This window comes from Luteolibacter yonseiensis (genome assembly GCF_016595465.1).
Lineage (GTDB): Bacteria > Verrucomicrobiota > Verrucomicrobiia > Verrucomicrobiales > Akkermansiaceae > Luteolibacter > Luteolibacter yonseiensis.
On sequence record NZ_JAENIK010000009.1, the window covers coordinates 346,028 to 402,043 of the forward strand.

The following is a 56,016-nucleotide window of genomic DNA, read 5'->3' on the forward strand; positions in this document are numbered from 1 at the left end:
GACTCCGGCACGGGAGAATGCAATCCGGGCGTCCTTGGCGATCATCCGGGCGTAAACGTCGTAGGGGGTAACGGTGTCGGATGGGGTGCCGATGCAAATCAGTGCCTGGTCGTCGCGGATGACTGGATTGACGCTGACTAGGTTGTTTTCGGTCGTTGTGTGGTATTCCATCCCTGTTGCCTTCGGACTGGGGTGGCAACGCCGCCGGAAACGGCAGCGTTGGTCCAACGCCAAGCAGGGCGTCCCCCACGCCCAACCTGCCGGGATGGTTCGGACGTTTCCGTGATGACGCCCCCGCGCCACTCTGTGGGGACGGTTCGGAGTGTCCGGGATGACCTCTCCACGCTACCTGTCGGGACGGTTCGGACGTGTCAGGGTGTTCGTCCCCGCGCCACCTGCCAGGACGGTTCGGCAGCACCGGCGTCCGCACGGGGATGATGGCTCAGCTCGCCGTGGCGCGGATGCGTTCAGGGGTGATCTTCTCCCCGCAGGGGGGTGGCCTTGGCGGCTCTGTGCCCTTGTTGTTGTCTTGCTCTTGGTCCCGGAGGGCGGTAGCCTGACCGGGCAGAGGCGCTAGCCTCGGTCCCGTTTTTGGGGCGGGCGATGGACCTGCCGCCTCAAGCGGCTGGGCCTGTCGGCCCGCCTTGGCAATATTGGAATTGTTGACAATATTGGAGCGAAGAGGAAAAGGGGCCCCATTTGTTACACAAGTATATAACTGTGTGTTGGTTGTGAATCATGAAAAATTCGTTAAATTTGTGCCGATACGCCGAACCTTTCGGGGCGATAGGCCGAATCTTTCGGGCCGATAGACCGAACTATTCGGGGCGATAAGCCGAACTATCTAACGGACGGTGGAAGGAGTGATTTGGGGGATTTGGGACGAAAAACGGTTGCCTTGGCGGAGTCGCCCCTGCCAACCAGTGAGACCTTCCATCCGGCAGGAGCAAAGGATTTCAGGGAGGCGGTAAGCGCTCTCCATTGATCGGGGGTGGCTGTCTGATCGTCGGAAAGGGCGAAGACACTCTGGGCAAGAACTGTAACCCGGATGGTCCGCTCCTGGCCCTCGCGGAGAAGTAGTACGAATCTTGAGTAGAGGATTTGCGAGATTTGACTATTCAGCGATCGCCTCTCCGCTATCCACTGGACGGCCATACCGGCGTTGGTGTTGCCGGCGATCACGGCGGCGGACAGGCGGTTGAGGAGGATCGTGATGTTGCTGTCCCGCTCGCCGGGACCGAGGAGTTTTCGGTGGATGGCAATGAGCCTTGAGAACTGACTCCCCTCCGGATTGAGATAATGAATGTTGGTGTTTTCAAGACGCCTGAAGCATTCGTTGAGGCGATCATAGCTTCGCCCGTTGGTGCCCCATCCGAGAAGGGTCAAGATCTCGTGACGTGTCGCCACGGCGGCGAGGATGTCATCATCCATTCGGACGCCCTCTTCTTTGAGGATGCTGCGGATCTTGGATCCTCCTCGTACGGTTTTGCGGCGATCAGCGGGAGCCATGATGGCAAGGAGCGCCATGAGGACGGATTCGTCATCGGCGTCGAGCTCCCAGGGACAGATGATCTCGAGCCGGTAGGGGTTTGTCGAACCAGGTGGGCTGTTGTGGATGATTTCACGACGTGCCCGCCTGTTGGCGGGCATTTTAGGTAGCGGCCTGAACAACGAGACGGCCGCGAGGTGACCGTGGTGTATCGCGAACCGATATAGTTCTTTGGTATCCGCGGTCATGACCGGGCCGTGTCGGTGGAGGGATCATCCAAGACACCTCCGATCCGGGGCCGGTTGGCAGCGGGTCTTGTTGCCGATTGGGCAGGTGTAGTGATTGGGACCGGTACACCCGTGCTGTTCTTCCGAAACCACTGCGGGTCGTGCATCATTCCATGATTGATTTTGGTCTGCTCGAGGATGACGTAATGGCTGCGCTGCTCCTCAGAGATTCCATGTTTGGCCGCTTTTTGTTGCGACGGCTTTCTGACCGACCACGCAGTGCGGGCGGCGAAGGAAATAGCCACCGATCCGCGTTCCGTCCCGGCGGCGTCAAGGTCATCCCGGGCGGCTTGCATGCCCGCTTTGTTTGTATGGTGGATGAGTAGCCCGCCAGCTCCCCAATCACTCAGCTTGTCTTCGATGCCCACGAAAAATTCCGTCATCTGAATCGCGTCATTTTCATTGGTACCCGGAGGCAGAAATCTGGATAGCGTGTCAAAAACCACGAGGACGGGAGGAATTGCCTTACCATTGGCGTCTTCGGGGAGGATAATCCCGTAATCCATCGTGGGCTCCAGAAACCGGGCATTACAGACCACCAGGTTGTGACAGTAGGCTTCGAAGGCGGCTCCAGCGGTGAGCTGCAAATGTTGGCAGATAGAATACAACCGAGCTTCAAGGTCGATGATGTCATCCTCCCGTGAGATGAATACCACCGGTCGCCCTCCTGGCACCGCTGGCCCCCAGAGGCCCCCGAGCACCGGCAGGCCTGCGGCGATCTGCACACAAGCAACGAGTGTCATGAACGATTTGGATGCTCCTCCAACCGCGGTGATCACCCCGAGTCTGCCCGGATATATGCCGGGCAAAATATAAGGACGTTCCGGTTGGGCAACGAGAGCGGCGAGACGGTTCACGGCTCTTTCGGTTAGTTTTCCTGGAGGGATTGATGGCATGGTGTGTTGTGTAGTTTCGGGAACACGATCAGAGGCGAAAGAAGGGCGCGGGCCGGGAAACCGGGCCGGGGCAGCGCGTGCCAACCGCAGGAAAAAACAAAAAACCGCCGTCCGATAAGGACGGCGGGCATTCGGGCGATGACTGATCTATTGAATTGTTGACCTTCAGGCCCCGGCTTTGATTGTTTTCTCCGGTTGATCGATAGCCAGGTCGACACTGTTCATCCCGAACCACAGTGGTTCCTCGACTGCCGGGTCGTTTGACTTGATACTGCTGACAATTCCCACCAGTTCGAGTTCACTCGGCGGGAGATACGGGGCTTCTGCCTGCTCAGGATGAGTGACCGTCCAGATACGACGCGCAGTATCCTCAATAAGCGAACCCCCGCGCTCCGGTGGATTCGAGCGGACAAGAAGTAGGGCAGCTCCATGCCGACTGGCCTCGGCACACACGGTGCGCAGGAAGTCACCTACTGCAGAAGGGTCGTTGAAATCGAGGTTCGGGACGAAGTGAGCCACATCGTCGATGATGATCAGGCGAGGTGGGTTCTCGGGGTCGACGGGCAACGCTTCAAGTCCGCCCGCCATGAAGGCGTTGGCGTCACAGATGATGAGATTATCCTTGAGCAGCTGCGCTTCATTTGACCCCTCCTGAATATCTAATTGGCCAAGGAGACCAACTAATCGGCGTGTGCGCGAGGATGGAGTATCCTTCAGAGTCAAATAAACTACCGATTGTCCGCCCACACAATCGAGCCCAAACATGCCTTTCAGCGGTGTCCACCCTATCGCAATTTCCACCGCAGCTCGAAGCATGAGGTGCGAGGTGATGTAGGCCGGACCGTCGAGTATTCCAAACTCGCCGGCTTGAATTCCGGAAATCACGTCCTCATCCACGAAGAGGGAGTCGTTGAGGGTGGCTGGAGTGTTGGGGATATTTGTGGTTGGTGGTGTCATGACGAAATCAGGGGCGGCAGAAGACTTGGAACGGGAAACCGGGCCGGGGCAGCGCGGGTCAAACCGGAGGAGAAAAGAAAAACCCCACCTCCGTGAGGAGATGGGGTTGGTTGGTCACCGAAGATTGGCCGCCGCCGCGGCCTGGTCGATGAGAGGATTGTCGGGATAAATATCCCGGGCCTTTGCAAGCCACCGGCGGGCCGTCTCGTCGTCATCGGCTTCTTGGGCGACGACGATTCCGAATGCCACCATTTGTAGGTGGTGGCGGTAGGTGGTGTTGTGGATTACCCGCTGGATTACCTGCACCGCTTCCTGTCTCCTGCCGAGTTTCCGCAGGGCAACGGCTTTGCCGTAATTGGCAGTCAGCAGGCGTTCGGTTTCCTTTTCTTTCTCCAGAGCGATGTCGTATTGGGTGACGGCCTCTTCATAGCGTTCCATGCGCGACAGCGCTTGCGCGTAACCCACGCGGGAGATCCATGGCGCGGTTTGAAGGGCATCTTCAAAAATGGGCAGGGCTTGCCCCGGTTTGTCCTGAGCGACCAGCCCATCCGCAAGGTTGATCTGGTTCATGACCATGAGGGGGCGCACTGCGATGGATGCCAGTGCCATATCCACCGGTTGCTGTGAGCGGGCGGACACGAGGCTCATCGTAAAGACGCCTGCGATCCGGTTTACGGCGATTATTAGCAACCCGGCGGCTGCAAGGATTGGGAAAACCTTTCTCGAATCGGGTTCCAGGAGTTCCAGGGTCTTCCTTCCCAGGAGGAATGATCCGGCCGCCAGTGCCAGACTCCATCCTATGGAAGGGACCAGGGTGTAGTAATCGCCAAGGGGGCCAGCGTAGAGCGGGACGAAGTTGCCCGAGGGAAATGCTCCGATGATACCCATCGCAAGCCCGAGTGCGATCAAACCGGAAAGCTTACACGATTTCCGGATGCCGATCCAGGCAAGTGCCGGGATGGAAACCAGATAAGCTGCGAGGAAAACCCATCCCCAGATGAGGGATGCGGTTGAAACGGATTTTCCCGGGATGTAGCTGCCGCCGATTTCCAAAGTTCCGAATGGCCAAAACCACATGAGGCTGTGCCTCCAGAAAAACCATGCTGAGGCGGAAAAAACCTGCATCCGGCTGGTGTCGGGGCTGAACAGGACGGAATGCCCTGCACCGTCGCTAATAGCTCCGGTATGGTGCCGGAGGAAAAGCCACCCGACGACGACGGAAACCCACAACCCCAGCATCGCGGCCCCCTTGTTTGCAGCCTCGGAGGAAAGATCCTTCTGTAGCCACCGCAGTGCCAAATAGGCAGCAAACATCCCGGGAAGAGCCACGATTGAATCATAGCAAAGCAGTCCGGCAGCAAATAACAGGACTCCACCGACACCGTAGCGGATCTTCCGTCCGGTGGTCTCGGCCATGAGGAATTTGTCAGCGTAGACAAAGGCAAAGCATCCAAACGCCACCGCCATGGCGATATTCTGAGCGGACACCCATACCGCACTCGATGTTCCGGCCGCAGATAGAAGCCAAAAGCCGGCGCAGGTAAGCGCGAGCCATTCATCCCGGGAGACGCGTTGGACCAACGCAAAAATTCCGAAGGCAGCAACGATGCTGTAGAGGAATCCGAAGGTGCGGGCGGCAGTTAGAGCAGCCTGAACCGTTTCCGGTTTCGCGGGATCAGACGCGCTGGCAATCAAGCCGAACGTCAGATTTTTCAAGGGCCGGTAATATGCGATGCTGTCTTTGTAAGCCATCGAAGCAACGGGGGAAATCCCCTTCGCCAGCATGTCTTGGGAATAAATGATTGCCGCGGAGTCATCCGAGAAAGGCGGTGAACCCCGGCCCGGCCATACCGAAAGGAGGAAAATGAGGGACAGAATTCCGAGAACGGTGAGTGGTTTCGGGCAGGGTGTGGTTTGTGTGGGGCTGGTCATGACGTGAGTAGGTCACGATCCATGGAGGCTTGAAGGCGCGGTCCGGGAAACCGGACCGTGCCAGCGCTTCCCCACAATAAAAAGAAAACCCCGCTTCCAGCGAGGAAGCGGGGTAAACGATTTTGTGGTCAGATCATAATGCTACGTGTCCTTACGTGTAGGCACGATGATGTATTCTTTCGGCATTTGCTGATACTTTCTCCAAATGGGAACGTCACGGGTTGTTCCCTGCTTCATCAGTTCGGCGAGGTTTCGAACGTTTTTCCGGGCATAGATCATAGCCTCATAGGTGAACGAACAAAATCTCATCCATAGGGTCACCACCACCCCCGCTAGCAGACCAACGATTGACACGCCGATCAGGATGGGAATGTGCAGGTGATCGACTTGCGCAGCGTAAATGACGACGGCAACCAACGTGCCGCAAATCGCCCCCGTAATGTGGAGGATCATGTAGGCGAGTTCCTCGATTCTATCCAGATTTCGGGGGACCTTACCGGCAGCTACATCCCTGTGCGCCAAATCTGAAGCGCGATTTACCCTCCCAATATTGATTGCGACGATACCTCTGCGAATGAGACTGAGAGCAGTGAACCCAACAATGACTTTGAACAAGACTGCGACGAATCCCGTTAGATAAGCGGACACCCTTCCTTCGGCCCCTAATAGTTCAAATAGATTTCCGCACCAGCGTAGGGCCACAAGCAGAAAAACAATTTGCACACATCGATATGTCCAAGTTTTTTGCCGGATCGAATTCAGGCGGTTCCGCAATGGCTCCGGCATCGGCAGCAGTTTCTGAGGGTCAATCGTCGGGGAATTTCCATTCTCCGCAGCCCTCCGACGTAGTTTACTTAAAAAATCGCCGTCCTGTTCTTCGGCTTTTGCTTGATCGTCAACTTTTTCGCTCATGGATTTATGATTTTTGAAGAAATTCGGCGCCGTTCCCGATTTTTGGATTTTCCAGGGATTCAGCTCCTAGTGACGGGTTATCTGCGACGGCGGAGGGCAAACGGGATTCCGGCAAGGGTGAGCAGCGCAACCGAGGGCTCGGGGATCTGGGTGGTAATCCAGCCGGAGTTTTGGAGTGCCTGAATGTCAGCCTCGGTAAGTCCCGCCTGCTGGCCGATACCAACTTGGCTTGCCGGGTCGGTTCCGATGGCGCGGATCAGTTCGCGCAGCGCGACAGATTCCAGGCTGTATTCGTCCCCGGCTGTCACCCCGTCAAAACCCATGCCCCACAGTCCCCGGGATGTATCCCATTTGACCGTTCCATCGAACCACACCGCCCCGGCGGTGGGACCGATGCCGATGCTGAACGGACCGGTCGCGTTGAAGCCGCCGGTCGGTCCACTGTAGGTGAGACTGCCATTGATGGTGGAATTACGGATGTCACCGCGCTGAAAAAGCGCGGTTGCGTTTCCGGCGGCGGCGTTGACCGCATCGTTCCAAGAGGGCACGTATCCGACGCCAAGGGTGGTGATGGCCACATCCGCCGGACGACCTTTTGCGATGGAACTTCCACTGCCGAATTGCCGAAGACCCACGTAGATTCTGATTTCATCGGCAATCCACGTCTCCTTTGCGAGGCGAGTGAAATCACCGGTGGAGGGGTTGTTAATGGTATAGGACGCGGAGAGGCTTGCGATGGTCGTCAACCCGAGCCCATCGCTGTTGGTCCAGGTCGCGCTTCCTGTGGCGGTGCGGGTGCCGAGGGTCGCAAGCTGGCCGTCAGCGAGTCGCGCACTCAGGGTGTGGGCGGCGGATTCGATTGCGGTCCGGGCGGCGGTTCCAAAACCGAAATAGCCGTTATCGTAGGAGTAATCGACAACGATCGTAACCGCCGGAGCGGAGGTGGCGGTAAGAAGAAAGGTGAGAAGGAATCGGTGCATTGTGGGATGTTGTTGAGAACGACCTGTCAGGCCGGGCAACCGGCGTGATGGGGTTCTTAGTTAAGGTGATTTCCCCACGCGGTGTCAACTGACCACATTGGGTTTTCTGCTGAGCCTCTAACCTCGCGGGTGATACAATCCACCGATGCCCAAACCGGAACCTGACCAAAAACCGCCGTGGCCGGCCGATGCCGATCACGCGTTTGTTGCGTCATTCTTGGTGCTTCTCAAACAGGCCAGGGAAGACCAAGGGCTAAGCTTGCGGGAACTGGCCGCCAAGACGGGCATTGACCACGGGATCATCGGTCGTGGCGAGAGGATGGAACGAATTCCTTCGATTGTCACCATGCGCCGCTGGGTACGCGGGCTTGGCTTGGACTGGCAGGAAGTCTACCGGGACGCAGAAAATGCCGGTTTGTAGCAGGAAGGCCGGACATAGTCGAAACTGTTATCCAAGACCCCCGGATCTGGACTCTCGGTCTCTGAACTGCCAGAGTATCGTTGGTTCTCTCTCAGTGGGCGCTCTGTGGGCCGCTTATACTCAGCTCCTTCAAACGAGCGCGAACCTTCTCCCAAGCTTCACTCCCGAAAATACGAGCGAAGTAGTCTTCGGTGTCTGTGATTCGATCATGGGAGACAAGACGACGACCTACCTCGCGGTCGATCTCGAAGGTTAGCCTGTCGTTTTCGAACTGATCGGCAATATCAGTGAGGTGATAGGCTCTCAATATGTGGACGAATAGTGTGTCACGAATTTTGTCTAACAGCTCATCAAGTTCTTTTGAAATATCCTGATAGTCTTCAGGTCCGTCCCCTTTTGCCCAGTATTCGTCAGTCTTCAATCCATCTCGCCTTTCGAACTCACGCAGCTTTCCGGCGAGATCCGCGAGTTGGCCGCGGCTAAAAGCAACCGAGGTGGCATCTTGGCATATGCCCTCTACCGCGTAGGCCGCGTGGAAAATAACATGCTCAGGAAGGAAATTCGGGTGCCTCGCCACCTCGCAGGCCTGGAGCATGGTGAGGTGAGCGAGCCTGGCTGAATCATCGGGTGTACGGTCAGCCTGCGGAATACGCCTGAGCTTCTGGGCAGCCCCAACTAACTCTGTGAGACTGCCTTCAACATTATCTAGATCCCGCTTGATGACAGAAGGATCAATGTTGAGAAAAATATCCAGCATTCGCTCGGTGTGAAGCATGGGGGTAGTTTGCTTCCTCGCCGAAATTTCCACAAGATCCGAGTGCCGGAGTTCGGTATGCGGAGTAAACGCTGCTCTCTCTGAATCCTTCCGCACCGTACCGGATCGCCCCAGTCTGACCGGATGTCCTCCAAGACCATCCCCAAACCGTGGCGCGTCGCCGACTTGACCTTCATCGAAATCGAGATCACCCACCCCACCGACAGGCAACTGCGGGTCGAGTTCGACTGCGGGCTGCGCCTCGTCATCGCCGACGAACGACAGATCCCTCTCGCCGCCCGCCTTATCGAAACGTTGCGTGCCGGGAAGGGAGGTCTCAAGTGATAGGCTTTCCCTCCGGCGTGCGGGTGCATCTAGCGATCGAACCCCACGACATGCGCAAGTCCTTCAACGGTCTCGCCGCCGTCGCCGGACATCTCGCGGTCCGGGGACTGGAAAGCGGAGCCCTCTTCGCCTTCACCAACAAACGGCGAAACCGTCTCAAAGTCCTCTACTACGACCGCACGGGCGTCTGCGTGCTCTCGAAAAGGCTTGAGACCGGCACATCCACCCGGCCCGCTCCTTCGTCCGCCGGGGCCTCCACCTGACAGTGGTCTCCTATGGCATGCTGTGGAACGCGCATTTGACCAAATCCACGCGCAAAACAAAGTCATTAAATTCCACAGCCATTCTCCAAGGGCTGGCGCAGCACTTCGAGCGTCTGCCTGCGGAACTCGGGCAGCTCGTCGAGGAAAAGCACGCCGTGGTGCGCCAGCGAGACCTCGCCGGGGCCGGGGTTCTGTCCGCCACCCAGCAGGCCCGCGTCCGAGATGGTGTGGTGCGGCGCGCGGAAGGGGCGGGTTGTTATAAATGATTTCTTGGAATCGAGCATGCCCGTCACCGAGTGGATCTTGGTGGTCTCGATGGCGTCGTCCTCCGTCATGTCCGGCATGATGGTGGGGATGCGCTTGGCGAGCATGGATTTCCCGGTGCCCGGCGGCCCGACCATGATGATGTTGTGTCCTCCGGCGGCGGCGACCTCCAGCGCCCGCTTGACGTGGTGCTGGCCCTTCACCTCGTCGAAATCCACCTCATAGCTGCGGTGGGAGTTGAAGAACGCCCGGCGGTCCAGTTGGTAGGGCGGGATGATGACGTCGCCATTGAGGAAATCCCACGCCTGCTTGAGGTTGCGGATCGGGAAGACCTGGATGCCGTCGATGACGGCGGCCTCCGGGGCGTTCGCCTCCGGCACCAGCAGCCTCGCCCGCCCGCGCTTCTTCGCCTCCAGCGCGATGGCGAGCACCCCCTTCACCGGACGCACCGCGCCGTCGAGGCCCAGCTCGCCGACGACACAGCAGTCCTCGGCGTCGAAGGGCTTGGTGCCGCTCGCCGCGACCATGGCGAGGGCGATGGGCAGATCGAACGACGGCCCCTCCTTTTTCAAGTCCGCCGGAGCGAGGTTCACCGTTTTCACCCCGTCATCCAGAGCCAGCGCGGATGCGCCGATGGCGGAGATCACCCGCTGCGACGACTCACGCACCGCGGCATCCGGCAGTCCGACGATGATGACTACCGGCTTCTCCGCCCCACGGGCGTTGACCTCGACTTCGACTTCCAGGGCATCGACACCGCGCAACGCGGCTGAAAATAAGCGGGTAATCATGCGAACACCTGGACATTGAAAGTCCTTTTCACCAGTGGCAAGCGGAAAGAAGAGGCAGCGTGATTGCACGAATTCACTTTGCCTTACCGAGAAGCTCCCTGACCTTCTTCTTGGCCTGGTTCCATTCTCCACGATTTTGGAAGACCACCTGGCCTTCCTGATTAATCACTACCGTGAGCCAGTATTGCGCACCAAACGCCTTGCTCATGGCTTCTTTTTCCGACTCGATGGCCACTGGAAGTTTGAAATCCGGGAAATCACTCGCCAGGAATTCCGCGACTTCCTCCCGGGGCCATGCTCCGTGGACAACGATGATCTCCAGCTCTTGATCCTGAATCTCTTCCCGAAATCTTTGCAACTGTGGGAGGATGTTGGAGGAGAATTTCAGAGGACGATCCAGTCCGACAATTGAAATGAGCCTTACCTTCCCCGGCCGACTTTCCGGGAGAGCCGCGGAGTGGAACCAACTCTGCGCTTTGAGAGGTGGCGCGGGTTTTCCCACGAAGTCGATGAGGGTTTCCCGTTCCCAGGGCGCAGGCCTGTCCGACGGTTTGACCACGACGTCCCCGCCACCCGTTCTCACCCGCACTTCGGCATGGAACATGAATTCTCCTTGCGACCGCTTGGTGGCCTGCACGAACAGCCATCCTTTCACCAAGCCCCTCAAGACGAACTTCCCATCAGAATCCGAGATTGCAGTTGCATCTCTTGTTTGAAATTCACCCGACGCCTGCACCTTCGCTCCCGACACCGGATTTCCTGAAGCGTCCACGACTTTGCCCGTCATTGTCGCATCAGCAGGATACAGCAGGATCGGCTCAAGCTCCACCGCCTGCCCTGCTTTGAATCCCGCAAACGACGAATTACTCCCGTAGCCATTTTTCGATCCATAGAAAATGATCTGCTTGCCGGGTATGACCTTCTTCGTTTGAAAACGACCGTCTTTATCCGTGATAGCCTTGACTGGTACTCCTGCGGCCTCCGTTCCGTTCCAATGCACCATAGCCCCGGCAATGGGTTTACCCTCCACATCCACCACACGGCCGGATGCACTGGCGAATCCGCCAGCCATCAGCACCAGTTTCACATCGCTCCCGACCGGATAGGTCGCCCCGCCAGGTGAACTAAGACCATCTGATTCCGCCAAAAGTCCTGCTGTTTCAATTCCAGCAGGCAAGTCTATTGAGAACTTGCCCGCCGCATCAGTGACCACTTTGGGAGGGCCGAATGCGCTGACGGTCGGCGAAACGCAAGTCACATTCGCCCCTGCGACCGGCTGCCCCGATTCATTTACCACCAGCCCACTGATCCTGCTTTCACGTGGGAGCGCGAAGTCAGCGGTGTAAGTTCCGCCGTTTTCCACTTCCACGCTCTGTGAAAGTTGATTGGTATCTTTGTTGGCGCTGGAATATCCATCCGGCACAAGACCAGCAAGATAGACTTTCCGCATCCCTGCTGGCACCCGAATTTGAAATCCTCCGCTTCGGTCTGTTCTCCCGGTCCAGCTCGCAAGAGGGAGTGAATCTTTAGGAGAAACCACGCAAACCAGCATATCACCCACCGCCGCACCTGTGTCCGAAAGTGTTATTTTCCCAGTGATCAAACCACCTTCCAAAATATTGGGATTCACTTCCTTTCGGAACTCTCCGGTTTTCAGATTCAATTCTGTTGGATCGGCCGTCCAATCGGCTTTCAACTTATCATTCAGACGAACTTGAAGCGCATAGTCAGCAGGGATCAATCGTTGCAATTCATATCGCCCCTTTGCGTCAGTCAATGTTTCGGCTGTGACACCACCGTGAACATAACCGGAATTTTCAAGGATGTTAACCTTCGCTCCGCTCACTGGAGTGCCATCCGGAAGCAGGACGGTTCCCCAAACCGTCACAGCGGGATTCAGCTGTAATTCAATCTCACCTTTCTTCTCCTCAGGCCGATATTGGAACGCTTGATGGTTGTGGCCGGGGATCTGCTCATACTTCGGGTTATCGTGATCCACGAAATATAGCCCCGCAGGCAGGCCTTCAATGGAACATCGCCCATTCCCGTCGGTAACCGCATTCCAAAAGCCAGCGGGAAGGAGAGGAAGCCGCCCCCAGAATTTCGGTCCTTCCAAATCATCCCCGCTGTAAACCGGGATCTGAGCCCTGACCACACGAAGCCGCAGATTGGAAATAGGCGTCCGCTTCTCGTCCAAGAGGCGAAAGCGCAATGGCAATCCCTGGGTCAATCTGATCTCCAGCGATGAATTGGCAGGAGGAATCTGTCTTGAAACCGCTCCATATCCCGACAGGGCGTGTTTGACGACCAGATGAATCGTTAGATATTCCGTCACACGCCACTCCGGCCGGATTGGGATTTTCAGCTCTCCGGCTCCGTCGGTTTTCCCCGCCAGGGCCATCCGCTCTATCAGCTCTCCTTCTACAGTTTCCATCACCGCTGAATATACCTCCGCATCAGCCGCAGGTGCTCCTTCGGAAGAGATGACGTGACAGGTAAAGGTATCGGCTGCCGGATTTATCGTAATTTCCCGCTCTTTCCCGGGCTTGGGCGGTTGGGTTAGCCCGACCGCTGCCAACCCCAACAAGATCATCGCGGAGCCATATCCTGCCCACCGGTTGCGTTTTCCCGTGAATCTTCCAATTCCCATCATCCTCCGCCGCAGGTCTTGAGGGCTTTCCACCACACTCACAATCCCTGCATACCCCGAGCGCGGCTTCGTGTTCTGATCCAGCAACCGCAACAACATCTCCCCGTAGTCCCCCACGTGCTTCGCTCCTGCCCTGCGCAATACCCAGGCATCCGTCGCCCTCTCGCTCTCTATCCGTGTCCGATGAAATGCCCACCACACCAACGGGTTGAACCAATGAACCGCTTGTAACAGTGCCAGCGCCAGATTCACCCAGAGATCCCGACGCCGCCAATGCCCCAACTCGTGAAGAAGCACCAGCCGGAGCTCTGTCTCGGACAGCCGTTCCAGCGTCGCTGGAGGCACGAGTATCTGCGGACGAAAAAGCCCGAACAACGCCGGAGCCCCGACCGCCTCCGTCACCACCAACCGTGGCAGCTTCCGCCAGCCACATTCCCTTCCCAGCGCTTCCAGCAGAGCTTCCAACCCGTTTTTTCCCAAGTGGAATGGAACCGCCAATCTTTTCACCCGTCTGCCGAAACGCATGGTGAGAAGCGAGCCGATGGCAAGAACGGCGACGACTCCGCATATCCAAATGCCGAAGGCCATTTCCCAGATCGTCAATGGTCGCCATGCTTGCGCAACAGGGCTTGACCGGATCTCGTTTCGCAGCGGCGGGTCATTCGATGCCGAAGCCGCAAGGACGAGGGGAAGCGAGTCAATGACAGGGGAGGCATCCACAGGAAATGTCGGAACAACGGGCGATCCCGCTTGCTGCGTCTTCGCCACCGTCAACACGCGTTGCCACGAAACCGGACTCGTCGGCAAAGCCGGCATCAGCAATCGCACTGCCACCAACAGCCACAGGCCATGCCTCCATCCTGCCGGAATGCGCCGCCCCGCCAGCCATAACAGCCCGCCCGTCAACACCGCCACGATTGCGGCATCCCGCGACACCAACAAAAGAGTTTCCATCCAGTTGTTCACAGCTTCTGTCCTTTCCCGTTTTGGTTTTCAGGAAGCAGTTTGCGCAGCGCATCGATTTCCTCCACGCTCAAGGGGCGCTGCCCCTTCACCAACTGAGCCAACATCGGCACCAGAGAACCGCGGCTTATTCGGTCGAGAAATGAACTCGTTTCGGCCCGTACAGCGTCCTGCCGCATAATCTCCGGGAAATAGAGAAAGCGGTTTCCTTCCGATTCCGAACGCAGCACTCCTTTTTTGACTAAGCGAGCCAACAGTGTTTTTACCGTTTGAGATTTCCAAGACTCCACCTCGCCAAGGGCATGCGTCACTTGTTGCGCCGTCACCGGAGGAGCCGCCCAAACGACTTCCATGACCTTCCACTCCGATTCAGAAATCCGCGATATGTTTGACATGACTACATGCGTAGACGTTTTCGACTACGGATGTAAACAATTTTTCTCCCACAGGTCAAAAAACCGTCCTTAATAGGATCGTTTTCTTGTTCCGAGGGAGATTGATCACTCACAGGAATCCGTGCTTCGATCCACCTCAACAGGAGGGATGAACAACACGGCAGCTGTAAGCCGCCATCTCCTCTGCATCGGGCATTTTTGGGCGTTCGAAACAATTTCACAGATGATCCCCCGGCGTCGTTCAGAAACAGAATTTTCCAATTGTCCAAGGTCTGAAATTGTTTCACATCTGTCTAACTGTTGGCAACTTACGGTGTGGCAAAAGTCTTTCCCACGATGATGACCACCGGCTTCTCCGCCCCACGGGCGTTGACCTCCACTTCGACTTCCACGGCGCGGTGGCAAGCGGGAAAGGCGATGGGGGATTGAAAATCCGGCGGTGAAAATTACCTGCGAGATCTTCCACTGCCTGCCAAATCCTTGAGCACATCCCGTCTGTCTGGCGTCATCACTACAACCACGAGCGTCCCCACGGCAACTTGTCTAACAAACAACCGGGGGCTAAGGAGGCGAGCCCGACATGGTTGCATCTCCAGCACCATCGGAGAATCATGAGAAGCTGAATCGGATCTTGATCCCGCGGGTGCTTCCACTCATTGTTTCATGAGAAGAATGCACCTCTACCTCTCATCCTATCTTATCGGCGATCAAGGCCACAAACTGGCGCAGCTGGCGCAAGGCAAGACTGCTCTTGTCGTTTCCAACGCACTTGATTTCTCGAATGACCCGGGGCGTCTCAGGTCTGGAATGGAGCGGGAAATCGGCCGGCTGGCCAGCCTCGGAATTCCTGCGGAAGCTCTTGATCTCCGGGACTATTTCGTTTCGCAGGACATCCTTGCCGGGAAGATCGCCTCAGCCGGCATGTTGTGGGTGCTCGGAGGCAACACCTTCTTGCTGCGCAAGGCCATGCATCTCAGCGGACTCGACCAATTGATACATGGCATGATTGGCGACGGGCATTTCCTCTACGGAGGCTATAGCGCCGGCATTTGCGTTCTTTCCCCTTCATTGAGAGGCATCCACCTTGCTGATGAACCGGAAGCCTGTTCCCACGGATATGAGCACCCCACAATATGGGAGGGACTGGGAGTTATCGACTACTACATTGTGCCTCACTACCGATGCGACCACTTCGAATCGGAAAGCATGGAGGCTGTCGTGGACTACTACCGTGAGCACGATCTTCCCTATCGGGCAATTGCGGATGGCGAAGTCATCCTCGACACAACTCACAACAGGGAACCGGGTCTCCGGGAGTAATGGTTTCCCGGTGACCACACAACCTTGCATACGGCTTTGACTCCGTCCATGCGGTCTTCGTGACCGAGTGGTTGGTAAAAGAGCGGGCCCTTACTTCTTCACAACCCAGATGTTCCGGTATCTCACCGGATTTCCATGGTCCTGCAAAAGGATGGGCCCCGGTTGGTCGTTGTCGGGGAGGACGGCTCCGCCGGTGGGGCCGGGGAGTTCGAGGTCCTTGTGGACGACGACGCCGTTGTGGCGGACGGTGACGGTGGCTTTCTTCTTCTTCTCGTCCTTGTTGAACCTGGCGGCGGTGAAGTCGATGTCGTAGGTCTGCCAGGCGAGGGGCGGATAGCACATGTTCTCGGACGGCTGGGCGGTCTGGTAGATGCCGGCGCATTCGTTGTCCTTCCCTTCGAGGCCGAAGCTGTCGAGCATCTGGATTTCGTAGCGCCCTTGCAGGTAGAGACCGCTGTTGCCGCGTTCCTGGCCGCGGGCGGAGGGCATGTAGGGGAGGCGGAATTCGATGTGGATGCTGAAGTCGCCGAAGGTCTCGGTGGTGCGGGCGCCCTGGGTGAGGAGTCCGTCCGCGCCGGCCTTGGATTTGTCGAAGAGGTTGGCTCCCTCGCCGAAGAGGACGACGGCGCCCTTGGGGGGCTTCATGCCGAGGGTGGGGGACTGGCGGTCGACGCGGGCGAGTTCGACGGGTTTGCCGGCGGGGCCCTTGAGGGTGAATTTTTTCCCATCCACCTCGCCCTTCACGTCCGCGCCATCGAATTTCACCGGGCCGGATGCGGATTCGCGGCTGCCCTCGCCGTGGGTGACCGACGCCCATTTCCCTTCCCAGCCCGCGCCGGGAAGCCCGCGCTTGTAGCACACGGCTTCGAACTTGCCGTCGCCGAGGGCGATGACGCGGATGCCGAGTCCTTTCTGACTGCCTTTCGCCTCGAGCGCGTATTCGCCCTGGATCGGGAAATCGGCGTCGGTGGATGCCGGGTCCGTGTAGGAGGCGTGTTGGGCCGCGAGGGTGGTGGCGAGCAACGGGAGCAGGAAGAAGGCGGGTTTCATGGTGGGAGGAGGATCAAGTGATTGGAGAGACTTTCAAGCGGAAATCCCGTGGTTGGAATTCCATGTCCCGGTTCCTGAGGATCAGTCCGCCCGGCGGCGATTGCGGTTGGGGAGTCCGTCGTGAACCTCCCTAGCGTGGATTGCTTGGGGGGGATGGTTCCAAGGCCTGTGATGAAAACCAGGTGGCTGCCATGAATCGAAGGAATGGACACGGCGGTTGGAAGCCGCCGACCACGATCCATCTGTCCGGTGGTTATGGTATTCCACTCATGATTTAATGAACGCGATCCATCAATGAAGGTAAATAGGATGGATGACCTGATGATATGGAAGCGATGGTGATTTTCGCGAGTGTCCGTTCCGGGAGGCGGGCGGCGGTCCATTCCAGCCGATCATGGTTCATGAATTCGCTTGGCATGCGGGAGATGATTGTCTAGGTGTGCATCTAACGGATAGATGGCGCGCAGGATATATTTATTGTCGGCGATCACGACCCTTTCATTCACCGCTGCGGTTGCCGCGGGGGCTCCGTTCATCGTCCCCCGGGTGACTGCCGGCCCCGCTCCCTCCTTTCCTGCCGCGTGAACGCGCGGCGGCCCATTTTCAATCCTTCCCCAACTCCCCACCCTACCAAGCGATGCTCTTTATCAGATTCTCCGTCCTCATGCTCTGCGCGGTTCTGACGTCCTGCACCACCATGGACCGGCTTACTTTTTCGAATTATTCGATGATGCATAGCACGGATGATCCCGGATCTCCTCCCAACAATTTCCACGCGCCTCCCAAGTTGAGTGACGGACTGGCCTTGAACTATGCGAACCATGTCGAGCTGATCATGCGCTGCAATTCCACCAACAGCAGGATCTCCCGCGAGGCTTCGGCGACGGCGCAGATCGCGCTGGCCGCGTTCGCGGGAGCCGGCGCCGCCTTCAGCTATAGTGAGAAGACCATCGCGGTCCTGGGGCTGGGCAGTGCGGCGGTTCCCCAGTTCCAGGACATCTTCAACGCGAAGGGCAGGGCGGAGGTCTACAACCAGGCGGCGGACATGATCCAGACCGGAGTGATGGAGTATTACTCGCATAATGGAAATCCCTCCGAGCATGAGTTCACGCCGAATGGCTTGACCCTGGTCAAGCGGGTCTCGGCGGCGATCAGCCTCGTAAACGCCGTGCTGAACAAGCAACTGCCGAACCGCAAGCAGATGCTGGAGGCCACCGAGGAAATGACACCTGAGGGAGCCGCGCCGCAGAAGGCAGGCGAAACTCCCGTGAACCAGGCCGTCCCCGCGTCCGTCGGGAAAACCACTGTGGTGGAGAGACAGGTTCCGGTGGTCATCAATACCGTAGAAGGGGAGAGACTTCGTGAAGAGGCCAAAAGGCGGGCGGAGCTGGACGCGCTGCAAGCTTCGACCATCCAGGCTTTCATAAAATGGAAGGATACAAAATCCGATGCGGATGGGGCCGCCATCCTGGGGAAACTGGAAGCGGATTCCAAGAAATTCGAACCCACGAAAAGGGGGCTTCTGAAATTCATCCGGGCAACCAGCGACAAGGCCACCCTGCAGACCATCAGTGATGAATTCAATTTTCCTGCCGAACCCTGACCCCCCATTTTGAAACCATATGAAAAATCTGGAAACCGCGTTGATTGATCCCGAACCGGCCGATTCGGAGGCTTTGGAAAATTTTCTCCTGGCCCAGCAGAATCAGGAGCTGAGGGAGTTCGTGGGGTTCGTGTTGGGGGTGAGCGAGAAAAACCCTGCCGAGCGTTTCAACACTTGGAGTTATATGGACAATGATGATGCCAACAAATTGCCGGCTTTGTCTGTCCAGGAGATCGAGGATGTTCCCGGCGCGGATGACTCCGTGCGGAGGCTGCTGGGCGGCCGCCATCTGTTGTATTACGGACCGGCGAGTCTCGGCGGGCGGCAGAAGCTGATCCTCATTTCCCGCCCGGGCGAGCGGTTGGTCCTGAGGGGGAAGATGTCACACTTCGGAGGCGCGGCGGATACCGGCATGGCGGCGACGGAAGGCCTGGCGCTGGTGAGCGAGAGAAACTTCGCGGCGGTCATCCAGCTTCACCGGGCGAAGGTGTCCGAGAAAGGTGGCGCGCAGGCCCTTTTCGTGAACCCGAATGCGGTTGGAAAGCCGTTGGGTCACAACCTGAATCCCAAGGCCTACTATCTCGCCATGCGCTGGAAGGACCACGGGCTTGCCAGGGCCATCCTTCATCACGCGGATACCGTGGTCGAGGTGGGGAATCTCCTGACGGGGAATTTCCTCCGCGCCACTCCGGTCGATTTCGGGCCCGCCACCTGGACCGGAAGAATCGCGGATCTTTCCCCGGGGCTCGCGGACGCGCTGGAGCTGGTGACGGACCAGGAATGCTGCGTGAGGATCAGCCTGCCACAGGGAGCGGCCGTCGCGAAGGCCGGTCCGGCGGACGGTTACAAGCTGAACCTCGTCACCATCGCATCACGGCAGCAGATGGATTTCGGAGGACACGGTGAAGCTGAGGAGCCATTGAAGAGCCAGATCGCCCTTTATTGGAAGGCCGTGGACAACCAGCAGCATTCGACAGAGGAATGGTGGTCGGCCGCTTTCATCTCCTGGTGCGTGAAGGAGGCCGGAGCGACTGATGCGGAATTCGAGTTCAGCGGCCTCCACGCCCGGTATGTGCACCGGGCGATCACCTCTCCGAATGCCGCGTTCCGGGGGATGGATATTTCGGATGCCGCCGCCAGGCCCGAGCCGGGAGATATCATCAACCACAATTTCAAGAGCGGCACCGTGACCTTCGAGGATGCGGGGAACCGGAACGATTTCCACTCCCATAGCGCGATCGTCGTGGAAAAGGGGGAGGATGCGCACGGGCGGTTCGTGCGGACCATCGGAGGAAACGAGGCGACCCGGGAGCATCAGTCCGGCACCGTCGGCGACAGCATCATCCGCCTGGAGGCGGACGGGCGGATCAAGGACCGCGACACCCACCGGTTCATCGCCTTGATCAAGACGCTCAAATGATCGTGCGGCGTCGGCCCGGAGGTGGCTTTCGGAAAACGCCTCCGGGACGTCATTGGAATTTCAGCCCTTGAGTCTGGGCCGGGATGTTCCAGAGTCCGGGCGTGAAGATTGAAGTCATCAACACCGGCACCGAACTCTTGTTGGGAAACACGCTGAACACGCACGGCGCGTGGTTCGGCCGCGAATTGTTCCAGCTCGGCCTGCGCATTTCCCGCCAGACGACCGTGCCGGATGGCGATGCGATCCGCGAGGCTCTGGCGGAGTCGCTCGTCCGGGCTGACGCGGTGATTGTCACCGGCGGGCTGGGACCCACCAGCGACGACCTCACCCGCGAGATCACCGCGGAGGTGCTGGGGCTGGAGCTGATCACGGACGAGGCGGCGCTGCGCTCGCTGGAGGGTTTTTTCACCTCACGCGGCCGGACGATGGTGGCGGCGAATCTCAAGCAGGCGCTCTGCCCGGTGGGTGCGGACATCCTGCCGAACGCCAACGGCACCGCCCCCGGCATCTATGTGCCGCCACGGCTGAACGGGCGGTCGAACGCCGCGGTGTTCCTGCTGCCGGGGCCGCCGCGCGAGCTTTACCCGATGTTCCATGCGGAGGTCCCACCGAGGTTGCGCGCGCTCTCGGGCGTGGAGAAAATCAACGAGGCGCTGGTGTTGAAATTCACCGGCGTCGGCGAGAGCGATTTCCACCATGGCATCGACGCCCGGTTGTCGGAGATCCCCGGCCTGGAATACGGCTACTGCGCGCACATCGGCGAGGTGGACCTGCGTCTGATCGGCGACGCCGAGGCGATCCGCGAGGCGCGGGAGATCACACTGGCGCATTTCGAACCCCATCTCATCAGCGAGAACGGGGCATCCTTGGAAAAAACCGTGGTCCGCCTGCTCAAGCAGCGCGGTATGACCCTGGCCACCGCCGAGAGCTGCACGGGCGGACTGATCTCCAACCGGATCACCAACGTGCCGGGATCGAGCGAAGTCTTCACCCACGGCTACGTCACCTACGCGAACGAGGCGAAGAGGGCGATGCTGGGAGTGCCCGCGGCGGATTTGGAAACCCATGGCGCGGTGAGCGAGCAGGTGGCTCGTGCGATGGCGGAGGGCGCGCTGCGGGAAAGCGGCGCGGGCATCGCCGTCGCGGTGACGGGCATCGCGGGTCCCGGCGGCGGCACCGAGGAAAAACCCGTGGGTACGGCGTGGTGCGGGCTGGCGGTGAAAGGCGGCGAAACCCGGACATTCAAATTCTACCATCCGCGCGGCCGCAAGGACTTCAAACAGTCCGTCAGCCAGTCCGCGCTGGAGGCGGTGAGGCGACGGTTGAAGGAACTTTGAGGACGGATGTTTTTCACACGATTTGCCGTGCAGGGAAGCGGGGCGGCTGATAGATGAATCCCACTCCGTGATGCCCCGGCCGGGGCCGGCCGGAATCCCTCCCCATCATCCGCCATGATCTCCCGACAACTCCTGTCCACATTCCCCCGTCTTTTCCTCGCGATGTCCGTGATGAGCGGTGTCGCGTCCGCCGACGCGCTGGATGATCTGCTGGCTCCTTCCACCGATGCCGCGAGCCTGGTGGACCCCAAGGCGACCGCCTCCTGGAACACCATCGTGGACGCGCTCCTCAAGAACGAGCTCGCCAGGGTGGGCGAGCTGGGCAATGTGTTCCTGGACAGCGACATCACCCCGAGCCCCTATCAGCTGCTGGGCGTGAAGGTGATGATCGGCCTGGCGGATGCGGAGAACCCGACGGTTTCCGACGACGCCGCGCTCACCATCGAGTCGGAAGGACTCGCCTCGGAACGGGCCAAGATCATCGCCAAATACGCGCGTCTCCAGGAAACCGTGAAAGTCGCCAACGACCGGATCAACAAGCTGACGAACCACCGCACGAACGCGGTCCAGGAAGGAACCGCCGCCTACATGGAGTGCGTGCGCTGCGACGAGATCATCAACCAGGCGAATGCCGAGATCGATGCGATGAAGCCCTCCATCGAGGGACACAAGCGCAAGGAGGACGACGCGAAACTGCGCCAGCGGACCCGGCTGAAGTCGGATGCCATCCAGTTGCTCGACATGCTGACTGAGGCGGACGAGATCGAAGCCGCGTTCGGCATCACGAACGTCTATCTGCGGGTCGTCGGCAGCGATCTCGATGTGGCGAAGAAACAACAGGACGTGATCCGCATGCAGGGGGTGCAGCAGAAGGCCATCAAGATCGCCTCGGTGATCGAGGCCCAGCAGAAGGGCCTGGTGGGGGAGAGGAAATTCTGGGCGGCGTGCGAGGCCGCGAAGCAGGGTTTTTCAAAAGTACAGTTGCAGTCGGATGACGAGGTGCTCACACGGATGGTGGGCAGACGTCTGGCCAGCGACACCCTCGCGATCGATGCCGCCATTTCCAAGGCGGAATCCGAAGCGGCGGCCATCCGCAAGCTGGCGAAGACCGACGCGCTCAAGGCTTCCGTGACCTTGGATAAATTCAGGGTTTCCTATCCGGACTGTCCCCACACGGACACCCTCGCGATCGAGATCGCCGGGGAGCGCAGCGCGCAGTTGAAGAAGAGAAACGGTTGAGGGGGGAAATCGAAACGCGGAGGATGCGGAGTGCGCGGAGGAAGAAGCGGAGGCAGAGATGGTGTGGTCGGAGCATGGTTGATGACCCCCGGTCCACCGGTTTTTCAGTCCTTTACGATGTCCGGAGTTCGCGCTTTAGCGGACCGCTCCAGCGTGCTCTTCCGGTTTCAGCGTGTTTTTCCGAATCGTAATCCGGATTTCGTGAAAGGGCGGAGTTCTGTGAACATGCTGTGGCCCGGAAAGGGCTGGAGTCTGGTGAAAGAGCAAGCTGGCGCTGTCAGCTGAAGCTTGAACTCCGGACAGCGTGTCATTCCAACCGCGCGCTTACTTCTTCTCCGGAATCTCCTTGGTGAACAGCTCCTTGAGGTAGCCCGAGGTCAGCAGTTCCGGCGTGACGACGGCATCTTTTTTCGGGACCTGGAGGACGTTCACCGGGATGGCGGTGCGGCCGAGTTCCTGGAGCTTGGCCTCGATCTTCGGATCCGGGTTGGTCTTGTCCGCCTTGAGGGCGACGACGCCTTTCTGCTTCATCAGGGCGATGACTTCCTTGGTGTAGGCGGTCTTCTTGTTCACCTGGCAGGTGGCGCACCATTGCGCGGTGAAGTCGATGTAGACGGGCTTCCCTTCGGCGAGCAGCGCGTCCACCCGTTCCTGCGACCAGGGTTCCCACACGAGCGCGGATTTCTCCGGGGGCTTGGCGAGGAGAAATCCGCCGCCGGCGAAAATCACGGTGAACGCCATGGCGATCCAGCGGGTGTTGCGCGGGCGGTGGGGGAGATTCCAGCGGCCGTAGATCCACGCGGCCACCGCGATGGCGGTGAGACCGAGGATCGGGCCGAGCATGTTGTCGAGGCCGATCTGTCCGGCGTAAACCCACAGCAGGTAGCCCGCGGTGGCGAAGAGCAGGAACGACATCGCCTGCTTGAAGCTCTCCATCCATACTCCCGGACGGGGGAGGTATTTCAGCAGATCCGGGAAGATGGAGAGGATCAGATAAGGAAGCGACAGGCCGATGGCCATGGCGGTGAAGGATGAGAAAAACTGTACGGCGGGCAGTGTGATCGTGGCGCCGATGGCGGGGCCGAGGAAGGGGCCCGAGCAGGGGGTGGCGACGACGGTGGCGAGCACGCCGGAGAAGAACGAACCGCCGAGCCCTTGCTTGGATTGCAGCGAACCGCCGACGGAGGTCGCGGAGGTTCCCAGTTCGAACAGGCCGAACATGTTCAGGGCGAGCACGAACATGAGCAGAATGAGCGTGAACATCACCCACGGGTTCTGGAGCTGGTAGCCCCAGCCGGTGGCCGCGGCACCCGCTCCGGTCGCGGCGCGGGCGGCGAAGAGGATGCCGCTGAGGACTCCGAAGGATACGAGCACGCCGACGGCGAAGGCCACGCCGTGGAACGCGATTTTTCTGCGATCCGAGCCGGCCTGTTGGACGAAGCCCATGATCTTGAGCCCGATGACGGGGAAGACACAGGGCATCAGATTCAGGATCAACCCGCCGAGGAACATGCCGCCGAGAATGGGCAGGTAGGCGGAAAACGGCAGCGGCTTGGCGGGCGGGCTGCCGATGGCTGTCGCCGGGATGGCGAACGAGGCCGCGCCGGTGAGGATTCCCGAGATGGATGTGCCCTGTGGCACGGCGTTTTCAAAGGCATCGATCTTGATCCGCTTGAGCGTGACGAGCCACGCGTCTCCGTCGTGCGTGATGGACCCGCCCGCGCTGGCGGGTTGGGCGAAGCGTTCGTTCGGGATGAAATCGGCGGGCGCGCCGGTGATGCCGGGATCGGTGATGCGGAGCTGGATGTCGCCGCCTTCCGAGTGCGCGGAGCTTTTGATCTTCGGTGAGACGACCGGCTGGCTTTTCCGGGCACCGGCGAAAAGCGCCTGCTGGGCCGGATCCACCTCGGTGCGGGGGCCGGTGGTGAGGGTGACCGACAGCGATTTGTCCTCGTTGATGCAGCTGTCCTTGCAGATCTGCCACGAGGCGTTCGCGGTGAAGGTCAGTGTCTTACCGGACTCCAGGGTGGAAGGCGCGGTGATGTCCACCAGGAAAACGGGACTGCCGGAGTAGACGAAGCTTTTCCCGAAGTAGCCGTCCTTCACCTCCGGCACCGGCCACTGGATGGGACCCGCGGTGAATCCGTCCGGCAGCTTCCACTCGATGGCAGGCGGTAGCTCCACGCCGCCGGAGTTCTTGTAATAGCTGTGCCACTCCTCCGGATGGGAGAGCTGGAGGGCGATGGTGAAGGTTTCTCCCTGCGAAACGGTGGTGGCCTCGGAGACCAGGCTGGCTTCCGAGGAGGCGCCGCCGCCACCGAGGCTGAACTGCGCACCCGCGCGGGTGGTGAAAACGAGGAGGGCGAGGAAAAGCAGGAGATGCCGTGACATGGGAGAATAAGGTGGGCGACTCTGGGACGCCCGAGGGCGTGGAATAGTCCGAAAAAAAACGGGACGCCCAGAAACTGGACGTCCCGTGGGGAAAATGAAGCCGAAACTATCAATAGCCGCGGCGTTCCTGGTCGCGGGCGTTTCCGTAGAGACCACCGGCGGTGCCACCCACGGCGGCACCCAGCAGCGCGCCTTCCGCGGTGCGGCCGGACTGGTGGCCGATGATCGCGCCCGCGCCCGCGCCGAGGAGACCTCCGGTGGCGATGCCGCGCTGGGTGTCCGGACCGGCAGGCGAGGTGCAGTTGGAGAGGGTCATGGCGGCGACGGCGCTGGTGATGGCGATGATGGTGGTTTTCATAGGTCTGGGATGTTGATTGATGGTTAGGACGGGCTGGGGAATTTTCAAGGTGTTTTCCGCGCGCGTCGTTGTTTCAAGATTCGTCGTGAAAATGAAATATTCATCCATTTTTTTACGAGTTTGGCGCTTCATGCGTTTTCGTGATTCTGACTACTGTGCCGCATGACGCTCGAAGTCTCCACGCCGGCCCTGCTTTTCCCCGCGATCAGCCTGCTGTTCCTGTCATTCACGAACCGGTTCCTGCACCTCTCGGCGCTGATCCGCACGCTGCACACCGACTGGCTGGAAAGGGGGGACGCCACGCTGCGCGCGCAGATCGACAACCTGCGGCGGCGGCTGACATTGATCCGCACGATGCAATTGTTCGGCGCGGTCAGCCTGTTCCTGTGTGTGGTCTCGATGCTCGCGGTGATCGGCGGGCACAAGCTGTCCGCATCCTGGGCGTTCCTCGCGGCGCTGGTCCTGATGGCCTTCTCGCTGGCCTGCCTGATCTACGAGGTGTGGATTTCCGGCGGAGCCCTGCGGATCCTCTTGAACGCGGTGGAGGGCAAGGACGGGGGCGAATGAGGCGGATGATCCGCGGGGCGCGTGTGTCGGCAAGGGAATCAAAATGGGATTCCCTTCGGCTCCGGGATGGTGTTGGTTTCGTCTCATGCGCACCGTGGACGACTGGTTGGCTTCCGAGGAAACCGGAGAGGCGTTCTCGCATTGTGTGAGGTGCAGGCTTCCCCTGGTGGAAATCGCCGAGCCGTGGCTGGTGAACAAGGAGATCATGGGCGGCGAGTGCGTGCTGGAATACGCGGTCTGCCAGCCGTGCAGAGATGCGGTGACGGCGGAATTTTCGGAAGAATCGAAGAAGTCCGTGCGGGATTTCCTGGAGAAGGAGATCGACTGGGACGAGCGGCTGATGGAGTTCATGGCATCCCACGATGCGACGGACCGGTTCGAGTCATGCATCGCCTGCCTCACCCCGCGGCGGGTGTTGGAGGGCTATGGCTTGTCCGCGTTGTTTGATTCCGGCGGGAAACTCGTTCTGGGACCGCTGCCCTTGTTGATCTGCCTGCCGTGTGTCGGGAAGATGACGGCATCCTTGTCGGACGCGAGCCGGTCGGTATGGCGGAGATTCCTGGAGAAAAATTTCGACGGGCCACCCGGCGACGCGGGTTTTCCGGGGATGCTGTGAGTTTTGACTTTGATACACATCCCGGACGGCGGAGATCCGCGTGCGACAGGAGGACATGGCGAGGTAATGTGGAGAACGTGGAGCGGCGGGATTCTTCAGCACCAACGGTGCGAAATGAGATAGCCCATGGCAACGCCATGGGAAAAGGTCCCCCGAAATAGATCGGAGTCCTGAAGGGACTCGATCAACGGAGGATTGGCGCGTCATGGATGCCGTCCTTACAGGACTCCATATGCTTTGTGGTCCATTCCCAGGGCGTTGCCCTGGGCTGTCACATTCCGCACCTTTGGTGCTGAAGAATGCCGGCGAACCAGGTCCTCCCGTCAGAGGTTCCGTCAGAGGTTCCATCAGAGGTTCCATCAGAGGTTCCATCAGAGGTTCCATCAGAGGTTCCGTCAGAGGTTCCGTCAGAGGTTCCGTCAGAGGTTCCGTCAGAGGTTCCGTCAGAGGTTCCGTCAGAGGTTCCGTCAGAGGTTCCGTCAGAGGTTTCGTCAGAGGTTCCATCAGAGGTTCCATCAGAGGTTCCGTCAGCATCTCATGCCGCGCGTCGATCTCCATCGGCTGAATGGATGCGAAAGCCTGGCTCGCGGCCCGCAGGCTTCCGCTTTCAACCGTAGGCGAGCGCTTCCTCGAAGACCGCGAGGAGGTGGCCGATCGGTTCGAGGCCGGTGGAGACGCGGAGGAGGTTCGCGGAGACGCCGCAGCCTTCCGCCCATTCCAGTTCGGTGTAGTGGGCGAGCAGGGTGTACGGGCAGACGAGGGTGAAGTAGGTGCCGAAGCTGGGGCCCTTGCTGACACGCAGCGCGTCGTAAACCTTCGGAGTCTTCTTCTGGTTCTTGAGCACGAAGGAAAGCAGGCCGCCGTAGCCGCCGCCGGGGCGCATGACCTTGTCGTAGTTTTCCTTCTGGGTGAGCGACGGGTGCCAGACTTCCGCCACGGCGGGGTGCGCGGCGAGCCATGAGGCCAGCGCGGTGCCGTTCGCGTTCACGGTTTCCATCCGCTTCGTGTAGCCGCGCATGTTGGACAGGAGGACCTCGGCATCGCCGATGTAGAGCGGCGAGCTGTCGGTGGAGTCCGCCCGCAGGGATTCACGCAGGGCGTTCGCCACGGGCGAGCTGGCGCGCACGGAGGCGGCGCCGGCCATGATGTCGCCCTCGCCGGAGATCCATTTGGTGAGGCTGCCGGTCACGACGTCCGCGTATTTCAGAGAGTCGACGTTGTAGGGACCCGCTGCGGAATCATCCACGATGAGCGGCGTGTTGCCGTCCTCACAGGCCTTCGCCACGCGGTGGAGGTCCACCGTGCGGAGCAGGGGATTGCTCGGGATTTCCGTGAAGACACCCGCGAACTCGCCCTGGCGGATGCGCATGAGCGCCTCGTCGAACGACTCGCCGGTGGCGTCGTTCAGATAGACCACGCCGTGGCCGAAAAGTTCCTGGACCTTGAGACTGTCCACGTAAGGGAATTCCATCTGGAGCGTCTTCTTGCCCTCGTGCAGGCCCGGCAGCGCGCGCAACACGGCGGTGACGGCGGCCATTCCGCTGGTGAAGATGAAGGTGTCTTCCGGGGCGGCGCCGGTGTATTTTGAAAGCGCGCGGGAAATGAGGTGGGACTTGTTTCCCTCGCGCAGGTTCCCATCCAGGAAGTCCTGCGCCTGCCTGCTGCTGACGACTTCTCCGGCGAACCGCCAGTAGGCGTCCGCCGTCGCCTTGGCCTTGGCCGGCACGATGAGGACCTGCAGTCCGTGGAAACTGGTGATCCGGACGGCGGTCTCCGCCTGGCGCTCGACCCAGCGGTGCGCCCGTTGCACGGCGGCGCGGGTCGGCAGGACGATGACGTCCTCCTGGTCGCTCGCGACCTCGGCCTTCGCCTTGGCGAAGAGGCGCTCGACCACCGGGTGTTTGAAAAAGCGCGGATAGCCCGTGCGCATGCGTGTGACCACCTTCTGCCTTCCTTCCTCATAACCAACGATGGAATCCCAGGTTGGCAAACATACCGAACACGCATGGGGAGAATCCGGAAGCGGCAGCCCCAGATCCACTTCTTCCCATGCCGGATTGGCTGCTAGGTCACGCGTCACCCGTCCTGCATGCCTCGCCCGGGGACTTTCGGCAAGTCGGATAAGTTTCAAATTTTCCACTGGCGCTGTTCCGGGAGGCGGAGGTGAACGGGGGTGGTGATGTTCCGGATCGGTCGGAAGGGGCGGTTGCGTCGCCCGGATCCGCCCGAATGGGATTAGGGAATCTTCAGCACCAACGGTGCGGAATGTGACAGCCCGGGGTGAGCGGAGCGCGGCCCCGGGTCACGCATCGGAATGTTACCGAGTCCTGAAGGGACGGCATCCCTGGCACACCGGCCCACCCTTGATTTCGTCCTTTCAGGACTTGGGAAATGGGTCGGTCCTTGACCCCGGGGTTGCGCTTCGCTCACCCCGGGCTGTCACATTACGCACCTTTGGTGCTGGATGGCGGGCGACGGTGGGATTTGTGTGGACGGGTGACGTCCCGGGCTTGGTCCCGGTTTCAACGCTTCCGCCTTGCGAATCAATCAAGCCATCGTGCCATGCGGGCTCTCGCACCTTCGTCGGAAAGGATGCGTCCTTCAGAAATTGCTTTTTCACCCTTTGCGATGCCTTCCTGAAGCGGGTTCGCGGATGCCATGGATGGTGTCTGGCGGCGGGCTTCACCAGCCTTGATTGGCCGGGACCGGTTGTTGCGAAGATCCGCCCTCTGTTCGGGAGTGGCGGCCAATCGTTTGTCGGGCGGTTCCATGGTTTGGAACATGTGGAAGTGACACACCAAACCACTCCTATCAATCCATGATCTTGATCATCGCGCGCTTGCGCTTGCCTTCGATCCAGCGCTCGTATTGTTGCGAGGTCTTCTTGCGGCGGACGCGTTCCTCGATGCTCTCGCGGACCTTGTCATCGAGCGCGGGAGCGGGGCCGAAGTCGATCTTGATGGTCTTGATGATGGTGAAGCCCGTGCGGTCCAGCAGCGGGCCGACGATCTTGCCCACCGGGGCGTCCACGATGATGGCGGCGAACTCGGGCGAGAGGTCGGTGCGGGCGATGTCTTTCTGGAGTCCGCCGTCCTCCGCGTAGGCGTCCTTCGAATGGGCCTTGGCGAGCGTGGCGAAGTCCTTGCCTTCGGAAAGTTGTCTCGCGATGTCCTCCGCGAGGATGAGCTGGGTGTCCGGCGTGGAACCGGGGTTCGAGGGATCGGCGGCGGGGATGAAGATCTTCTGGAACGTGAGCACGTCCTTCGTCACATCGCGCAGGCTGGGCTTGATCTCGTCGTATTCCTTCTGGATCTCGTTCGGCAGCGGAGGCGGGGCGTCGGAGAACTGCTGGGCCCGCATCGCCGATACCACCATTTTTTCCCGGGTCATCTCCCGATAACCCTCCATGGTCAGGCGGCTGAGTTTCAGCAGCTCGCGTAATTTCGCCTCGTCGCCATTGTAGTCGTCCCGGATCTGGCGCTTGATCTCCTCGTCGATGAGGTGCGGCTTGATGAACGCGCCGAGCTGCTTGAACTCATCCAGAATGATCTGGCGGTCGATGAGTTCCTGAATGACCTTGTCCTTGGCCTTCTTGAACTCCTTGTCAAACTGCGGACCGCGGCGCGGGTACTGTGCCACCAGCTGGCCGTATATCGGCCCGAGCAACATCGACACCTGGTTTTTCGTGACCAGGCGCCCGTTGACTTTCGCGGCGATGCCGTTGACCTCGACCGGGCCGGAGGGCATCGGTGGCGCCGGGCGGGCCGGAGCCTCCTGCGCGGCCGCCGCTGGTCCGGAAAGAGTGGCACCGGAAATGACCATGGCCAGGGCGAGACAGGATTTCATCGAGTTCATGGAGGATGTCAGAAGTTCTGCAGCAAGGTGACTGCTTCGGCTAGCTTTCCCTGTGGAGAGGCGGATTGCAAGCGGGGAAACCTGCGACCTTCAAGGAGGATGTAGTCGCCATTGCGGTGCAGCATCAGCCGCTGGCCCTGGATTTCCACCGAGGCGATGCCCTCCGCCGCGGCGAGGGCCTTGATGCGGGTGATTTCCAGCAGCCTCGCGGCGGCCTCCGGGATGCGGCCGAAGCGGTCCCGCCAGGATTTTTCCAAGGCGTTGATGGCCCGCTCCGTTCCTGCTTCGGAAATTTCGCGGTAGGCGGTGATGCGGACCTTGGTCTCCTCCAGCCAGGCGGCGGGCAGGAAGGCGGGCAGGACCTGCCTGGGGTCCTCCTTCGCGTAGGCCGCCTCGCTGGTGCAGATGAAGTCCGCCTTGAAGCCTGTCTCGCCGCGCGGCGCGTCCTTGCGGCCCTTGAGCCGGTCCACCGACTGGCGCAGGAGCTGGCAATACAGCTCGAACCCGATCTGGGAAATGTGGCCGGACTGCTTGGTCCCCAGGAGGTTGCCGGCTCCCCGGATTTCCAGGTCCTTCATGGCGATCTTGAAGCCGGAACCGAGCGCGGTGTATTCCTTGATGGCGTTGATGCGCTTCCGCGCGTCCCCCACGGTCATCATGTCGCGTGGCAGCAGCAGGATGGCGTAGGCCTTCTCCCCGGCCCGGCCGACACGGCCCCGGAGCTGGTAGAGGTCGGCCAGGCCGAAGCGGTCCGCGCGGTCGATGAGGATGGTGTTCGCGTTCGGGATGTCGATGCCGGTCTCGATGATGGTGGTGGCGAGCAGGACGTCCGCCTCGCCCTTCACGAAAGTGTGCATGACCACTTCCAGGTCGTCCTTGTCCATCTGGCCGTGGCCGATGAGGATGCGGGCCTCGGGCACCAACTGGCGGATTTTCGATGCCATCAGGTCGATGGTCTTCACCCGGTTGTGGAGGAAAAACACCTGGCCGCCGCGTTTCATTTCGCGGCGGATGGCATCCCGGATGACGCGCTCGTCGTAGGCGCAGACGGTGGTGGAGACGGGCACCCGGTTCGGCGGCGGCGTGTCGATGGTGGACATGTCGCGCGCGCCCATGAGCGCCATGTAGAGCGTGCGCGGGATGGGGGTGGCGGAGAGCGTCAGCACGTCCACCTGGCGGAAGAGCTGCTTGAATTTTTCCTTATGCGCCACGCCGAAGCGCTGTTCCTCATCGACCACGACGAGGCCGAGATTCTTGAAACGCACATCGCCCGAAACCAGCCGGTGGGTGCCGATGACGATGTCCACCCGGCCGTTCTCCAGCCCGGCGATGGTGTCGCGGATTTCGGCGGCGGTGCGGAAGCGGTTCAGCAGGTCGATCCTGACCGGGTAGTCTGACATGCGCTCGCGGAAGGTGCGCCAGTGTTGTTCCGCCAGCACGGTGGTCGGCACGAGGATGGCGACCTGCCTGCCGCTGGTCACCGCCTTGAACGCGGCGCGGATGGCGACCTCGGTCTTGCCGAATCCCACATCGCCGCAGACGAGGCGGTCCATCGGGCGGGTGGATTCCAGGTCGAGCTTGGTTTCCTCGATGGCGCGGCGCTGGTCGTGCGTCTCGGTGTAATGGAACGACCGCTCGAACTCCCACATCCATTTCGTGTCCGGCGGGTGGGCGTATCCTTCCTCCGCCTGCCGCTCGGCCTGCACGCGGAGCAGTTGCGCGGCGTAGTCGAGGATGGATTTCTCCGCCGCCTTGCGCGCGGATTTCCATGCGGTGCCGCCGAGCTTGGTGAGTTCCGGAGTCTTGCCGCCGAGGCCGACGTATTTCCCGACGAGGTGGGCCTGTTCCAGCGGCACTCCGAGCAGCGAACCGTCCTTGTATTCCAGGACCAGTTCGTCGCCCTCGTCGCCCTGCTGGATGCCCTTGAACCGGCCGATGCCATACTCGTAGTGGACGACGAGGTCGCCCTCCTCCATCTCATCCACCGTCGCCCGGGACCGGGCGGCGCGGGCCTTGTCCAGCAGCGACCGCCGTGGCCCGCCGGGCGTGCGGTAGCGGCCGAAGAGTTCCGATGATGAAAGCACGGCCAGCTTTGAAACCGGCACGGTGAATCCCGCCAGCAGCTCGCCACGGACCGGGATCAGCCCGAGGTCGCGCTGCAGGTCCTTCCCCGCGAGTTCGGCGAAGCGCTCCTCCTCGCCCTTGTTGCCGAAGACCATGGCGATGTCCCAGCCGCCGCGCCGCCACTCGTTGAGCTGGCGGAAGAAATTCTCGCGCCGGGTTTCCTCCAGCACGAAGTCCCCCGCCTCGAAGGTGCCGAGCGGGCTGCCGAAGCAGGCCAGAGTGAAATCCTCCTCGCTGTTGTATTCCGCCGCGTTTTCCAGGATGCGGACATCCGGCCTGGCGATGTCCGCGCCGAAGGAAACGATGAGGTCGGTTTTCCGGCGGTAGTCGGCCACCGTCGCCTCCGACGATGGCTCGGCGAGCAGGAGGTCGGACTCGGTGAGTTTTTTGGTCGATGCCTGCGAGTCCAGGTCGAACTCGCGGATGGATTCCAGGTCGGTGTCGAAAAACTCCAGCCGCAGCGGCTTCGCGGCCTGCCAGGCGAAAAGGTCGAGGATGCCGCCGCGCACCGCGAACTGGCCGCGCCCGGTGACGGTGGGCACGCGCTCGTAGCCGTGATCGGCGAGCGATTTCGCCAGCTCCGCGGGATCGAGGGGAGCGCCGGGTTTCAACGGGGTGCGGCTGGCCCGCAGCGCGGCGGGCGAGGGGGCCTTGCCGGAAAAGGCGTCGCTGCCGCAGATGACCACGCAGCTTTCCGAGCGGGCGAGGATCTCCAACACCGCGAACCACTCGGCGGCGGACTCGGGATCGGCGATGGTGCCGTCCCCGGTTTCCACCGGACCTTCCGGCAGGACGAGGCCGGTCACGCCCCAGAGTTCGAGTTCGGACGCCAGCCGCTCGCGATGGCGCGGCATGTCGGAAACCAGCCAGAGCCGCGTCTTTTTCCGGTCCCTCGCCGCAAGCACGACGATGGCCGCGAGAAACGCGTGCGATGCCTCGGCGGAGTGGTCGAGCACGACTTCCCGATCGCCCTTGGCCAAGGGGGCCAGACGAGCAGCGAAATCCGGCTGCGTCACGGCCCGGCGCAGCCAGTCGTGAGCGGTATCGTCCATGCGGGACACGCGGCTCACTTACCGCCTATTCCCCGTAGCCGCAAGCGGGATCTCCCGTGGGGGGAGACAGGAAGCGAGGTCCGTTCTGCCGGGGAGCCTGCCCGATCCCGATGCCGGAGGGTCGGGCGTTCAATGCGTTTTCGCGGTTGTTCCGTCACCGGCTTTCTCCGGCACCACCACCTTGATCCGGTCGCCGTCCTGAAGCGAGTCGGATGGATTGAGAATGACGCGGTCCGACGGATCGAGTCCGGCGACCACCTCGATCTCGGAGCCAAGGTCGCGTCCGAGTCCGACCTTTTTCAGTTGGACGGTCTGCCTGCCTTCCTCACCCACCGCCAGTCCCACCACGGTTCCCTGCGGACGGAAGAGGAGGGTGTTGACGGGAAGGACATTGGGATTTTCCGAGGCCGGGAGAGGAAAACGAAGGGTGGCATAGCCGCCGGCGAGGTAGAGGTGGCGGTCATTGTCCACCTGGACCTCGGTGAGCATGGTGCGGGACTGCTGGTCGATCGTTCCCGACGTCCTCACCACCTTGCCTTCGACTTCCGTTCCCTTGGCGGAGGCGAGGCTCACCGTGGCTTTCTGGCCCTCTTTGATCCGGGAGGCATAGGTTTCCGGAACGCTGACGTAAATGCGCAGAATGTTGTCCTGGGTGATCCGGTAGAGTTCGGGGCGGCTGGAACTGGTCCCGCCCGAGGAGGTGATGCGGTCGCCGACCTCGACGTTGCGCGCCGTGACCTTGCCATCGAACGGCGCGGTGATTTGCTGGAATGACCTCAGTTGTTCCAGCCGCGCGAGATTCGCCTCTTGGGCGCGCTGGTCGGCTTGGGTGGCTGCGGCCTCTCCCGCCTTTTCATCACCCTCCTGCAAGGACACCGCGTGTCGCTCGACGAGTGTTTTCAAGCGTTTGTTGGAAGACTCCGCAAGGGCGGCCCTCGCCGAGGCCTGGGCGACGAGGCTTTCCGCCTGCCTGATCTGTTGGCCGAGCTCCGGTGCCTCCAGCTCTACGAGAAGGTCCCCCTTTTTCACCGTGGCTCCGAGTTCCACCAGCCAGCGCTTCACGTAACCATCGGTGCGGGCGAAAATCGGGGTGTCGGCATAAGGCGTGACGTTGCCGGGCAGCACGATCGCCCCGTCGGCCTTCGCTGCGGACGGACTCACCACCTGCACGGAGGAAATGGCGAGTTCGCGGGTCATTTTCACGACCTCATCTTCCGCTTTGGCCCTTTGCGCGGAAACATAGAAGAAGGCGCCTGCCACCAGGAGTGCCAACAGGATGAGCCCTAAAAAGGGGAAGGCCTTTTTCCGATCGTCCGCCGGGGGCGCGCTTGGTTGTGGATTCATGGGAGTTTCAGGCTGGGATTTCATGGGACTGTTCCGTTGTGGGAAGAAGCGGACCGCCGGTTTTCGATTTCCTGCCGCGGACGGCGAAGAAAATCACCGGCACAAAGAAGAGGGTCGCCACCGTGGCCAGACTCAGGCCGCCGATGACGGCTCTCGCAAGAGGGGCGTTTTGTTCGCCGCCTTCTCCCAGGCCGAGGGCCATCGGGATCATCCCGATGATCATCGCCATCGCGGTCATCAGCACCGGACGCATGCGGGTGGTGCCGGCTTCGAGCGCGGACCGGAAGGCGTCGCCATTTTTCTCAAAGAGTTCCTTGGCGAAGGAAACCACGAGAATGCTGTTCGCGGTGGCCACCCCGATGCACATGACCATCCCCATCAGCGCGGGAACGCTCACGGTGGTCCGGGTGAAAAACAGCATCCATGCCGTACCCGCGAGGGCGCCGGGCAGGGCGGAAATGATGATCAGGGGATCCGTCCACGACTGGAAATTCACCACGATGAGCAGGTAGACGAGCACGATGGCACCGATCATCCCCCAGCCAAGGCCGGTGAACGAATCCTGCATCGTCCGGGCCTGGCCGCGGAGAACGATGGTGCTGCCCTTGGGTAGCTCCTTTTCCACTTCGGCGATGGCCTTCCTGACATCCCTGGCGATCGCGCCGAGATCCCGGTCCTGTGGCGTGGCATAGACATCGACGACCGTCTGCACGTTGTAGTGGCTCACCGTGCCGGGGGTGTTGCTGCGGCTGATGTCCGCCATGTTGGCGAGGATCTGGGGCGGCTGCGTGGCATCGCTGGAGCTGCGGATCGGGAAGTTCTCGATGTCCTGGATGGAATCGATGCGTTGCTGCGGCACCTTGGACATGAGGTTGTAAACGACGCCGTTTTTCGGATTCAGCCAGAAGGTGGGGGTGGTCTGGCCGCTGCCGCTGAGGCTGACCAACAGGCTGTTGGCGACGTCGCGGTGGGTCAGTCCGAGCTGGGTGGATTTGCTGCGGTCCACCGCGATGTCGAGGCGCGGGCTGTCGAACGTCTGCTGGATGTGGACGTCCGCCAGGCCGGGGATGTTACGCATTTTTTCCTGAAGCCGGGTGGCGACCGCGAAATTCTTCGGCACGTCCTTGCCCATGATCTGGACATCGATGGGCGAGGGCAGGCCGAAGTTCAGGATCTGGCTGACGATGTCGGCCGGTTGGAAGAAGAAGGAGGTGCCGGGAAAACTCTTCGGAAGTTCCAGGCGCATCTGCCGCACGTAATCCTCGGTGGGCTTGTGTCCTTTTTTCAGCGAGATCAGGACCTCCGCGTCGCCGGTGCCGAATGTCCCGTTGTTCGAATACGAGGTGTTGATGCCGCTGGTGGGAATGCCGATGTTGTCGAGGATGCCGTCGAGATCCTCCTCGGGAATGATGGCGCGGACCTTCTTCTCGATCTCGTCGGTGAGGCGTGCGGTTTCCTCGATGCGGATGCCGGTTTTGGCACGGACGTGCATGCGGATCTGGCCCGCATCCACCGATGGGAAGAAGTCCTGGCCGAGAACCGGGTAGAGCAGCAGGCTGCCCAGGCACAGGAAGAGGAAGACGCAGATCGAGATGGCGCGATGCCTCAGCAGGCTCTCGAGGATGTTCTGATAGGAATTCTTCGCGCTCTCGAAGCGCCGCTCGAAGGCGCGCTGGAAATGGATCAGCGGAGCGAAGATCCCGCGCGGCTTCCGTGTGGCGGCTTCGTGGTCGTGATCCTTCAGCAGATAAGCGGCGAGGGTGGGGATGAGCGTCCGCGAAAGGATATACGAAGCGAGCATCGCGAACACCACCGACTCGGCCAACGGCACGAACAGATAGCGCGCCACTCCCGACAGAAGAAACATGGGGACGAACACGATGCAGATGCAGAGCGTGGCGACGAACGCGGGAGTGGCGATCTGGTGGGCGCCGTCCAGAATGGCCTCCCGCAACGGCTTGCCCATGGCAAGGTGTTGGTCGATGTTCTCGATCGTGACGGTGGCGTCATCGACCAGGATCCCCACCGCCAGCGCCAGGCCGCCGAGGGTCATCAGGTTGATCGTTTCCCCAAGCATGCTGAGAACGAACAGCGAGGAGAGGATGGAAAGCGGGATGGAAATGGCGATGATCACGGTCGCCCTCCAGTCGGCGAGGAAAAGCAGGATCATCAGCGCCGTCAGACACGCCGCGATGACCGCCTCGACCACCACGCCGTGAACCGCGGCCCGCACGAACACCGACTGGTCGAACAGCGAACCGATCTTGATTCCCTGGGGCAGCAGGTCCTGCACGTGGGGCAGTTTTTTCAAGACGCTGTCCACGATTTCCAGCGTGGAGGTGGTGCCCGTCTTGATCACCGAGAGAAGGACGGCGCGTTTGCCATCCTTGCGGACGATGTTGGTCTGATCGCGGAAGCCGTCCCGCACATGGGCCACATCGCCCACATAGACCACGGAACCGTTGATGGTTTTGACCGGCAGGTGGTTGAGCTCCTCCACCGTCTGCGTGCTGCCGTTCAGGCTGACGTCGTACTCGATGCCGCCGATCTTGGCAGTGCCGCCGGGAATGATGAGGTTCTGGGCGCTCACCGCGTTGACCACATCGATGGGGGCGAGTCCCTTGCTCTGCAGTTTCTCCGGATCGATGTCCACCATGACCTGGCGGGTCTTCCCGCCGTAGGGGAACGGGATGCCGACGCCGGGAAGCGTGGTCAGCTCCGGCCGGACGAATGTCATGGCCTGGTCGTTGATCTGTTGCTCGGTGGCGGTGTCGCCGCTCATCGCCAGCTGGACGACAGGGACGCTGGAAGCGCTGTAGGTGATGATCAGCGGCGGCGTCGTTCCTGTCGGCAGGTTCCGCAGCATCGTTTGTGAGACAGCGGTGATCTGCGAGATGGCGAGATCGATGTTCACTCCGGGCTGGAAGAACACCTTCACCACGGTCCGGCTGCGGAAGGACTGCGATTCGGTGTGTTCGATGTCATTGACCGTGGTGGTCAGCACCCGCTCATAGCTGCCGGCGATCCGTTGTGAGATTTCCTCGGGGGAAAGGCCGTCGTAGTCCCAGACCACGCTCACCACCGGGATGTTGATGTTCGGAAAGATATCCACCGGCGTGCGCACGATCGCCACGCCGCCCATGATCAGGATGAGCAGGGCGAGAACGATGAACGTATAGGGCCGGTTGAGGGCGAGTTTGACAATCCACATGGGGAAAAAGCGTCGGAGGTGAAATAGTTGACTGGTCGTCTAGTAAAATGCGAAGAGCCTTGCCCGCAACATAAAATTTTCGGAAATCCCGATACCGGGGTTCCGGGCCGCTCAGGCGTTGATGGCTCCGCTCCCGACTCCGAGCATGTCGAAAACCTGATCCGTAAGCCTGCGCAGCGGTTCGAGATCGTTCTGGATGCGGGCCAGCATCATCGTTCCCTGATAACAGGTGAAAATCGTCCGGGCCTTCTCTCCCGCATTTCCCGGACGGATCAAATCACCCGCTTGGGCGTCACGCACGGCGGAAGTCAGGTACTTCACGTGTTCTCCGAGGATCTCCTCGACCTTCGCCCGGATCGCCTGATCCAACGTGCTGACTTCCGCGCCAAGCGTGAAAAGCGGGCAGCCGAGGACGTTCCCGGTCTTATCCTGCAGCGCGGTTTGCTTGTTCAGCGCCCTCTTGAAATAACGTTCGAAACGTTCGATCGGTGGGACAGTGGGCGAGAAAATGGCGTCGAGATCCGGCTTTTTCATCTGCCAGTCAGCTTCCAGGGCCGCGACCGACAAGTCGGACTTCGATTCGAAGAAGTGGTAGAAGCTGCCCTTTTTCACTCCCGCGCGTTCGCAAATGGCGTCCACCGATGTGGAAGCGTAGCTGCTTTCCCACATCAGGTCATTGGCGGCGTCCATCAACCGCTGTTTCGCATCACTTACCCGTGCCATGGCTACCCGATAGTTCAATTTGACCGATCAGTCAACTTCAAGAATTCCACGGTCGGAAGGGGGCGGATTACGGCTTGCCGATCAGATGCGCGCCGAGCGACGGGCGGGAGGCGAAGATCTGTGGCTTGATGCCGGTGGCTTTTTCGTATTCCGCGCTGAGGGTGGCGGCGATTTCCGAGGCCTTGCGGGATTCGCAGAGGGTCACGGTGGATCCGCCGAAGCCTCCGCCGGTCATGCGCGCGCCGATGACTCCGCCGTTGCGGCCGATCTTGCGGGCGATCTCGACGAGGATGTCGAGCTCCTTGCAGGAGACCTCGAAGTCGTCGCGCAGGGAGTCGTGGCTGGCGGCCATGAGCGGGCCGAGGGTTTCGAAGTCGTTCCTAGCGAGCGCGGCGGCGGCGGCGATGGTGCGGGAGATTTCCCCGACGACGTGGCGGGAGCGGCGGTTCACGGGATCGCCGAGGGCTTCCCAGTTCGCCTGTACGTCGGCGGCGGTGACGTCGCGCCATGAGCCTTTGCCGAGGGTGGCGAGGCCGTCCTCGGTGTGCTTGCGGCGGGCGGCGTAGCCACCGTCGGAAAGCTCGTGGTGGACCATCGTGTTGGAGATCAGCACGGTGAGGTCGGGATTTTCAAAAGGGACGAGTTCCGGTTCGCCGCTGCGGCAGTCGATGAGGACGAGGCGGTTCGGCTTGCCGAAGGCGGAGGCGAACTGGTCCATGATGCCGCACGGGACGTGGGCGAAGTCGTGCTCGGCTTTCTGGCAGAGGAGGGCCTTCTCGCGGGTGTCGAGCACGGTGTCCAGCAGGCCTTCCAGGAAGGTGGCGGTGGCGCACTCGAGCGCGGCGGAGGAGGAGAGTCCCGCGCCGCCGGGGACGGAGGAAAGGATGTAGGCGTCGAAGCCCGGGACGTGGTGGCCGCGGTCCTGGAAGCCACGGACCACGCCGCGGATGTAGTTCGCCCATTTCGGCTCGCCGACTTCCTGTGGTGTGGAGAGATCCAGGATCGCGATGTCCGGTCCCAGCGCGGAGGTCACGCGCGCCTCGTTGGTTCCGTTCGCACAACCGGCGATGACGATGTAGCGGTCGATGGCGAAGGGCATGACGAAGCCGTCGCAGTAATCGATGTGCTCGCCGATGAGGTTCACGCGGCCCGGCGCGGCGGCGGTGATCGAGGCGGTGGCGTGGAAGCGTTCCGCCAGGCCGGCGGCGGCGTCGGACACGAGGTCGGCAAGGTCTGGATTGAGCTGGAGCATGGAAAAAGGGGCGGGATTAGTTGGATTCGGCGTGGGGCGTGTGGTCGAGGCGGCGGCGGTAGCTTTCGACCGCCTGTGTCCATACGCTGTGGATGCCTTCGGTGGAGCGGAGCCAGACGGCGCGGTGCATCATGAGCATCGCGGGGGCAAGGTAAAGCAGTTCGGAAAGTTCGTTTTTCGAGAGACCTCCCGGCCCTTCGCTGAGGCAGCGTTCCGCCAGCGCCTCGTCGGCGGCGGTGAGTTCGGAGTGTTCGAGCAGCGAGACGTGCACGCCGTTGACATAGGGATCGACCACGGCGGCGACGACGCCGATGCGGCCCTCCACCGAGGCGTCCAGCGCGGAATCCACGGCGGCGGTGGCGTTGTCCGCGAGCGTCATGACGGACGGCGGACTGATTTCCTCCGGCGTGGCGAGGAGCTTGTGCTTCAGCAGCGCCTTGCCGTAGCGGGTGCGGCTGGTCCAGACGGAGACGGGGGCGGCCAGCAGCAGGCCGAGCAGGATCGGGGTCATCCACAGGACGAACGCGTATTTCGACACGAATCCGGCGGGGTTTTTCGAGGTGTAGCCAATGGTGACGGCCACCCCGGTCCACGCGATGCCGAGGATGGTCTGGGGCGCGTGGAAGCGGAACGCGTCGCCCCATGAGGTGCCGTCCGTCTCGCGGTTCTGGTTCCCCCAGCCGACCGCGCGTCCGGCGATGATGCTGAGGACCATGAGCGTGTGGGCGACCATGATGCAGGGTGCGAGCAGCATGGAGACGATTGTTTCAAAAATGGCGCCGAAGATGATGCGGAAGCCGCCGCCGAAGGAGCGGCGGATGCTCGGGGTGAGCAGGCCGCCGATGACGGCGAGGATCTTCGGCAGGAACAGCAGGCCGAAGATGACGCCGGTGAGGATGAGGCTCTGCTGGACGCCGTTGATGTCGAACCAGCGGGCGGCGTAGTTTTCAAACGGCAGCTGGCTCAGGTCGCTGCGGGCGCGGTCCCAGGCGACCCAGGTGCCGAGGGCGAGGAAAAGGAACCAGACCGGGCTGCCGAGATAGGCCATGATGCCCATGAAGAGGTGCATCCGGACGGAAAACGGCAGCTTGCGGGCGAAGATGAGCCACATGTGCTGGAGGTTCCCCTGGCACCAGCGGCGGTCGCGGATGAGGTGGTCCACCAGCGTCGGCGGGGCTTCCTCGAAGGTGCCCTCGATATCCCACGCCAGCCAGACCTCCCAGCCCTGGCTGACCATCAGCGCGGCTTCCACGAAGTCGTGGCTGAGGATGCGGCCGCCGAACGGCTCGCGGCCGGGCAGCGCGGGGAGTTCGCAGAATTCGGAAAACGGTTGCACCCGGATGAGCGCGTTGTGGCCCCAGTAGCTGCCGCCCATGAGCTGCCAGAAATTCAGGCCGCGGATGAAAAGCGGGCCGTAGAGCCGCATCGCGAACTGCTGGAGCCGGGTGAAAACGGACGAGCCGCGGATGAGCTTCGGCGGTGTCTGGAGGATGCCGAGCCGTGGGTAGGCCTCCATGATGCGCGTCATTTTCACGATGTCCGCGCCATCCATCAGGCTGTCCGCGTCGAGCACCAGCATGGACTCGTAGTTGCCGCCCCAGGTGCGGACGAAGTCGCCGATGTTCCCCGCCTTGCGGTTCTCGTTGGTTTTCCGGCGGCGGTAGTAGATGCGGCCGAATCCGCCGAGCTGGCGGCAGAGGTTCGTCCAGGAGGTCTCCTCCATCACCCACAGGTTCAGGTCGCGGGTGTCGCTGAGGATGAAGAAATCGAACGAATCGAGATTGCCGGTGGCTTCGATCGAGCGGTAGATGGCCTCGATGCGGGCGCAGGTTTTCACGCTGTCCTCGTTGTAAACCGGCATGACCACGGCGTGGCGTTTTTCCAGCGGACCGGTTTTGCCATCCGCGAGCTTGCTGATGCGCACCGACTGCTTGCGGCCGAGCAGCATGTCGATGGCTCCGAAGATCGCGTGGAAGGACCCGAGGGTCAGCAGGCCGTTGAGGATGATGAAGATCACCAGCAGCGGGTAATGCGCCTTCTGGAAACCCATCAGCCAGAACAAGTCCGTGAGCCAGAGCGAGGCGGCGATGTTGACGATCAGGACGCCGCCGAAGAAAATCGTGCGGCGGAGAAAGGTGCGGAAACCGCCGAAAAAGGGTTTCGTCGTCTCGCGGGCGGGTGTTTGGGAGTTATCCATCAGTCCAACAGGAAATACCAGACGATCACGGCGATCAGGGAGATGATGACTCCGGTGAACATGAAACCCATGATGGGCCGCCGGTCCATCGTTTCCCACCACTGCGCGGCACCGCTGCCGATGGCGTTGAATTCAAGCGGTTTGGGCACCATCGTCAGCTCGGCGAAGCGGGGGCCGGCGGCGAGGTAAGATTTTTTCATGGCGTCCACGAACTCGGGCGGCCACGGCGCGGGGGTGAGGAAAACGCCCTGCCAGTGTCCGGGCATGCCGGCGAGCAGCAGGGCGAGGCGGCCGCGCGCGGCGAGGCGGCGGTTTTCGAGAGGGACGTCCAGCACGTCCTGCGTCCACTCCGCCACTTCGGACAAGGCTTCCTCCATCGCGAGGAAACGCGCGGGTTTGTCCGGTTCGTTGACGCGGCGGGCGGAGGCGCGCCACAGGATGCCGCGGACGAGTTCCGCGACGAGCAGGCGGTTTCTCAAGCGCAGTGCCTGGAGATAGGCTTCGACGGCGGCGTAAGCTTCTTCCCACTCATTGAGCTCCCCCTCGCTGAGAGGTCTCAGGGTGTTTAAGGAGTGATGCGGTAAGCCCATGTCTCGGTGAGGAAATTTTCTCCGCGCTTGAGGCAGCACCGCAGTTCGACCGGGCCGACATCCGCCAGCTTGCCGCCTTCGGCGGATGGTGCGACCTGGAAGGCCACGCGCCAGCGGCCTTCGGGCAGGGATTGGACGGTCACGCCCTGGATCTTGACTTTTTCAGCCCCGGGGCCGACGGCCTGCACCAGCGGGGTGAGGGCGGTTTCGCTCTGCTGGTTGAGACCGTTTCCTGCGAATTCCACAGCGATGGTGCGCTGCTCCTTCTGCCAGTCATGCACGCCGGTGCGGGTGGCGACCACGTGGCCGTCCGCCTGGGATGGATCCGCGTCGGTGGTCCAGTGCTGGCGGTAGGAGAACTCGATGCGGTCGCCGGGCTTCGGCGTGTTCGCCGGTTCCCACAGGGCCACCGTGTTGTCGGAGAGTTCGTTGGTCGTCGGGATCTCCATCAGGGTCACCCGGCCCGGACCCCAGTCGGAGGTCGGCTCGATCCAGAGCGACGGGCGCATCTGGTAGGCGGCCTCGGCATCCTCGTAGTTGGTGAAGCTGCGGTCGCGCTGGAGCAGTCCGAAGCCGTCGCACTTCTCCATGTCGAAGCTGCTGAAATCCACTTTCCCGGTGTCGTTCGAGATGGGACGCCAGAGGCGCTCGCCGGTGCCGGTGCGGATGGCGAGGCCGTCGGAGTCGTGGACCTCCGGGCGGAAGTCGTCGAACCTGCGGCGGGAGTTCTCACCGAACCAGAACATGCTGGACATCGGCGCGATGCCGAGGCGCTTCACCTCGCTGCGGGCGAAGAGCACGGCCTTCACATCCACGATGGTGGCGTTGCCCGGAGAGATCTTGAACTGATAGGCGCCCGAGTAGGACGGGCCGTCGAGCAGGGCGTAGACCACCGCCTGCGTGTGTTTTTCCTCGGGCTTGCGCAGCCAGAACTCGCGGAAGTTCGGGAACTCCTCCGGGGAGCCCTCGACGCCGGTGTTCACCGCGAGGCCGCGTGAGGAAATGCCGTAGCGCTGGTTCTTCCCGAGCGCGCGCCAGTAGCTGGCACCTTGGAAGACGGCGAGCTCGTCGAAGTAGTCGGGATTGTTGATCGGCGCGTGCAGGCGGAATCCGGCGAAGCCGCCGTCCGCCGGGAGATCGCCGTGCTTGCTGATGAGCGGGCCGTAGTTGAAGAACGCCTCGGACAGGCGGATCTGCTGCTGGTGGGTGCTGGTGAATTCATTCAGCGTCACCGGCTCGCGGAAAAGGTAGCCGGGGTGGAAGAACATCGCGCGGAACGGCAGCTTCTCCGCGGCCCACAGCGCCTGCGTCGGATTGAAGCGGATGTCGCGGTACTGGTCGTAGCTCAGGTCGTTCATCCAGGCCGGCAGACTGTCGCGGTTCGGAGCCACATATGGCTTGTTCGCAAGATCCCGCGCGCGGCTTTGGATGCTTTCAAATCCCACATCCTCCCTTTCCCAGGTCTGGCACAACGCGGAAGACGTCAAAGTTCCTAAGATTGCGAGCGATATGAAATTCCTTGGCACAGCAAGGTAATAGAGCTGATGCGGACTCGCCGTCAAGAATGGCGATTTGGAATTCTTTCAAAAAATCGGCATCAATCCGGCAACCGCGTCGCATGATAGGTCAGGATACCGTCGAAATCGATGCGGTCCGGGTCCGCCACCCTGCGGTCCGGATCGAAATCCACGAAAAACCGGTCCATGCGGAAACCACATTGCTCCAGCAGGGACAGCATTTCCGTGTGTTCGATCCAGCGGATCACCTGTTGCGAGAGGTGGGTTTGCGGGGGATCTCCGGTCAGGGTGTAGCGGTGGTCCCGTGTCACCTGCCGGCGCTCGTGATCCAGGCGGTGCCGGGTTTCCAACAATCCTTCTCGGCCATCTGTTAGGGTCACCTTGTGGTCCACATACCACTCGTTCTCCGGCAGGTCGCCCAGCAGCTCCGCATAGGGCATGAAGACCGTCAGATAGAGTCCGCCATGGTTTTCCAAAAGCGAGTGCCAATGCTTCAGCACGGCCGCCGGATCCGCCGCCAGTTGGAGGGTGAACGCCGGGGCGAGCAGCGAGGAGAATTTCCTGCCGTCATTCCAGACGGCCATGTCGCCCTGGTGGATCGCCGGGCGGATGCCTGTTTTTTCCGCCCGTTCCCTGCCAAGCTCCAGCATGTCGAGCGAGAGTTCCACACCCTCCACTTCAAGACCCATCCGGATGAGCGGATAGATCAGGCGTCCGGACCCGGCCCCCATCTCCAGCGCCGGGCCGGGGAATTTTTTCAGGAAATCCGCCATCAGCCGGACCTCGGAACCATCGTCCTCCGCGTCCCAGAAAGCATCATGAAGCTCGGCTTCCAGCGAAAGATAAGGTTGTGACATGCGGTGAGGATGGCGGATGCCGGAGGGATTGCAAAGCGTGACAAATGGGTAAGGACCGGTATATTCAGGGGCATGAACACGATCACGGCGATTTTCAAACCGGACGCTGATGGCACGGTGCATCTGCCGTTGCCCGAGGCTTGGCGGAACCGGCGGATTCGTGTGAAAGCGGAGTTGGAGCCTGTGGGAGGCGGGGATGCCGCCCCACCAGCCTTGAAAGGTTTCGGGTGTTTAGCGGGAAAAATCTCCCTTTCTCCTGATTTCGATGAGCCGTTGGATGATTTCAAGGATTACACCGCATGAGACTGCGCCTCACAAGAAATCCACCAGTGCCTTGAAATACTCGTCATAGGCCTCCACCTGCGGCATGTGGCCCACTCCCGGCAGGGCGACGAGTTTCGCTCCGTGGATGGCGGCGGCGGTCGTTTTACCGAGTTCCTGATACTGCCCCATCGTCGCCGCGACCTCCTTCGAGGCGAGGTTTTTCCCGATGGCGGTCCTGTCCCGTTCGCCGATGACGAGCAGCGTGGGTTCCTTGATGTCGGGGAATTCATACAAGACCGGCTGCGTGACCACCATGTCCGAGGTCAGCGCGGTCACGCGTGCGAGCGTCGCCTTGTCGGCCCCTTTCAACCAGCCCGCCTGGACGGTGAGCAGGCTGTCATATTCGTCCTTCCATTTGCCGTCGAAGTAGACGTTCCGCATGTAGTCCTTCACATCCTGCGGTGTCTTCTTCATCTCGGCCGCCGTCGCCTCATCGATGCTCTGGTAGGGGATCTTGCGTTTCCAATCCTCCAGACCGATGGGGTTCACCAGCACCAGCTTCTCCGTCAGATCGGGAAACATCAGGGCGAAGCGGGTGGCGACCATGCCGCCCATCGAGTGGCCGACCACTTCCACGCTTTCCAGCTCCAGGTGGTCCAGCAGCGTCTTGGTCTGTGCCGCCATCATCTGGAAGCTGTATTGGATGTCCACCGGCTTGCTGGATTTCCCGAACCCGATCTGGTCGGGAATCACCACCCGGAACCCGCGGGTGGAAAGGTCCTTGGCGGTGCGCTCCCAGTAGGCTCCGGAGAAATTCTTGCCGTGCAGCAGCAACACGGTTTTCCCATTCGGCGTTCCCTCCGGTTTCAGATCCATGTAGGCCATCGACAACGCGCGGCCCTGCTCGGTGAGCGGCAGGGTCTTCACTTCGAACGGATAGGCGTATCCGGCGAGCGTGGCGTCCAGCGCCGGGATTTTCTCCAGTCCGGCATCCTGCGCCCGGGCGGGGGATGCGATCGGAAACAGGCATGCCGTGATGAAAAGGGCGGTGGATCTCATGATGCCCGCAATGTGCCCGGGATTTAGTGGGGTGCAACTTAAGGAAACGGGAAGTGTTTGCGGACTTGTCTCCTTGTCAGATACGTGCGACTTTTTGTCATGTCCGCGACAGTCGAGATTCCGGTTCCTGATTCGCTGCTCCTGCATTCCAAGGATCTCGCGTCGCTGCAACTTCGGAGCCGGTTTTTGTTGGCGATGAAATTCTTCGAACTGGGTGAGCTCAGTTCGGGTCAGGCCGCGGAAATGTGCGGTCTCACGCGGGTTGGCTTTTTATTCGAAGCAGGTAAACTGGGGTTGCCCGTGGCGGAGCTTTCAGATGATGAACTGGTCGCGGAATTCGCATGAATTCCATTTTCGCCCATCCCGTGGTATGCAATACCGGGCCTCTCATCGGCCTCGCGCGGGTCCGGCTCGAGTGGCTGCCATTTGAATTGTTTCCCGAGGTTCTCATTCCGAAGGAGGTTCACCTTGAATTGGTGGCCAAGGATTCGCCTGACGGTGACCGGCTGGAACTGGCTCTCGGGCGGGCTCATATTGTTCCATTGCAGGTTCAGCCGGACAGGCTGCTTCTCGCGGAACTCGATTCGGGAGAAGCGGCGGTCATTGCCACCGCGCTCCGGTTTGGCCTTTCCTCTGTGTTGATCGACGAGAGGAGGGCGCGCCGGATCGCTTCACGGGTCTATGGCCTTGAGGTGAAGGGAACCGCTGGCTTGCTGCTGGAGGCGAAACGCCGGGGAATGATAGATTACGTCAGACCACATCTTGAAGGCATGGTCCGAGGTGGATATTTTTTAGGGCCGAATCTTGTCGCCGCCTGCCTTGCCGCGGCTGGGGAAGACTGATCCCGGGAAACTATCTCTTCCTCCCCACAAACGGCAGGGCCAGCAGCAGGTAGAACACCGTGGCGAGGCCGAGCATGGAGAACAGGTACCACGGCCACGGCCCGAGGTGGTCGATGAGGCTCGGGTTGCTTGGCGGGTGGGTGGCGAAGGCGAAGTTGCTGCCCAGCAGCTTGTTCACCGTCATGGCGAAGAAGAGGTAGAGCACCGACCATCCCATCACCTCCAGCGGACTGCGCCACATCGGCAGCTTCGGACGCCAGCCGGTGATGATCGGCAGGTAGAGCGCGGCGATGACGACGGCGAAGTGATGCACGAAAAACATCATGTAGGGCGGCGCGGGAAATCCCACCGTGAGGGCGGGGGTGATGAGGCCCTGGATGGTCGCGGCGAGCCCCCAGAAATACGTCAGCGCGCAGAAGAGCGGCCGGCGCGTGACCAGCGCCACCCCGGCGGCGATGGCCGCCACGTCGCAGAGGTGGAAGGGCAGCAGGTTGTCCCACGCCTTTTCCTGATCCAGCGAGAGCCATGCGGCGAGGCTGAGCGGATAGACGCTGAAATTGATGAACGCCAGCAGCAGCGTCGCCCGCCGCCGGCTGGCCTCGCCCCGTTTGCCCGCCAGCAGGAAGGCGGCGGCGACCACGGCCCCCACCGCCAGCGCGGCGTAGTGCTGTTGGGAAAACGGGTGGAATGCCTGGGGTGTTATCGCCGCGATCATGGGGTTTCAATCAGTTCGCATTTTCACCGATCTCCGCGATGGAGGGTTCTTTGCCGTGGAAAATCGCTCGCGCCGCCGCCTGCACGTCCGCATCGGTGACGGCGAGGATCTTCGCCCGCCAATCCTCGGGGGAGGGGATGTGGCCGAAGTCGAGCAGCCCCTCGCCCGCCCATGCCGCGTGCGATCCGGTGGACTCGAACGCCAGCTTGCTCTGTGCGATGGTCAGGCGTTTCGCCCGGTCCAGCTCGCCCGCGCGGGGACCGTTGGAAACAAGGTCGTCGATTTCGCGCCGGATGCAGGCCAGCGCCTCGTCGCGCGATTCCGGGTCCAGTCCCGCGCTGATTTCAAACGCGCCCGTCTCGTCGAAGAACGTCACGTCGCTGCTGATCTGGTAGCACAGGCCGCGCTCCTCGCGCAGTTCGAGGAAGAGCCGCGAGCTGGCGGATTCCCCGAGCATCATGCTCAGCATCCGCAGCGCGTGCCGCGATTCCGAATGCCGCCCCGGCGCGTGCCATGCCAGCGCGAGCTGGAGCTGGTCCGTCTCGCGCTCGTCGGTGACGGTGCGGGGTGCGGCCTTCTCCCGGTCGAACGGCACGGGCGCCGTGGCTTCATGAAAGCGTTCCGGCAGGTGGGGAGTCACCAGCGCGAGGATCTCGTCCGTCGTGAAAGGCCCGGCGGCGGCGATGACGATGTCGTTGCGGAAATGGTGGCGGTCCCTGAAGTCCGAGAGCGTCGCGCGGTGGATTTCCGCGATGGATTCCAGCGTGCCGGAGATCGGGTTGCCGAGCGGATGGCCGCTCCAGAGAGCGTCCGAAATGAGATCGCCGATGTGGTCCGCGGGAGACTCCTTGTACATCGTGATTTCCTCGCCGATGACCTCGCGCTCCAGGGCGATCTCGTTTTCGGGAAACGTCGCGTGCCACACCATGTCGCAGAGGACGTCCGCGAGCACGGGCATCAGGTCCGCCTCGCCGCGCCCTTCGTAGACCGTCTGGTCCTCCGAGGTGCTGGCGTTGAGCTGGCCGCCCGCGTTCTCGATCTCGAAGCTCAGTTCCCGCGCGCTGCGGCGGGCCGTGCCCTTGAAGACCATGTGCTCCACGAAATGCGCCACCCCGGCGGGCAGGCCGGACTCATCCCGGCTGCCTGCGGGGATGTAGATCGAGAGCGCGGCACATTCCGAATCCGGGAGGGTTGCGACGGCCAGGCGCGGGCCATTGGGGAGTTGGCGCCATTCGTAGATTGCTTTGCTCATCGTAAAATTGCTTCCGCCAGCGCGAGATCCGCGGGCGTGGTGATCTTCAGGTTCGGGTGCCGGGATTCCACCAGCTTCACCCGCACGCCCACGGCCTCCATCACCGAGACCTCGTCGGTCACGGTCAGGTTCCTGCTGGCGACATCCGCGTAGGAATCCACCAGCAGCCGGATTTCAAAAACCTGCGGCGTTTCCATGAACCAGAGCTGCTCGCGTGACACACCCTCGGTGGAGAAATCCAGCGGGTCCGAGCGCTTGAGCGTCTCCGTCACCCGGCGGGCGAGGGCGGCGGCGCGGTATTCCACCGCCTCCGCCACGCAGGCGTCGATGTCCTCCGGCGAGACCAGCGGCCTCGCGCCGTCGTGCACCGCCACGAAATTCGATTCCAGCGAGAGCGCGGAAAGTCCCGCCACCACCGAGTCCTGGCGGTTCTCCCCGCCGTCCACCCGTCTCACGGGTTTCGCGAAATCCCCGCCATCGAGCAACCGCCACCGTTCCTCGGGACATACGACGACGACCTCCGAGATGGATTCCGCCGCGAGAAACGCCTCCACCGTCCGGCGCAGGACCGGAACTCCGGCCAGTTCCACGGCCAGCTTGTCAAAACCCATCCGCCGGCTGGAGCCGGCCGCCACGAGGATCGCGGAACACGAGCGGGTGATGTCAGGCGCGGGCATGAGAGATTCTTAGCAGCGCTCGTCCCGCCGCGCAAAGTGTCAAATTCAGGGGAGTGCCTGGCTAGAACAACGGTGGTCGTTTCTCATGACGGATCTGCAAGACCGTGACGCTCATCAGGTCAGGATCGACTACGTAAAGAACACGCCACGCCGAGGGAGTTTTCCAAGGTTTGAAACGCAATTGCCGGATGGGGATTTCCGGGTTCCATCGGCCATTTTCTGGAGCGAACCCGTGGCGTTCGGGATGTTCCGCCAAAGTCGTCAAGGCTGTTTGGAGTGAATCCAACCAGCGTTTGGCGAGTTGGATTCCGCCATTTTTCTCGTCATCTTCATACCAGAGCTGCTGGTCTTCGATGGATCGTTCCGCCTCTGATGAGAGTCGCAATTCGAACTTCATCGTGGCTCCGTGCGTCGATTTTCAGCCCGTTTGCGGAGACGGTCCAGCGCCTCGTTCAAAGGCGTACCGCGATCCCCCTTGGCGTAGTTTTCCAATGCCGCCCGGAGTCGGAGATCCATCTGGTACTCTTCCGCATCATGGGACATTTTTTCAAAGGCTTCCAAAGAAAGCACGACGACAGCCGCCTTGCCATTCTGGGTCAGGATTCTCGCCCGTCCGCCATGAGCGAGTGCTTTGGCATGCTCTTTGGTGTTTCGTGCGAAATCCGTCAGGCTAATCACATCTTCCTTGAGATCGATCCTCATGCTTCGTAGTGAAACACATGATTCCGTGTTTTGCTAGGAGATATTCTCACCCTGCCAGCGGGCTGTGTCGTGATTTTTCCGGCGTTTCCCAAACCGGAACCGACGGGGAGGTGGACTGCGGAATATCTGTCACGAGTTTGCCGCGGGAGGCGTGATGTGAATCGTTGGCCGGTAAAAATCATTGTCGGGGTTGGCGGAAGATTCTCGTCAGTCATTTATAGGCGGACATTGAAACCCGCCGCGACAAACCCAACGGAGCTTTTTCCATATTCCGTTATCCCGCAATATCCATCGATCTGGCCTGTGTTTGAAAAACGTTCTCCATCGTCCCTTGTGAAACATAAGTGACGATGGGTGCGGCGTCTGGAGAACAAGCCAATGGTCCACCGTTGTGGGATGGCAGATTGGAAGATGCCTTCCTTGGCAAAACTCAAACCCTGATAAAATGAAAACCCAGCAAATGTACATCCGAACCGGACAAGGAAACGATCAACGCTTCGTCATGCGACGATTTTATTCCTTTGTCGCGATCTGTGCGATCTTATTGCTCACGCTTCCCGCCTCCATCGCGGGGATCCGGGGGCTGTATGTCGGAAACGACTTCTATCCTCTCGGCACCGATACCGAGCAACGTGTCAAGGATTCCGGCTTCAACCGGGTCTTCCTCTTCACCGCGAAAATCCAGAGCAACGGAGATGTCTATTACAATGACAGTCTGATCGCGACCAATGGCAGTTACGTGGGCGCTTCGAATTGGGAGCTACGGCTGGCAGCGGTGAAACAAGGCGGTCGGATCGGCCGGATCGAACTTTGCATCGGCTCTTGGGGATCCGGCGCCTTCGATAGCATCCGCGATCTCGTCGCCTCGCAGGGGACAGGCAGCGGCAGCATCCTCTATCGGAATTTCCGTGCGATCCGCAACGCGCTTCCGAGCATCGACGCGATTCAATACGACGACGAAAAAACCTATCATGCCTCGTCGGCGGCGGCCTTCGGCGGGATGTTGGCCGACATGGGCTACAAGGTCACGCTGTGTCCCTACAACTGGGGGACAAGGACCTTCTGGCAGAGCGTGAAATCGCAACTGGGCGCTGCTTGCGACGCGATCTACCTGCAGTGTTACGATGGTGGAAAGTATAACAATCCCGCGGACTGGAACAATCTTTTCGGTGGCTTCAGGGTGACGCCGGGTCTTTGGGGGAATGAGGTGACCACGGATGTCTGCATCGAAAAATTCAGGACCTGGAACAAGAACAGCCTTTGCAACGGCGGATTCATGTGGCTGAACTCCAGCGTGCAGTGGGATGTGGACCTCTGGGGGGACTGCATGAACGTCGCCCTGGAGCCGCTGCCCTATTTCATGATCGTGAACAAGACGAGCGGCAAGTCCATCGGACTGAATCCAGGCAACGCGTCGATCATTTTCAATGGTGCGGCGTCCAACCAGTGGACTTATGACTATGACGAAGAGACCCAGCGCTGGGCTCTGATGCCCACACCGGACCGCACGCATTTCAAAATCGTCTCCTGTATCTCGGGTCGCGTCATCTGTCCGGTCGGGAAGTCCACATCGAACGGCGCGCAGATGCACACCTGGATGTATAACAAGGATGAGAGCCAGATGTGGGACGTGATTTACAGCGGAGACGGCTGGTATAAGATCAAGAACTTCGGGAGCGGCAAGGTGCTGGATGTCGCCGATTCGAACACGGATGACAACGGCAGGATCCAGCAATGGACGGATGACGGGAGCGCGAACAGCTCACAATTGTTCCGCCTGCATCCGTGGGGCGAATACCGCATCAAGACGCTCGCGAACAAGTACGTCGCGGTGGAAGGGTCGGACGGGGCGAATGGAGCGTCCATCGTGCAGTCCGCCCTGCGGAATACCGATTCGTTCAAGTGGCATTTTTTCCCGAACGGAGAGGGTTGGGAGCGGATGTCGAGCCATGTGAACGGAAACCGGGCGGTAGGGGTGGATGGCGGCTCCCAGACGGAGGGTGCCGACGCCATCTACTGGGACTATAGTCCTGACTCGCAGTCCGAAAAGATCCGCCTGCTCCCCCTGCCCAGCGGTAAGTTCAAACTCTACTTCAAGCATTCCGGCATGGTGTGGGATGTCTTCGGTGGTTCTGGTGCGGACGGAACGCCCATCAGGCAATATCCAAGCAACGACTACAACCGGCAGTTGTTCAGCTTGGAACGGATCCGGACGATGTGACGGTCCGTTAAAAGAGGTTGGACGTTCCGGCGGGGCCTTCGGCGGCTCCGTCGGTCTGCCGCAGCCACCACCAACGGTGCGGAACGGGATAGACCGGGACAACGTCCCGGGAAAAGCGCGCGAGAATCACAGAGTCCTGAAGGGACGAAACCAAGGACGGTGCGTAGCGCCACGGATGCCGTCCTTTCATGGCTCGTCGCGGGAGTGGTCATCACAATCCCGGGGCGGCGCTTTGCTTGCCCCGGGCTGCCACATTCCGCACCGTTGGTGATGAAGATTCCTTTCCACTTCTGTGGTCCTGGAGAAATGTCCGTGGTGGCGAAAAAACGTCCCTTGATTTTCAAGGTTTCCTCCGCGCTTCCCGGACCAGTGGCGCGAGGATCAGGAAAGCCGTCGCAAAACAGAACGTGATGTCCGCCCGGTAGGTGAGGTGATGCACCGGATCAAGGTGGTTCAAATGGGCGGAAACCGCCAGGGTGGTGCCGACGATGAGGTGGAAGGGCCCGAGCAGGCGGATCATTCCGGGAAACTTCGCGGGAGACACGCAGGCCAGCGCGGAGGCGATGCCGATGCAGCCGAATGCGGATGACGCCATCCTCAGCCAGTAGTCCAGCTGTGGGTCATAAGGCATGCGCTCCGCCGAGCCCATTTCCCAAAGCTGGTCCGCGGCCATCTGCCACGGCGCGAAGGTGAAAAAGAACGAGATCCCCCAGCCGCACGCGCTCAGCAGCAGGCCGAGCCGCAGGATATTCGACCAGAATCTTTCGGAAAGCATGGTGCGTTGGGTTTGAATGGGGGGCTGTACCCCACCCCCGGTTTTTACGAGAACACCCGCGGGGCGGGATCAAGCCCGCTCGGTGATCGGCTTGTAGGAGCGGAGCGTCTCGCCGGTGTAGATCTGGCGCGGGCGGGAGATGCGGCTTTCCGGATCGTCCATGACCTCCTTGTAGTTCGCGACCCATCCCGGCATGCGGCCGATGGCGAAGAGCACGGTGAACATGTTCATCGGGATGCCGATGGCGCGCATGATGATGCCGCTGTAGAAATCGACGTTCGGGTAGAGCTTGCGGGAGATGAAGTAGTCGTCGTTGAGCGCGACTTCCTCGAGTTTTTTCGCGATGTCGAGCAGCGGGTCGGAAACGTTGAGCTGCTGGAGCACCTTGTCGCACTGTTCCTTGATGATGACGGCGCGGGGGTCGAAGCTCTTGTAAACGCGGTGGCCGAAGCCCATGAGGCGGCGGTTGCCGACCTTGTTCTTCACCTGGTCGAGGAACTGGCTGCCGTCGTCGCCGTCCCTGTGGATCTGCTCGAGCATCTCGAGCACGGCCTGGTTCGCACCGCCGTGGAGCGGGCCCCAGAGCGCGCAGACGCCGGCGGAGGCGGAGGCGAAGACATTCGCCTGGCTGGAGGCGACCATGCGGACGGTGGAGGTGGAGCAGTTCTGCTCGTGGTCCGCATGGAGGAGGAAGATGAGGTCCAGCGCGCGGACGACCTCGGGGTTGAGATCGTAGTCCTCGCCGGGCAGGGAGAACATCATGTGCAGGAAGTTCTCGGTGAACTTGAGGTCCCTTTTCGGATAGCTCGGTGGCAGTCCGGCGGCCTTGCGGTAGGAGCAGGTGGCGATGGTGCGGGTCTGGGAAATGAGGCGCGCCGCATGGATCGGGAAGGCTTCCTTGAGCGACTTGCGGTAGGTCTTCATGCTAGGGTAGGCGGATGAGGCATGAATCATCGCCGAGAGGATGGACATCGGGTGCGCTTTGGGCGGGAAGGCGTCGAAGTGCTGCAACATGTCCTGGTGCAGCATCTGGTTCTCCGTCAGGAGGTCGGAAAAGCCCTGGAGCTCGGCGGGTGTCGGAAGTTCGCCGTAGATGAGTAGGTAGGCGGTCTCGATGAAGGTGCTTTTCTGGGCGAGCTCGGCGATGTCGTAGCCGCGGTATTGGAGAATGCCTTTTTCGCCGTCGATGAAAGTGATCGCGCTTTTACACGCACCGGTGTTTCCGTATCCCGGATCCAGCGTGATGCAGCCGGTCTTGGCCCGCAGGGTGGCGATGTCGATGCCGGTTTCGTTCTCAGTTCCAGTAAAAGTCGGCAGTTCCAGGGTTTTGCCGTCGATGATCAATTCCGCTTTTCCGTTCATGCGGGGCGATCCTAGGCACCACCGAATCGGTTACGCCAGCTTCCATTGTGAAGAATTTTAACCAATTCCGGCCATATCGGGGATGAGTGGATTTTATGGACGGGGACTGTCGCGAAGGAGGATGGGGAGTGGGGGGAAGAGGAATCGAAACGCGGAGTTGCGGAGGGCGCGGAGGAAGAAGCGGAGGAAGAAGCGGAGGAAGACAAGGAGTGCGGTGGAAGGGAGTCCGCGTGATGCCGGTTTGGATTTTTCGTTGTGGGGGTTTTGCAGAAGAGGGCGATCGCGTATCGCCCCTCCATGGAGCGGGGCGCTCTGTCGCCGGACTCCGGGGGCTCCGAGGTCGGAGGGAGGCGATCGGGTGGGGCGGCGCGTCAGGGATGTCGTCCCTTCGGGACTTGGTTCTTCTTGACGCGGAAAACCCAGGGCGGCGCTGCGCTTGCCCTGGGCTTTCACATTCCGCACCGTTGGTGCTGGGGATTTGCTATGGAACTCCGGGGGGGAGTCTGGGGGAGTCGGGGGGATCGGAGGGATCGGAGGGATCGGAGGGATCGGAGGGATCGGAGGGATCGGAGGGATCGGAGGGATCGGGGGGATCGGGGAACTCGTTACTTGAGGAGGTAGGTGACGGTGTTGCTGGTGCCGGTGGTGGTGTCGTCGCGGAAGTAGATGACGATCTGTTGGGTGGTGCCGGCGGAGGTCTTGGTGAGGAGGGCGGTGTTTTGGGCGGGGTTCTTGGCGGTGGAGGCGGAGCTGTATTGGTTGTAGTCGCTGTTGTCCTGGTCGAGGGGGAGGGAGAATCCGGGGCCCTTGAGCTCGCCTTTTCTGCCGATGGTGAACTTGACGGTCTGGCCGACGTTGAAGCGGGGGATGCCGGCGGGGATGCGGAAGCTTGCCACGGTTTCGGAGCCCTGGGTTTCGAAGGACTGCCTGTCCTCGATGGTGAGGGTGAAGGTTTGTTTGGCGGCGAATCCTCCGAAGCGCTTGCCGGCGGGTGCGGCGTGGGCGGTGGCGGTGATGAGGAGGGCGCAGAGGGCGAGGCGGATGAGGGTGATGATTTTCATGGAAAGGGGATTGCTGTTGGCGATGGGCAAACCCTAGCGCGGATGGCGGTTTTTGTAAGCTTTGAATTCGACGTAATCACGTAAACGTGAATGCGTTGACGCGATCGCGTAGGGTGTTTTCGCGGGCCACGCGTGATGGCGTAAACGCGATCGCGTGGGTTGCG

Annotated in this window: 49 protein-coding genes (1 of these 49 running past the window's edge); 14 read left to right on the forward strand and 35 right to left on the reverse strand. The window is 61.0% G+C overall.

What is annotated here, in order from left to right:
• The 7 genes from JIN84_RS09005 to JIN84_RS09035 all read right to left on the reverse strand — a co-directional run.
• Nucleotides 1-171: the 5' portion of a hypothetical protein gene (locus JIN84_RS09005; RefSeq protein WP_200350711.1), read on the reverse strand. The gene continues 108 nt to the left of window position 1, outside the view; 171 of the gene's 279 nt are visible here — the first part of the coding sequence; the start codon lies at nucleotides 169-171; its stop codon lies beyond the left edge, outside the window.
• A 669-nt stretch (nucleotides 172-840) separates the two neighbouring features.
• A complete protein-coding gene (locus tag JIN84_RS09010) occupies nucleotides 841-1,650 on the reverse strand; it encodes a hypothetical protein (protein WP_234043388.1) in 810 nt (269 codons plus the stop codon).
• Between the two features lie 83 nt (nucleotides 1,651-1,733).
• Nucleotides 1,734-2,633, reverse strand: a complete 900-nt coding sequence (locus JIN84_RS09015) for an AAA family ATPase (protein ID WP_200350713.1) — start codon at nucleotides 2,631-2,633, stop codon at nucleotides 1,734-1,736.
• Between the two features lie 204 nt (nucleotides 2,634-2,837).
• The gene (locus JIN84_RS09020) at nucleotides 2,838-3,629 is read right to left on the reverse strand and encodes a P-loop NTPase family protein (protein WP_200350714.1); all 792 of its coding nucleotides are present in this window, start codon (nucleotides 3,627-3,629) and stop codon (nucleotides 2,838-2,840) included.
• Between the two features lie 114 nt (nucleotides 3,630-3,743).
• On the reverse strand, nucleotides 3,744-5,381 hold the full coding sequence (locus tag JIN84_RS09025) for a tetratricopeptide repeat protein (RefSeq protein ID WP_200350715.1): 1,638 nt from the start codon (nucleotides 5,379-5,381) through the stop codon (nucleotides 3,744-3,746).
• 321 nt (nucleotides 5,382-5,702) lie between these two features.
• A complete protein-coding gene (locus JIN84_RS09030) occupies nucleotides 5,703-6,473 on the reverse strand; it encodes a hypothetical protein (protein ID WP_200350716.1) in 771 nt (256 codons plus the stop codon).
• Nucleotides 6,474-6,550: 77 nt separating this feature from the next.
• Nucleotides 6,551-7,453 (reverse strand): hypothetical protein, encoded by a 903-nt coding sequence (locus JIN84_RS09035; protein ID WP_200350717.1) that lies wholly within the window; start codon nucleotides 7,451-7,453, stop codon nucleotides 6,551-6,553.
• Between the two features lie 145 nt (nucleotides 7,454-7,598).
• On the opposite strand from JIN84_RS09035, the gene JIN84_RS09040 reads away from it, so the two are divergent.
• Nucleotides 7,599-7,874, forward strand: a complete 276-nt coding sequence (locus JIN84_RS09040; RefSeq protein ID WP_200350718.1) for a helix-turn-helix domain-containing protein — start codon at nucleotides 7,599-7,601, stop codon at nucleotides 7,872-7,874.
• Between the two features lie 91 nt (nucleotides 7,875-7,965).
• Here the strand turns inward: JIN84_RS09040 and JIN84_RS09045 are convergent, their stop codons facing one another.
• The gene (locus JIN84_RS09045) at nucleotides 7,966-8,649 is read right to left on the reverse strand and encodes a hypothetical protein (RefSeq protein ID WP_200350719.1); all 684 of its coding nucleotides are present in this window, start codon (nucleotides 8,647-8,649) and stop codon (nucleotides 7,966-7,968) included.
• Between the two features lie 123 nt (nucleotides 8,650-8,772).
• Between JIN84_RS09045 and JIN84_RS09050 the strand changes: the two genes are divergently transcribed.
• Nucleotides 8,773-8,973, forward strand: a complete 201-nt coding sequence (locus JIN84_RS09050) for a hypothetical protein (protein ID WP_200350720.1) — start codon at nucleotides 8,773-8,775, stop codon at nucleotides 8,971-8,973.
• A 17-nt stretch (nucleotides 8,974-8,990) separates the two neighbouring features.
• Nucleotides 8,991-9,236 carry an IS66 family insertion sequence element accessory protein TnpB gene (gene tnpB, locus JIN84_RS23220; RefSeq protein WP_200350721.1) on the forward strand — a complete coding sequence of 82 codons (246 nt, stop codon included), beginning with the start codon at nucleotides 8,991-8,993 and terminating at the stop codon, nucleotides 9,234-9,236.
• Between the two features lie 65 nt (nucleotides 9,237-9,301).
• Here the strand turns inward: tnpB and JIN84_RS09060 are convergent, their stop codons facing one another.
• The 3 genes from JIN84_RS09060 to JIN84_RS09070 form a co-directional block, all read right to left on the reverse strand.
• Complete coding sequence (locus tag JIN84_RS09060) at nucleotides 9,302-10,291, reverse strand: YifB family Mg chelatase-like AAA ATPase (RefSeq protein WP_200350722.1); 990 nt, start codon at nucleotides 10,289-10,291, stop codon at nucleotides 9,302-9,304.
• Between the two features lie 73 nt (nucleotides 10,292-10,364).
• On the reverse strand, nucleotides 10,365-13,895 hold the full coding sequence (locus JIN84_RS09065) for a M56 family metallopeptidase (RefSeq protein ID WP_200350723.1): 3,531 nt from the start codon (nucleotides 13,893-13,895) through the stop codon (nucleotides 10,365-10,367).
• Between the two features lie 8 nt (nucleotides 13,896-13,903).
• Nucleotides 13,904-14,299, reverse strand: a complete 396-nt coding sequence (locus JIN84_RS09070; RefSeq protein WP_200350724.1) for a BlaI/MecI/CopY family transcriptional regulator — start codon at nucleotides 14,297-14,299, stop codon at nucleotides 13,904-13,906.
• A gap of 672 nt (nucleotides 14,300-14,971) precedes the next feature.
• Between JIN84_RS09070 and JIN84_RS09075 the strand changes: the two genes are divergently transcribed.
• Nucleotides 14,972-15,619, forward strand: coding sequence for a Type 1 glutamine amidotransferase-like domain-containing protein (locus tag JIN84_RS09075; RefSeq protein ID WP_200350725.1), 648 nt, complete (start codon nucleotides 14,972-14,974; stop codon nucleotides 15,617-15,619).
• Between the two features lie 90 nt (nucleotides 15,620-15,709).
• On the opposite strand, the gene JIN84_RS09080 is transcribed toward JIN84_RS09075, so the two are convergent.
• Nucleotides 15,710-16,669: a 3-keto-disaccharide hydrolase gene (locus tag JIN84_RS09080; protein ID WP_200350726.1), complete on the reverse strand. Its 960-nt coding sequence runs from the start codon at nucleotides 16,667-16,669 to the stop codon at nucleotides 15,710-15,712.
• A 637-nt stretch (nucleotides 16,670-17,306) separates the two neighbouring features.
• Between JIN84_RS09080 and JIN84_RS09085 the strand changes: the two genes are divergently transcribed.
• The 4 genes from JIN84_RS09085 (at nucleotide 17,307) to JIN84_RS09100 (ending at nucleotide 22,268) form a co-directional block, all read left to right on the forward strand.
• A complete protein-coding gene (locus tag JIN84_RS09085; protein ID WP_234043390.1) occupies nucleotides 17,307-18,272 on the forward strand; it encodes a hypothetical protein in 966 nt (321 codons plus the stop codon).
• A gap of 19 nt (nucleotides 18,273-18,291) precedes the next feature.
• Entirely contained in the window at nucleotides 18,292-19,692 is a 1,401-nt protein-coding gene (locus JIN84_RS09090; RefSeq protein WP_200350728.1) for a DUF2272 domain-containing protein, read from the forward strand.
• Nucleotides 19,693-19,793: 101 nt separating this feature from the next.
• Nucleotides 19,794-21,029, forward strand: coding sequence for a competence/damage-inducible protein A (locus JIN84_RS09095; protein WP_325099579.1), 1,236 nt, complete (start codon nucleotides 19,794-19,796; stop codon nucleotides 21,027-21,029).
• Between the two features lie 114 nt (nucleotides 21,030-21,143).
• Complete coding sequence (locus tag JIN84_RS09100; RefSeq protein WP_200350730.1) at nucleotides 21,144-22,268, forward strand: hypothetical protein; 1,125 nt, start codon at nucleotides 21,144-21,146, stop codon at nucleotides 22,266-22,268.
• A 324-nt stretch (nucleotides 22,269-22,592) separates the two neighbouring features.
• On the opposite strand, the gene JIN84_RS09105 is transcribed toward JIN84_RS09100, so the two are convergent.
• The gene (locus tag JIN84_RS09105) at nucleotides 22,593-24,659 is read right to left on the reverse strand and encodes a protein-disulfide reductase DsbD family protein (RefSeq protein ID WP_200350731.1); all 2,067 of its coding nucleotides are present in this window, start codon (nucleotides 24,657-24,659) and stop codon (nucleotides 22,593-22,595) included.
• A gap of 109 nt (nucleotides 24,660-24,768) precedes the next feature.
• Nucleotides 24,769-25,017 carry a glycine zipper domain-containing protein gene (locus JIN84_RS09110; RefSeq protein WP_200350732.1) on the reverse strand — a complete coding sequence of 83 codons (249 nt, stop codon included), beginning with the start codon at nucleotides 25,015-25,017 and terminating at the stop codon, nucleotides 24,769-24,771.
• A gap of 162 nt (nucleotides 25,018-25,179) precedes the next feature.
• Between JIN84_RS09110 and JIN84_RS09115 the strand changes: the two genes are divergently transcribed.
• Together JIN84_RS09115 and JIN84_RS09120 are read left to right on the forward strand one after the other, a co-directional pair.
• On the forward strand, nucleotides 25,180-25,584 hold the full coding sequence (locus tag JIN84_RS09115) for a DUF2721 domain-containing protein (protein WP_200350733.1): 405 nt from the start codon (nucleotides 25,180-25,182) through the stop codon (nucleotides 25,582-25,584).
• Nucleotides 25,585-25,669: 85 nt separating this feature from the next.
• Nucleotides 25,670-26,200 (forward strand): hypothetical protein, encoded by a 531-nt coding sequence (locus tag JIN84_RS09120; protein ID WP_200350734.1) that lies wholly within the window; start codon nucleotides 25,670-25,672, stop codon nucleotides 26,198-26,200.
• 607 nt (nucleotides 26,201-26,807) lie between these two features.
• Here the strand turns inward: JIN84_RS09120 and JIN84_RS09125 are convergent.
• The 12 genes from JIN84_RS09125 to JIN84_RS09180 all read right to left on the reverse strand — a co-directional run bounded on the left by JIN84_RS09125 (nucleotide 26,808) and on the right by JIN84_RS09180 (nucleotide 44,922).
• On the reverse strand, nucleotides 26,808-28,190 hold the full coding sequence (locus JIN84_RS09125; protein WP_234043391.1) for a PLP-dependent transferase: 1,383 nt from the start codon (nucleotides 28,188-28,190) through the stop codon (nucleotides 26,808-26,810).
• Between the two features lie 553 nt (nucleotides 28,191-28,743).
• On the reverse strand, nucleotides 28,744-28,971 hold the full coding sequence (locus tag JIN84_RS09130) for a hypothetical protein (RefSeq protein ID WP_200350735.1): 228 nt from the start codon (nucleotides 28,969-28,971) through the stop codon (nucleotides 28,744-28,746).
• A 40-nt stretch (nucleotides 28,972-29,011) separates the two neighbouring features.
• Nucleotides 29,012-30,055, reverse strand: a complete 1,044-nt coding sequence (locus JIN84_RS09135; protein ID WP_200350736.1) for a peptidylprolyl isomerase — start codon at nucleotides 30,053-30,055, stop codon at nucleotides 29,012-29,014.
• An 8-nt stretch (nucleotides 30,056-30,063) separates the two neighbouring features.
• On the reverse strand, nucleotides 30,064-33,231 hold the full coding sequence (gene mfd, locus JIN84_RS09140) for a transcription-repair coupling factor (RefSeq protein ID WP_200350737.1): 3,168 nt from the start codon (nucleotides 33,229-33,231) through the stop codon (nucleotides 30,064-30,066).
• A 129-nt stretch (nucleotides 33,232-33,360) separates the two neighbouring features.
• Complete coding sequence (locus tag JIN84_RS09145; RefSeq protein ID WP_200350738.1) at nucleotides 33,361-34,575, reverse strand: efflux RND transporter periplasmic adaptor subunit; 1,215 nt, start codon at nucleotides 34,573-34,575, stop codon at nucleotides 33,361-33,363.
• Between the two features lie 7 nt (nucleotides 34,576-34,582).
• Nucleotides 34,583-37,786, reverse strand: coding sequence for an efflux RND transporter permease subunit (locus JIN84_RS09150; protein WP_200350739.1), 3,204 nt, complete (start codon nucleotides 37,784-37,786; stop codon nucleotides 34,583-34,585).
• Nucleotides 37,787-37,897: 111 nt separating this feature from the next.
• On the reverse strand, nucleotides 37,898-38,509 hold the full coding sequence (locus JIN84_RS09155; RefSeq protein WP_200350740.1) for a TetR/AcrR family transcriptional regulator: 612 nt from the start codon (nucleotides 38,507-38,509) through the stop codon (nucleotides 37,898-37,900).
• 67 nt (nucleotides 38,510-38,576) lie between these two features.
• A complete protein-coding gene (galK, locus tag JIN84_RS09160) occupies nucleotides 38,577-39,761 on the reverse strand; it encodes a galactokinase (protein WP_200350741.1) in 1,185 nt (394 codons plus the stop codon).
• A 16-nt stretch (nucleotides 39,762-39,777) separates the two neighbouring features.
• Nucleotides 39,778-41,958: a glucans biosynthesis glucosyltransferase MdoH gene (mdoH, locus tag JIN84_RS09165; RefSeq protein WP_200350742.1), complete on the reverse strand. Its 2,181-nt coding sequence runs from the start codon at nucleotides 41,956-41,958 to the stop codon at nucleotides 39,778-39,780.
• Nucleotides 41,958-42,548 (reverse strand): DUF2267 domain-containing protein, encoded by a 591-nt coding sequence (locus JIN84_RS09170; protein WP_200350743.1) that lies wholly within the window; start codon nucleotides 42,546-42,548, stop codon nucleotides 41,958-41,960. Before JIN84_RS09170 ends, mdoH begins: the two co-directional genes overlap by 1 nt.
• Entirely contained in the window at nucleotides 42,524-44,020 is a 1,497-nt protein-coding gene (locus tag JIN84_RS09175) for an OpgD/OpgG family glucan biosynthesis protein (protein ID WP_234043392.1), read from the reverse strand. The genes JIN84_RS09170 and JIN84_RS09175 overlap by 25 nt, the downstream gene beginning before the upstream one ends.
• Before the next feature lie 125 nt (nucleotides 44,021-44,145).
• Nucleotides 44,146-44,922 (reverse strand): class I SAM-dependent methyltransferase, encoded by a 777-nt coding sequence (locus JIN84_RS09180; RefSeq protein WP_200350745.1) that lies wholly within the window; start codon nucleotides 44,920-44,922, stop codon nucleotides 44,146-44,148.
• A 72-nt stretch (nucleotides 44,923-44,994) separates the two neighbouring features.
• Here JIN84_RS09180 and JIN84_RS09185 point away from each other — a divergent pair, with 72 nt between their 5' ends.
• Entirely contained in the window at nucleotides 44,995-45,225 is a 231-nt protein-coding gene (locus JIN84_RS09185) for a DUF2281 domain-containing protein (RefSeq protein WP_200350746.1), read from the forward strand.
• Nucleotides 45,226-45,234: 9 nt separating this feature from the next.
• On the opposite strand, the gene JIN84_RS09190 is transcribed toward JIN84_RS09185, so the two are convergent.
• The gene (locus tag JIN84_RS09190; RefSeq protein WP_200350747.1) at nucleotides 45,235-46,245 is read right to left on the reverse strand and encodes an alpha/beta fold hydrolase; all 1,011 of its coding nucleotides are present in this window, start codon (nucleotides 46,243-46,245) and stop codon (nucleotides 45,235-45,237) included.
• 99 nt (nucleotides 46,246-46,344) lie between these two features.
• Here JIN84_RS09190 and JIN84_RS09195 point away from each other — a divergent pair, with 99 nt between their 5' ends.
• Nucleotides 46,345-46,590, forward strand: a complete 246-nt coding sequence (locus JIN84_RS09195; RefSeq protein WP_200350748.1) for a UPF0175 family protein — start codon at nucleotides 46,345-46,347, stop codon at nucleotides 46,588-46,590.
• Nucleotides 46,587-47,087: a PIN domain-containing protein gene (locus tag JIN84_RS09200; protein WP_200350749.1), complete on the forward strand. Its 501-nt coding sequence runs from the start codon at nucleotides 46,587-46,589 to the stop codon at nucleotides 47,085-47,087. The genes JIN84_RS09195 and JIN84_RS09200 overlap by 4 nt, the downstream gene beginning before the upstream one ends.
• A gap of 10 nt (nucleotides 47,088-47,097) precedes the next feature.
• On the opposite strand, the gene JIN84_RS09205 is transcribed toward JIN84_RS09200, so the two are convergent.
• The 5 genes from JIN84_RS09205 to JIN84_RS09225 form a co-directional block, all read right to left on the reverse strand.
• The gene (locus JIN84_RS09205; RefSeq protein WP_200350750.1) at nucleotides 47,098-47,802 is read right to left on the reverse strand and encodes a YwaF family protein; all 705 of its coding nucleotides are present in this window, start codon (nucleotides 47,800-47,802) and stop codon (nucleotides 47,098-47,100) included.
• Between the two features lie 10 nt (nucleotides 47,803-47,812).
• Nucleotides 47,813-49,054, reverse strand: coding sequence for a M16 family metallopeptidase (locus tag JIN84_RS09210; RefSeq protein WP_200350751.1), 1,242 nt, complete (start codon nucleotides 49,052-49,054; stop codon nucleotides 47,813-47,815).
• A complete protein-coding gene (gene ispD, locus JIN84_RS09215; protein ID WP_200350752.1) occupies nucleotides 49,051-49,731 on the reverse strand; it encodes a 2-C-methyl-D-erythritol 4-phosphate cytidylyltransferase in 681 nt (226 codons plus the stop codon). Before ispD ends, JIN84_RS09210 begins: the two co-directional genes overlap by 4 nt.
• Before the next feature lie 61 nt (nucleotides 49,732-49,792).
• Entirely contained in the window at nucleotides 49,793-50,128 is a 336-nt protein-coding gene (locus JIN84_RS09220) for a type II toxin-antitoxin system RelE/ParE family toxin (protein WP_200350753.1), read from the reverse strand.
• Nucleotides 50,125-50,433 carry a type II toxin-antitoxin system Phd/YefM family antitoxin gene (locus JIN84_RS09225; protein ID WP_200350754.1) on the reverse strand — a complete coding sequence of 103 codons (309 nt, stop codon included), beginning with the start codon at nucleotides 50,431-50,433 and terminating at the stop codon, nucleotides 50,125-50,127. The genes JIN84_RS09220 and JIN84_RS09225 overlap by 4 nt, the downstream gene beginning before the upstream one ends.
• Before the next feature lie 502 nt (nucleotides 50,434-50,935).
• Here JIN84_RS09225 and JIN84_RS09230 point away from each other — a divergent pair.
• Complete coding sequence (locus tag JIN84_RS09230) at nucleotides 50,936-52,654, forward strand: RICIN domain-containing protein (protein ID WP_200350755.1); 1,719 nt, start codon at nucleotides 50,936-50,938, stop codon at nucleotides 52,652-52,654.
• A 340-nt stretch (nucleotides 52,655-52,994) separates the two neighbouring features.
• Here JIN84_RS09230 and JIN84_RS09235 read toward each other — a convergent pair whose 3' ends face one another.
• The 3 genes from JIN84_RS09235 to JIN84_RS09245 all read right to left on the reverse strand — a co-directional run bounded on the left by JIN84_RS09235 (nucleotide 52,995) and on the right by JIN84_RS09245 (nucleotide 55,852).
• Entirely contained in the window at nucleotides 52,995-53,429 is a 435-nt protein-coding gene (locus JIN84_RS09235) for a hypothetical protein (RefSeq protein ID WP_200350756.1), read from the reverse strand.
• Between the two features lie 69 nt (nucleotides 53,430-53,498).
• On the reverse strand, nucleotides 53,499-54,791 hold the full coding sequence (locus JIN84_RS09240; protein WP_200350757.1) for a citrate synthase: 1,293 nt from the start codon (nucleotides 54,789-54,791) through the stop codon (nucleotides 53,499-53,501).
• A gap of 605 nt (nucleotides 54,792-55,396) precedes the next feature.
• Nucleotides 55,397-55,852 (reverse strand): hypothetical protein, encoded by a 456-nt coding sequence (locus JIN84_RS09245; protein ID WP_200350029.1) that lies wholly within the window; start codon nucleotides 55,850-55,852, stop codon nucleotides 55,397-55,399.
• Nucleotides 55,853-56,016 lie beyond the last annotated feature (164 nt).

What these genes read in the sequence shown, in the direction of transcription:
- JIN84_RS09065 (WP_200350723.1), bottom strand. Translation starts at nt 13,895, where the DNA reads ATGGAAACTCTTTTGTTGGTGTCGCGGGATGCCGCAATCGTGGCGGTG.
- JIN84_RS09210 (WP_200350751.1), bottom strand. Translation starts at nt 49,054, where the DNA reads ATGAGCAAAGCAATCTACGAATGGCGCCAACTCCCCAATGGCCCGCGC.
- mfd (WP_200350737.1), bottom strand. Translation starts at nt 33,231, where the DNA reads ATGGACGATACCGCTCACGACTGGCTGCGCCGGGCCGTGACGCAGCCG.
- JIN84_RS09030 (WP_200350716.1), bottom strand. Translation starts at nt 6,473, where the DNA reads ATGAGCGAAAAAGTTGACGATCAAGCAAAAGCCGAAGAACAGGACGGC.
- JIN84_RS09070 (WP_200350724.1), bottom strand. Translation starts at nt 14,299, where the DNA reads ATGTCAAACATATCGCGGATTTCTGAATCGGAGTGGAAGGTCATGGAA.
- JIN84_RS09040 (WP_200350718.1), top strand. Translation starts at nt 7,599, where the DNA reads ATGCCCAAACCGGAACCTGACCAAAAACCGCCGTGGCCGGCCGATGCC.
- JIN84_RS09135 (WP_200350736.1), bottom strand. Translation starts at nt 30,055, where the DNA reads ATGAACTCGATGAAATCCTGTCTCGCCCTGGCCATGGTCATTTCCGGT.
- JIN84_RS09185 (WP_200350746.1), top strand. Translation starts at nt 44,995, where the DNA reads ATGAACACGATCACGGCGATTTTCAAACCGGACGCTGATGGCACGGTG.
- mdoH (WP_200350742.1), bottom strand. Translation starts at nt 41,958, where the DNA reads ATGGATAACTCCCAAACACCCGCCCGCGAGACGACGAAACCCTTTTTC.
- JIN84_RS09235 (WP_200350756.1), bottom strand. Translation starts at nt 53,429, where the DNA reads ATGCTTTCCGAAAGATTCTGGTCGAATATCCTGCGGCTCGGCCTGCTG.
- JIN84_RS09205 (WP_200350750.1), bottom strand. Translation starts at nt 47,802, where the DNA reads ATGATCGCGGCGATAACACCCCAGGCATTCCACCCGTTTTCCCAACAG.
- JIN84_RS09200 (WP_200350749.1), top strand. Translation starts at nt 46,587, where the DNA reads ATGAATTCCATTTTCGCCCATCCCGTGGTATGCAATACCGGGCCTCTC.
- JIN84_RS09050 (WP_200350720.1), top strand. Translation starts at nt 8,773, where the DNA reads ATGTCCTCCAAGACCATCCCCAAACCGTGGCGCGTCGCCGACTTGACC.
- JIN84_RS09080 (WP_200350726.1), bottom strand. Translation starts at nt 16,669, where the DNA reads ATGAAACCCGCCTTCTTCCTGCTCCCGTTGCTCGCCACCACCCTCGCG.
- galK (WP_200350741.1), bottom strand. Translation starts at nt 39,761, where the DNA reads ATGCTCCAGCTCAATCCAGACCTTGCCGACCTCGTGTCCGACGCCGCC.
- JIN84_RS09085 (WP_234043390.1), top strand. Translation starts at nt 17,307, where the DNA reads ATGCTCTTTATCAGATTCTCCGTCCTCATGCTCTGCGCGGTTCTGACG.
- JIN84_RS09120 (WP_200350734.1), top strand. Translation starts at nt 25,670, where the DNA reads ATGCGCACCGTGGACGACTGGTTGGCTTCCGAGGAAACCGGAGAGGCG.
- JIN84_RS09150 (WP_200350739.1), bottom strand. Translation starts at nt 37,786, where the DNA reads ATGTGGATTGTCAAACTCGCCCTCAACCGGCCCTATACGTTCATCGTT.
- JIN84_RS09220 (WP_200350753.1), bottom strand. Translation starts at nt 50,128, where the DNA reads ATGAAGTTCGAATTGCGACTCTCATCAGAGGCGGAACGATCCATCGAA.
- JIN84_RS09115 (WP_200350733.1), top strand. Translation starts at nt 25,180, where the DNA reads ATGACGCTCGAAGTCTCCACGCCGGCCCTGCTTTTCCCCGCGATCAGC.
- JIN84_RS09225 (WP_200350754.1), bottom strand. Translation starts at nt 50,433, where the DNA reads ATGAGGATCGATCTCAAGGAAGATGTGATTAGCCTGACGGATTTCGCA.
- JIN84_RS09105 (WP_200350731.1), bottom strand. Translation starts at nt 24,659, where the DNA reads ATGTCACGGCATCTCCTGCTTTTCCTCGCCCTCCTCGTTTTCACCACC.
- JIN84_RS09100 (WP_200350730.1), top strand. Translation starts at nt 21,144, where the DNA reads ATGATCTCCCGACAACTCCTGTCCACATTCCCCCGTCTTTTCCTCGCG.
- JIN84_RS09170 (WP_200350743.1), bottom strand. Translation starts at nt 42,548, where the DNA reads ATGGGCTTACCGCATCACTCCTTAAACACCCTGAGACCTCTCAGCGAG.
- JIN84_RS09180 (WP_200350745.1), bottom strand. Translation starts at nt 44,922, where the DNA reads ATGTCACAACCTTATCTTTCGCTGGAAGCCGAGCTTCATGATGCTTTC.
- JIN84_RS09245 (WP_200350029.1), bottom strand. Translation starts at nt 55,852, where the DNA reads ATGAAAATCATCACCCTCATCCGCCTCGCCCTCTGCGCCCTCCTCATC.
- JIN84_RS09190 (WP_200350747.1), bottom strand. Translation starts at nt 46,245, where the DNA reads ATGAGATCCACCGCCCTTTTCATCACGGCATGCCTGTTTCCGATCGCA.
- JIN84_RS09075 (WP_200350725.1), top strand. Translation starts at nt 14,972, where the DNA reads ATGCACCTCTACCTCTCATCCTATCTTATCGGCGATCAAGGCCACAAA.
- JIN84_RS09060 (WP_200350722.1), bottom strand. Translation starts at nt 10,291, where the DNA reads ATGATTACCCGCTTATTTTCAGCCGCGTTGCGCGGTGTCGATGCCCTG.
- JIN84_RS09110 (WP_200350732.1), bottom strand. Translation starts at nt 25,017, where the DNA reads ATGAAAACCACCATCATCGCCATCACCAGCGCCGTCGCCGCCATGACC.
- JIN84_RS09025 (WP_200350715.1), bottom strand. Translation starts at nt 5,381, where the DNA reads ATGGCTTACAAAGACAGCATCGCATATTACCGGCCCTTGAAAAATCTG.
- JIN84_RS09230 (WP_200350755.1), top strand. Translation starts at nt 50,936, where the DNA reads ATGCGACGATTTTATTCCTTTGTCGCGATCTGTGCGATCTTATTGCTC.
- JIN84_RS09035 (WP_200350717.1), bottom strand. Translation starts at nt 7,453, where the DNA reads ATGCACCGATTCCTTCTCACCTTTCTTCTTACCGCCACCTCCGCTCCG.
- JIN84_RS09045 (WP_200350719.1), bottom strand. Translation starts at nt 8,649, where the DNA reads ATGCTTCACACCGAGCGAATGCTGGATATTTTTCTCAACATTGATCCT.
- JIN84_RS09010 (WP_234043388.1), bottom strand. Translation starts at nt 1,650, where the DNA reads ATGCCCGCCAACAGGCGGGCACGTCGTGAAATCATCCACAACAGCCCA.
- JIN84_RS09155 (WP_200350740.1), bottom strand. Translation starts at nt 38,509, where the DNA reads ATGGCACGGGTAAGTGATGCGAAACAGCGGTTGATGGACGCCGCCAAT.
- JIN84_RS09145 (WP_200350738.1), bottom strand. Translation starts at nt 34,575, where the DNA reads ATGAATCCACAACCAAGCGCGCCCCCGGCGGACGATCGGAAAAAGGCC.
- ispD (WP_200350752.1), bottom strand. Translation starts at nt 49,731, where the DNA reads ATGCCCGCGCCTGACATCACCCGCTCGTGTTCCGCGATCCTCGTGGCG.
- JIN84_RS09090 (WP_200350728.1), top strand. Translation starts at nt 18,292, where the DNA reads ATGAAAAATCTGGAAACCGCGTTGATTGATCCCGAACCGGCCGATTCG.
- JIN84_RS09130 (WP_200350735.1), bottom strand. Translation starts at nt 28,971, where the DNA reads ATGGAACCGCCCGACAAACGATTGGCCGCCACTCCCGAACAGAGGGCG.
- JIN84_RS09240 (WP_200350757.1), bottom strand. Translation starts at nt 54,791, where the DNA reads ATGAACGGAAAAGCGGAATTGATCATCGACGGCAAAACCCTGGAACTG.
- JIN84_RS09195 (WP_200350748.1), top strand. Translation starts at nt 46,345, where the DNA reads ATGTCCGCGACAGTCGAGATTCCGGTTCCTGATTCGCTGCTCCTGCAT.
- JIN84_RS09020 (WP_200350714.1), bottom strand. Translation starts at nt 3,629, where the DNA reads ATGACACCACCAACCACAAATATCCCCAACACTCCAGCCACCCTCAAC.